This is a genomic window from Rhodococcus sp. NPDC056960 (assembly GCF_042674125.1).
GTDB lineage: Bacteria > Actinomycetota > Actinomycetes > Mycobacteriales > Mycobacteriaceae > Rhodococcus_F.
On the sequence record NZ_JBHURF010000013.1, the window covers coordinates 56,842 to 113,061 of the forward strand.

Annotated in this window: 54 protein-coding genes (2 of these 54 cut by a window edge); 23 read left to right on the plus strand and 31 right to left on the minus strand. The window is 67.2% G+C overall.

The window, feature by feature from the left end; translation table 11 throughout:
• The 3 genes from ACFTWF_RS21315 to ACFTWF_RS21325 all read right to left on the minus strand — a co-directional run.
• Positions 1 to 394, minus strand: partial view of a 3,4-dihydroxy-2-butanone-4-phosphate synthase gene (locus ACFTWF_RS21315; protein ID WP_378463170.1) — the 5' portion only. 248 nt of this gene lie to the left of the window's left edge; the window shows 394 of its 642 coding nt (coding positions 1–394); its start codon is at positions 392 to 394; its stop codon lies off the left edge, out of view.
• 59 nt (positions 395 to 453) lie between these two features.
• Complete coding sequence (locus tag ACFTWF_RS21320; RefSeq protein WP_378463171.1) at positions 454 to 951, minus strand: flavin reductase family protein; 498 nt, start codon at positions 949 to 951, stop codon at positions 454 to 456.
• Positions 952 to 1,099: 148 nt separating this feature from the next.
• On the minus strand, positions 1,100 to 2,380 hold the full coding sequence (locus ACFTWF_RS21325; RefSeq protein WP_378463172.1) for a PucR family transcriptional regulator: 1,281 nt from the start codon (positions 2,378 to 2,380) through the stop codon (positions 1,100 to 1,102).
• Between the two features lie 302 nt (positions 2,381 to 2,682).
• Here ACFTWF_RS21325 and ACFTWF_RS21330 point away from each other — a divergent pair, with 302 nt between their 5' ends.
• From ACFTWF_RS21330 to ACFTWF_RS21360, 7 genes are all read left to right on the plus strand, one after another.
• Positions 2,683 to 3,255: a VOC family protein gene (locus ACFTWF_RS21330; protein ID WP_012691786.1), complete on the plus strand. Its 573-nt coding sequence runs from the start codon at positions 2,683 to 2,685 to the stop codon at positions 3,253 to 3,255.
• Between the two features lie 56 nt (positions 3,256 to 3,311).
• Entirely contained in the window at positions 3,312 to 4,202 is an 891-nt protein-coding gene (locus tag ACFTWF_RS21335) for a fumarylacetoacetate hydrolase family protein (protein WP_378463173.1), read from the plus strand.
• The gene (locus ACFTWF_RS21340) at positions 4,195 to 5,961 is read left to right on the plus strand and encodes an FAD-dependent oxidoreductase (RefSeq protein WP_378463174.1); all 1,767 of its coding nucleotides are present in this window, start codon (positions 4,195 to 4,197) and stop codon (positions 5,959 to 5,961) included. Before ACFTWF_RS21335 ends, ACFTWF_RS21340 begins: the two co-directional genes overlap by 8 nt.
• Positions 5,962 to 6,048: 87 nt before the next feature.
• A complete protein-coding gene (locus ACFTWF_RS21345; RefSeq protein ID WP_378463175.1) occupies positions 6,049 to 8,058 on the plus strand; it encodes an acetoacetate--CoA ligase in 2,010 nt (669 codons plus the stop codon).
• Between the two features lie 70 nt (positions 8,059 to 8,128).
• Positions 8,129 to 9,049 carry an LLM class flavin-dependent oxidoreductase gene (locus ACFTWF_RS21350; RefSeq protein WP_378463176.1) on the plus strand — a complete coding sequence of 307 codons (921 nt, stop codon included), beginning with the start codon at positions 8,129 to 8,131 and terminating at the stop codon, positions 9,047 to 9,049.
• A gap of 5 nt (positions 9,050 to 9,054) precedes the next feature.
• Complete coding sequence (locus ACFTWF_RS21355; protein ID WP_378463177.1) at positions 9,055 to 10,380, plus strand: PucR family transcriptional regulator; 1,326 nt, start codon at positions 9,055 to 9,057, stop codon at positions 10,378 to 10,380.
• Positions 10,377 to 11,087, plus strand: a complete 711-nt coding sequence (locus tag ACFTWF_RS21360; RefSeq protein WP_378463178.1) for an SDR family oxidoreductase — start codon at positions 10,377 to 10,379, stop codon at positions 11,085 to 11,087. Before ACFTWF_RS21355 ends, ACFTWF_RS21360 begins: the two co-directional genes overlap by 4 nt.
• Before the next feature lie 24 nt (positions 11,088 to 11,111).
• Here ACFTWF_RS21360 and ACFTWF_RS21365 read toward each other — a convergent pair whose 3' ends face one another.
• Positions 11,112 to 11,870 (minus strand): SDR family NAD(P)-dependent oxidoreductase, encoded by a 759-nt coding sequence (locus tag ACFTWF_RS21365; RefSeq protein WP_378463179.1) that lies wholly within the window; start codon positions 11,868 to 11,870, stop codon positions 11,112 to 11,114.
• 150 nt (positions 11,871 to 12,020) lie between these two features.
• Here ACFTWF_RS21365 and ACFTWF_RS21370 point away from each other — a divergent pair, with 150 nt between their 5' ends.
• Positions 12,021 to 13,067: a phosphotransferase family protein gene (locus ACFTWF_RS21370; RefSeq protein WP_378463180.1), complete on the plus strand. Its 1,047-nt coding sequence runs from the start codon at positions 12,021 to 12,023 to the stop codon at positions 13,065 to 13,067.
• Here the strand turns inward: ACFTWF_RS21370 and ACFTWF_RS21375 are convergent.
• Both ACFTWF_RS21375 and ACFTWF_RS21380 read right to left on the minus strand, forming a co-directional pair.
• The gene (locus ACFTWF_RS21375) at positions 13,030 to 14,061 is read right to left on the minus strand and encodes an NADPH:quinone oxidoreductase family protein (protein WP_378463181.1); all 1,032 of its coding nucleotides are present in this window, start codon (positions 14,059 to 14,061) and stop codon (positions 13,030 to 13,032) included. The genes ACFTWF_RS21370 and ACFTWF_RS21375 overlap by 38 nt on opposite strands.
• 20 nt (positions 14,062 to 14,081) lie before the next feature.
• The gene (locus tag ACFTWF_RS21380) at positions 14,082 to 14,534 is read right to left on the minus strand and encodes a MaoC family dehydratase (protein ID WP_378463182.1); all 453 of its coding nucleotides are present in this window, start codon (positions 14,532 to 14,534) and stop codon (positions 14,082 to 14,084) included.
• 152 nt (positions 14,535 to 14,686) lie between these two features.
• Between ACFTWF_RS21380 and ACFTWF_RS21385 the strand changes: the two genes are divergently transcribed.
• The 3 genes from ACFTWF_RS21385 (at position 14,687) to ACFTWF_RS21395 (ending at position 18,364) form a co-directional block, all read left to right on the plus strand.
• A complete protein-coding gene (locus ACFTWF_RS21385; protein WP_378463183.1) occupies positions 14,687 to 15,949 on the plus strand; it encodes an acyl-CoA dehydrogenase family protein in 1,263 nt (420 codons plus the stop codon).
• Positions 15,950 to 16,079: 130 nt separating this feature from the next.
• Positions 16,080 to 17,351 (plus strand): MFS transporter, encoded by a 1,272-nt coding sequence (locus tag ACFTWF_RS21390; RefSeq protein ID WP_378463184.1) that lies wholly within the window; start codon positions 16,080 to 16,082, stop codon positions 17,349 to 17,351.
• Positions 17,348 to 18,364: a hypothetical protein gene (locus ACFTWF_RS21395; protein ID WP_378463185.1), complete on the plus strand. Its 1,017-nt coding sequence runs from the start codon at positions 17,348 to 17,350 to the stop codon at positions 18,362 to 18,364. The genes ACFTWF_RS21390 and ACFTWF_RS21395 overlap by 4 nt, the downstream gene beginning before the upstream one ends.
• A 51-nt stretch (positions 18,365 to 18,415) precedes the next feature.
• On the opposite strand, the gene ACFTWF_RS21400 is transcribed toward ACFTWF_RS21395, so the two are convergent.
• The gene (locus tag ACFTWF_RS21400) at positions 18,416 to 18,967 is read right to left on the minus strand and encodes a TetR/AcrR family transcriptional regulator (protein ID WP_378463186.1); all 552 of its coding nucleotides are present in this window, start codon (positions 18,965 to 18,967) and stop codon (positions 18,416 to 18,418) included.
• 45 nt (positions 18,968 to 19,012) lie between these two features.
• Here ACFTWF_RS21400 and ACFTWF_RS21405 point away from each other — a divergent pair, with 45 nt between their 5' ends.
• Positions 19,013 to 19,534: a thioesterase family protein gene (locus ACFTWF_RS21405; protein ID WP_378463187.1), complete on the plus strand. Its 522-nt coding sequence runs from the start codon at positions 19,013 to 19,015 to the stop codon at positions 19,532 to 19,534.
• Positions 19,535 to 19,655: 121 nt separating this feature from the next.
• Here ACFTWF_RS21405 and ACFTWF_RS21410 read toward each other — a convergent pair whose 3' ends face one another.
• The 5 genes from ACFTWF_RS21410 to ACFTWF_RS21430 form a co-directional block, all read right to left on the minus strand.
• Entirely contained in the window at positions 19,656 to 20,417 is a 762-nt protein-coding gene (locus ACFTWF_RS21410) for an IclR family transcriptional regulator (protein ID WP_378463188.1), read from the minus strand.
• A gap of 75 nt (positions 20,418 to 20,492) precedes the next feature.
• Complete coding sequence (locus ACFTWF_RS21415; protein ID WP_378463189.1) at positions 20,493 to 21,515, minus strand: hypothetical protein; 1,023 nt, start codon at positions 21,513 to 21,515, stop codon at positions 20,493 to 20,495.
• An 18-nt stretch (positions 21,516 to 21,533) separates the two neighbouring features.
• The gene (locus ACFTWF_RS21420; RefSeq protein WP_378463190.1) at positions 21,534 to 22,841 is read right to left on the minus strand and encodes an MFS transporter; all 1,308 of its coding nucleotides are present in this window, start codon (positions 22,839 to 22,841) and stop codon (positions 21,534 to 21,536) included.
• A gap of 36 nt (positions 22,842 to 22,877) precedes the next feature.
• The gene (locus ACFTWF_RS21425; RefSeq protein ID WP_378463191.1) at positions 22,878 to 23,423 is read right to left on the minus strand and encodes a hypothetical protein; all 546 of its coding nucleotides are present in this window, start codon (positions 23,421 to 23,423) and stop codon (positions 22,878 to 22,880) included.
• On the minus strand, positions 23,423 to 24,667 hold the full coding sequence (locus ACFTWF_RS21430; protein ID WP_378463192.1) for a phosphotransferase family protein: 1,245 nt from the start codon (positions 24,665 to 24,667) through the stop codon (positions 23,423 to 23,425). Before ACFTWF_RS21430 ends, ACFTWF_RS21425 begins: the two co-directional genes overlap by 1 nt.
• Positions 24,668 to 25,017: 350 nt before the next feature.
• Between ACFTWF_RS21430 and ACFTWF_RS21435 the strand changes: the two genes are divergently transcribed.
• The 4 genes from ACFTWF_RS21435 (at position 25,018) to ACFTWF_RS21450 (ending at position 28,868) form a co-directional block, all read left to right on the plus strand.
• Complete coding sequence (locus tag ACFTWF_RS21435; RefSeq protein ID WP_144285040.1) at positions 25,018 to 25,824, plus strand: enoyl-CoA hydratase-related protein; 807 nt, start codon at positions 25,018 to 25,020, stop codon at positions 25,822 to 25,824.
• 96 nt (positions 25,825 to 25,920) lie between these two features.
• Positions 25,921 to 27,057, plus strand: a complete 1,137-nt coding sequence (locus ACFTWF_RS21440; RefSeq protein ID WP_378463193.1) for an acyl-CoA dehydrogenase family protein — start codon at positions 25,921 to 25,923, stop codon at positions 27,055 to 27,057.
• Between the two features lie 29 nt (positions 27,058 to 27,086).
• On the plus strand, positions 27,087 to 27,983 hold the full coding sequence (locus ACFTWF_RS21445) for an SDR family oxidoreductase (RefSeq protein ID WP_378463194.1): 897 nt from the start codon (positions 27,087 to 27,089) through the stop codon (positions 27,981 to 27,983).
• Positions 27,984 to 28,058: 75 nt separating this feature from the next.
• Positions 28,059 to 28,868, plus strand: coding sequence for a PaaI family thioesterase (locus ACFTWF_RS21450; RefSeq protein ID WP_378463195.1), 810 nt, complete (start codon positions 28,059 to 28,061; stop codon positions 28,866 to 28,868).
• A gap of 18 nt (positions 28,869 to 28,886) precedes the next feature.
• Here ACFTWF_RS21450 and ACFTWF_RS21455 read toward each other — a convergent pair whose 3' ends face one another.
• The 14 genes from ACFTWF_RS21455 to ACFTWF_RS21520 form a co-directional block, all read right to left on the minus strand.
• The gene (locus tag ACFTWF_RS21455; protein WP_378463196.1) at positions 28,887 to 30,416 is read right to left on the minus strand and encodes a long-chain fatty acid--CoA ligase; all 1,530 of its coding nucleotides are present in this window, start codon (positions 30,414 to 30,416) and stop codon (positions 28,887 to 28,889) included.
• Positions 30,417 to 30,452: 36 nt separating this feature from the next.
• Positions 30,453 to 31,487 carry a phosphotransferase family protein gene (locus tag ACFTWF_RS21460; protein WP_378463197.1) on the minus strand — a complete coding sequence of 345 codons (1,035 nt, stop codon included), beginning with the start codon at positions 31,485 to 31,487 and terminating at the stop codon, positions 30,453 to 30,455.
• 37 nt (positions 31,488 to 31,524) lie between these two features.
• Positions 31,525 to 32,376: an enoyl-CoA hydratase/isomerase family protein gene (locus ACFTWF_RS21465; protein WP_378463198.1), complete on the minus strand. Its 852-nt coding sequence runs from the start codon at positions 32,374 to 32,376 to the stop codon at positions 31,525 to 31,527.
• A gap of 5 nt (positions 32,377 to 32,381) precedes the next feature.
• Positions 32,382 to 33,191, minus strand: coding sequence for an enoyl-CoA hydratase/isomerase family protein (locus ACFTWF_RS21470; protein WP_378463199.1), 810 nt, complete (start codon positions 33,189 to 33,191; stop codon positions 32,382 to 32,384).
• Positions 33,192 to 33,272: 81 nt separating this feature from the next.
• Positions 33,273 to 34,463 (minus strand): CaiB/BaiF CoA transferase family protein, encoded by a 1,191-nt coding sequence (locus tag ACFTWF_RS21475; RefSeq protein ID WP_378463200.1) that lies wholly within the window; start codon positions 34,461 to 34,463, stop codon positions 33,273 to 33,275.
• Positions 34,464 to 34,606: 143 nt separating this feature from the next.
• Entirely contained in the window at positions 34,607 to 35,398 is a 792-nt protein-coding gene (locus ACFTWF_RS21480) for an enoyl-CoA hydratase/isomerase family protein (RefSeq protein ID WP_378463201.1), read from the minus strand.
• 116 nt (positions 35,399 to 35,514) lie between these two features.
• A complete protein-coding gene (menB, locus tag ACFTWF_RS21485; protein ID WP_185727604.1) occupies positions 35,515 to 36,372 on the minus strand; it encodes a 1,4-dihydroxy-2-naphthoyl-CoA synthase in 858 nt (285 codons plus the stop codon).
• 103 nt (positions 36,373 to 36,475) lie between these two features.
• Complete coding sequence (locus tag ACFTWF_RS21490) at positions 36,476 to 37,234, minus strand: SDR family NAD(P)-dependent oxidoreductase (RefSeq protein ID WP_378463202.1); 759 nt, start codon at positions 37,232 to 37,234, stop codon at positions 36,476 to 36,478.
• Positions 37,235 to 37,279: 45 nt separating this feature from the next.
• Positions 37,280 to 38,197, minus strand: a complete 918-nt coding sequence (locus tag ACFTWF_RS21495) for a hydroxymethylglutaryl-CoA lyase (RefSeq protein ID WP_378463203.1) — start codon at positions 38,195 to 38,197, stop codon at positions 37,280 to 37,282.
• A gap of 19 nt (positions 38,198 to 38,216) precedes the next feature.
• The gene (locus ACFTWF_RS21500) at positions 38,217 to 39,455 is read right to left on the minus strand and encodes an acetyl-CoA hydrolase/transferase family protein (RefSeq protein WP_378463204.1); all 1,239 of its coding nucleotides are present in this window, start codon (positions 39,453 to 39,455) and stop codon (positions 38,217 to 38,219) included.
• Positions 39,455 to 40,648: a thiolase family protein gene (locus ACFTWF_RS21505; RefSeq protein ID WP_378463205.1), complete on the minus strand. Its 1,194-nt coding sequence runs from the start codon at positions 40,646 to 40,648 to the stop codon at positions 39,455 to 39,457. Before ACFTWF_RS21505 ends, ACFTWF_RS21500 begins: the two co-directional genes overlap by 1 nt.
• Positions 40,648 to 41,397 (minus strand): SDR family NAD(P)-dependent oxidoreductase, encoded by a 750-nt coding sequence (locus ACFTWF_RS21510; RefSeq protein WP_009475547.1) that lies wholly within the window; start codon positions 41,395 to 41,397, stop codon positions 40,648 to 40,650. The genes ACFTWF_RS21505 and ACFTWF_RS21510 overlap by 1 nt, the downstream gene beginning before the upstream one ends.
• Positions 41,397 to 42,563: an acyl-CoA dehydrogenase family protein gene (locus tag ACFTWF_RS21515; RefSeq protein WP_016882310.1), complete on the minus strand. Its 1,167-nt coding sequence runs from the start codon at positions 42,561 to 42,563 to the stop codon at positions 41,397 to 41,399. The genes ACFTWF_RS21510 and ACFTWF_RS21515 overlap by 1 nt, the downstream gene beginning before the upstream one ends.
• A gap of 72 nt (positions 42,564 to 42,635) precedes the next feature.
• A complete protein-coding gene (locus tag ACFTWF_RS21520) occupies positions 42,636 to 43,715 on the minus strand; it encodes an acyl-CoA dehydrogenase family protein (protein ID WP_378463206.1) in 1,080 nt (359 codons plus the stop codon).
• A 117-nt stretch (positions 43,716 to 43,832) separates the two neighbouring features.
• Here ACFTWF_RS21520 and ACFTWF_RS21525 point away from each other — a divergent pair, with 117 nt between their 5' ends.
• Positions 43,833 to 44,594, plus strand: coding sequence for a FadR/GntR family transcriptional regulator (locus tag ACFTWF_RS21525; RefSeq protein ID WP_378463371.1), 762 nt, complete (start codon positions 43,833 to 43,835; stop codon positions 44,592 to 44,594).
• 65 nt (positions 44,595 to 44,659) lie between these two features.
• On the opposite strand, the gene ACFTWF_RS21530 is transcribed toward ACFTWF_RS21525, so the two are convergent.
• Together ACFTWF_RS21530 and ACFTWF_RS21535 are read right to left on the minus strand one after the other, a co-directional pair.
• Positions 44,660 to 46,612 carry an AMP-binding protein gene (locus ACFTWF_RS21530; protein ID WP_378463207.1) on the minus strand — a complete coding sequence of 651 codons (1,953 nt, stop codon included), beginning with the start codon at positions 46,610 to 46,612 and terminating at the stop codon, positions 44,660 to 44,662.
• 2 nt (positions 46,613 to 46,614) lie between these two features.
• Positions 46,615 to 47,790 (minus strand): acyl-CoA dehydrogenase family protein, encoded by a 1,176-nt coding sequence (locus ACFTWF_RS21535; protein ID WP_378463208.1) that lies wholly within the window; start codon positions 47,788 to 47,790, stop codon positions 46,615 to 46,617.
• 62 nt (positions 47,791 to 47,852) lie between these two features.
• On the opposite strand from ACFTWF_RS21535, the gene ACFTWF_RS21540 reads away from it, so the two are divergent.
• A complete protein-coding gene (locus ACFTWF_RS21540; RefSeq protein ID WP_378463209.1) occupies positions 47,853 to 48,305 on the plus strand; it encodes a MaoC family dehydratase N-terminal domain-containing protein in 453 nt (150 codons plus the stop codon).
• A complete protein-coding gene (locus tag ACFTWF_RS21545; RefSeq protein WP_378463210.1) occupies positions 48,302 to 48,718 on the plus strand; it encodes a MaoC family dehydratase in 417 nt (138 codons plus the stop codon). Before ACFTWF_RS21540 ends, ACFTWF_RS21545 begins: the two co-directional genes overlap by 4 nt.
• A 64-nt stretch (positions 48,719 to 48,782) precedes the next feature.
• Here ACFTWF_RS21545 and ACFTWF_RS21550 read toward each other — a convergent pair whose 3' ends face one another.
• Together ACFTWF_RS21550 and ACFTWF_RS21555 are read right to left on the minus strand one after the other, a co-directional pair.
• The gene (locus ACFTWF_RS21550; RefSeq protein WP_378463211.1) at positions 48,783 to 50,468 is read right to left on the minus strand and encodes an AMP-binding protein; all 1,686 of its coding nucleotides are present in this window, start codon (positions 50,466 to 50,468) and stop codon (positions 48,783 to 48,785) included.
• A gap of 108 nt (positions 50,469 to 50,576) precedes the next feature.
• On the minus strand, positions 50,577 to 51,356 hold the full coding sequence (locus ACFTWF_RS21555) for an enoyl-CoA hydratase/isomerase family protein (RefSeq protein WP_378463212.1): 780 nt from the start codon (positions 51,354 to 51,356) through the stop codon (positions 50,577 to 50,579).
• Positions 51,357 to 51,606: 250 nt separating this feature from the next.
• Between ACFTWF_RS21555 and ACFTWF_RS21560 the strand changes: the two genes are divergently transcribed.
• Both ACFTWF_RS21560 and ACFTWF_RS21565 read left to right on the plus strand, forming a co-directional pair.
• Positions 51,607 to 52,731, plus strand: a complete 1,125-nt coding sequence (locus ACFTWF_RS21560; RefSeq protein WP_378463213.1) for a LuxR C-terminal-related transcriptional regulator — start codon at positions 51,607 to 51,609, stop codon at positions 52,729 to 52,731.
• Positions 52,724 to 53,695, plus strand: a complete 972-nt coding sequence (locus tag ACFTWF_RS21565) for a LuxR C-terminal-related transcriptional regulator (RefSeq protein ID WP_378463214.1) — start codon at positions 52,724 to 52,726, stop codon at positions 53,693 to 53,695. The genes ACFTWF_RS21560 and ACFTWF_RS21565 overlap by 8 nt, the downstream gene beginning before the upstream one ends.
• Positions 53,696 to 53,710: 15 nt before the next feature.
• Here the strand turns inward: ACFTWF_RS21565 and ACFTWF_RS21570 are convergent, their stop codons facing one another.
• Positions 53,711 to 54,031, minus strand: coding sequence for a 2Fe-2S iron-sulfur cluster-binding protein (locus ACFTWF_RS21570; RefSeq protein WP_378463215.1), 321 nt, complete (start codon positions 54,029 to 54,031; stop codon positions 53,711 to 53,713).
• A 349-nt stretch (positions 54,032 to 54,380) separates the two neighbouring features.
• On the opposite strand from ACFTWF_RS21570, the gene ACFTWF_RS21575 reads away from it, so the two are divergent.
• On the plus strand, positions 54,381 to 55,703 hold the full coding sequence (locus tag ACFTWF_RS21575; protein WP_378463216.1) for a cytochrome P450: 1,323 nt from the start codon (positions 54,381 to 54,383) through the stop codon (positions 55,701 to 55,703).
• Between the two features lie 2 nt (positions 55,704 to 55,705).
• Positions 55,706 to 56,220, plus strand: partial view of an NAD(P)/FAD-dependent oxidoreductase gene (locus ACFTWF_RS21580; protein WP_378463217.1) — the start only. It continues 715 nt past the right edge of the window; 515 of the gene's 1,230 nt are visible here — the first part of the coding sequence; it begins with the start codon at positions 55,706 to 55,708; the stop codon falls past the right edge of the window.

The following is a 56,220-nucleotide window of genomic DNA, read 5'->3' on the forward strand; positions in this document are numbered from 1 at the left end:
CGAGGTCGTCGGCCACCGTGGTCGGGTCGGCGAGGGTTCGGGCGGTGTGTGCCCGGTCGGCGCCAGAAATCCCGGTGGTAATACCGGCAGCGGCGTCGACGGTGCCACATTGGCCATGACCGAGGGTGGACATGGTTCGAAGCGTGGGTGTCGCTTCGGGCAGTATGAGACGGTCACAGATCTGTTCGTGCAGCGCCACCTGCAGAAATCCTGTGGTGTGGCGGATCAGGAAGGCCATCTGCTCGGTGGTCGTGGCACCGGCACACCCGACGAGCACGACGCGGCGGTGATGGCTGAGAACAATCAGCTCGCCGTCGGCGAGGGTGCGAGTACCGGCGGCGATCGTCGACCATGCCCGTTGGCGCGAGGCGTGAAGCGGGAACGAGATCGTCATGGCGTGATTCCTTGCTGCGCGGTTGAGCTGGTCGCGGCGGACTGATCGAGTGGTTGGGGCTACACGGATTCGAGCGCCGAGTGCGTGCCGAAGACGCGACGGTGGTAGGTAAGCGGATCGCTGTAGTGGTTTTCCGCCGCGACGACGTGGCCGAGAACGACCACGTGGTCTCCGCCCTCGACGAACTGGTCGACGTGACAAGCGATCCACCCGGCGGCGCCTGCGATACGGGGGAGGTCGTGGTCGAGGTCCCACCGCACGCCGTGGAACTTACCTACTCCACCCTTCTTCGCGAACTTCAACGCGGTGCCGTGTTGGTTGCTAGCCAACACATTCAAACCGAACTTTCTCGATGCCGTGATGAGTTCGAGCGTCTCGGATCCCTTGTCCAAGGAAACCAGGACCATCGGAGGTGTCATCGACAGGGAGGTGAAGGCGCTGACGGTGGTGCCGAAGGGCAGGCCGCCGTCCATGGCGGTCACCACGGCGACCGGAGTCGCCACGTGCGCCATCACATCCTTGAACGCTTCCTGGACAGGACTCGAGGGAATGTGCATCGGAGACTTCCTTCTGTCGACTGTGTCCTACGCCACAAGTAGAACGCATGAGTTGCCTGGTTCGCACTACTGCAGAACCCAGGGTTCTCGCCGGGTTTTGGTCTCTGAACCAATTAGGTGGCGGGCCCTCCCTACCGACCGACGACCGCTACCACTGAGCGATGGCGGCGCCTCGAAGCCAGTCGTGGACCCTGAGCGCGGCACGCAGGTTGGTCGTCGATGCTCCAGGAGGATGCTCACACAGGCTCAGCGCCTTCTGAACGCGGTAGGTGACGGTGTTCTTGGAAATATGCTCGGCAGCAGCCACTTTTGCCAGACTGTGATCCATGTCGAGATAGCGGACGAGAGTGGATCGCAGATCGGCCATTCGTGAGTCGTCGGCGGCGAGGGGGCCCAGCAGACGACTGGCGAATCCGGCAGCGGCATCCGGTTCGGCGAGGAGGAGCACTTCGAGGGCGACGTCTTCGTGTGCGCACGTGACGTGTGGCAGATCCGCGCGAAGACGCACTATCCGCTCCACCGCCCGGGCCTCCACGTGGCTGCGCCGGAACCCGTCCACTCCGGATCCCGGCTGACCGACGACCACGGTGATGTCACCGAAATCCGGCAACGGTTCTCGTGGGACGTCACCCTGATCCGGCGCGACGGCACCCCACGCCCAGATGGTCTGGAGTCCCACGGGAATCACCAGCGTCGCTGTAGAGATGCCCCAGTGCCGCAGTACAGGGTCGACGATGCTTCGCAGGTCATGACGCGAATGCGGCCCGCTCCACGCGATGATCGCCACGTGGTGCCCGCCGAGCGGATATCCCAGTACCTCGTCTGCGCGAGAAAGGTCGACGGGTTCGGCTTCGATGATCTTCTTGACGAAGTCGAATCGAGCGGCGGAGACACCGGCCGCCCACGCGCTCTGCTCCTCGAGAAAGGTGGTGGCAGCGACGCCGGTGAATTTGTCCAGAACCTCGAAAAGCAGCACCGACACCCGTCGCAACTCAGCGCTGCTCTCCGTCGGTGGAATCAGTCGGAGAGCCGCGTCGAGGAGGGCGGCCGCGAGAACGGCGTATCCGACCCGGATCGAGCCGAGAAGGTCGTTGAGCTCCAGACCGCGGCGCGCGAAGTCGACCGCGACCTCCTCGACCTCGGCGCTCGCGAGGGAGGCGTCCGGCTCACCGAGGCCGGCGACCAGCGTCAGAGCCCGGAGCGTGGTCGACGTCGTCGCCCGGCGCACGGCGGCGAGCTGTGAGGCGCCTTCCCGAAGAACAGGCATCTCCCGCGAGATCGTGGAAGCGATATCCTCGCCGACCTCGACGGCCCAGGTCACAGCACCGTCGCCAAGGCTCGAGCGGATGCGATCCGCATCGAGACTGAGCCACTCGTGCTCGGATTGCCGGGGGCGGGTCCCCTCGAGTTCGTGAGTCCAGTGCGGCACTCGGCATCCTTCCACTCCGCCCCCCGGTCCCCGCGATACCGCCCTGTTGGGCTCTAGCCCAAATTACCCCGAAGTTCCTGGTCCTCAGCCAGTAGCAACACCTGCCGTAATCGAATGAAATTGTGACATCGATTCGTGACGGGCACCACAACGTCGGCATCCTCGGATCCGGCGTCGCCATGAGGCTCTTCACAGACGTCTCGGTCGCCGGCTAGGCACACCCGACGCTCGAGGGTGCGCCGGCCCGACCTCATCTATCCCTTCGCGGTTCCCGACTGCGAGCGGAGTCAAAGGAGTCAACGATGACCGCTACCCCCAAGTTCGCGCATGTCGTACTGCAGACCAGCCGGTTCGAGGAAATGCGCGACTGGTACTGCACGGTGCTGGACGCACATGTGGTCTACGAGGGACATGGCCTGTGCTTCATCACCTTCGATGAAGAACACCACCGCGTCGCATTGCTGGGAGCGCCGGTTCAGCTCGAGCCGAGGAATCCGGGTGCGGCGGGGATGCACCACACCGCCTACACCTTCGATACCCTCGACGACCTTCTCGATCGGTACGACTCGCTCAAGGAGAAAGGGATCGAGCCGAAGGTGCCGATCCAGCACGGGGTGACGACGTCGCTGTACTACCAGGACCCTGACGGCAACTTCGTCGAGTTGCAGATCGACAACTTCACCACCCCCGACGAGGCGACGGCCTACATGAACGGCCCCGAATACGGCAACAACCCGGTCGGGGTGTCGTTCGTACCTGAACTGATGCGGGAAGCCCTCGTGAAAGGCACACCGATCTCCGAGATCACCACCCACTCCTGGGCGTTGCAGACCAGCCCGGACCTCCCCGACCCGATGGCGGCGTTGACCAGCTGAGCTTGCCCGTGCTCGGCCCGGCAGAAGCACCTCACTCTCACCGAAGGACACCTTTCATGCGTGTGGCAAACCAATCCGGCCGGCTCACGATCGTGGCAGACGGGGTCGCCGTCGACGTCGAGCAGGCCAGCGGGTGCCGGTTCTCGCCGGACCCGCAGCACATCTTCGACCGGTGGGACGAGTTCACCGCCTGGGCGGCCACGGTGGACTCCACCGGCGGGGTGCCGGTGGTCGAGTCGGAGCTGGGCGCTCCGGTTCCCCGGCCCGGCCAGATCTTCGCCGTCGGAGTGAACTATGCCGACCACGTCGAGGAATCCGGCCTGACGCTGCCCGATGCTCCGTTCGTGTTCACCAAATTTCCCGCGTCGATCGCAGGTCCCTACGACACGATCGAACACCCGGGCGGGTCAGTCGATTTCGAGGTCGAACTCGTGGCGGTCATCGGCAAGGAGGCTCGGAACGTTCCCGTCTCGCAGGGCTGGGACCACGTTGCCGGGCTCACCCTCGGGCAAGATCTCTCCGAGCGGGACCTGCAACTGTCCGGTCCCCCGCCGCAGCAGTTCAACCTCGGCAAGTCGTTCGCCGGTTTCGCCCCGATCGGGCCGGTGCTGGTCACTCCCGACGAATTCGACGACCGCGACGACGTCGAGGTGAGCACGATCTTGTCGGGGGAACTCATGCAGAACTCGCGAACCCGGCATCTGATCTTCCCTATCCCGGTTCTCGTGGCCTACCTGTCGTCGATCCTCCCGCTGCGCCCCGGCGACCTGATCTTCACGGGAACCCCGTCCGGAATCGGATTCACCCGGGATCCCAAGCGGCTCATCGGCGTCGACGACGAACTCGTCAGTCGCGCCGAGGGTATCGGCGAGATGCGGCATCGCTTCACCGCCACCGATCGCCCGCACCCCCTCACCACTGTCTCCAGGAGCACCAACCATGTCTGACATCACCATCCCCGTACTCGTCGTCGGCGGAGGCGGGTGTGGCCTGACCACCTCGATCCTCCTCTCCGAGCACGGCATCGATCATCACCTCATCGAGCGGCACAGCGGCACGTCGCACCTGCCGAAGGCGCACTACCTCAACCAGCGGACGATGGAGGTGCTGCGCCAGGTCGGTGTCGCGGACTCGATCTACGCGGTCGGCACTCCACCGAAGAACATGGGCAAGACCCGCTGGGTCACCTCGCTCGGCGGTGACGGCGAACTCGATGGCCGCACGCTCTTCACGCTCGAATCGTTCGGCGGCGGACGGCTCGAGAGCGAATACGCGATCGACAGTCCGTGCCCGTCCAGCAACTATCCGCAGATCCGGCTCGAGGTGCTGTTGCGCGAGCATGCGGAGAAGCGGGCGCCGGAGTCGATCCACTTCGGGCGCGAACTCGTCTCGTTCGAGCAGGACGAGGACGGTGTCCGCGCGGTCATCCTCGTCCGGGAGACGCAGGAGACCTACACCGTTCACGCCCAGTACCTGGTGGCCGCCGACGGCGGCAAGACCGTCGGTCCCGAACTCGGCGTGACGATGGAGGGCCCGACCGGAATCCTCGACATGGTCAGCACCCACTTCACCGCCGACCTGTCGCAGTACTGGGAGGACGACGTCCTGATCACCTGGCTGCTCAACCCCGAGGGCGCGGGGTCCTGGAGCAGCGGCGCCATGGCCGCGATGGGACCGACCTGGGGCAAGCACTCGGAAGAGTTCGTCCTGCACTTCACGTTCCGGCCCGACGATCCCGCCCGCTTCGACGAGGACGCCATCGTTCCCCGGATCCGGGAACTGCTCAAACTGCCCGACCTGGAGATGAAGGTCCACAAGGTCAGCCACTGGATCCTCGAGGGGGTCCTGGCCGACAAGTACCAGGTGGGCCGCATCTTCCTTGCCGGTGACGCCGCGCACCGCCACCCGCCGACCACCGGTCTGGGATTGAATACCGCCATCCAGGACGCCCACAACCTGGCCTGGAAGCTGGCCGCGGTCCTCAAAGGTGACGCCGCCCCGGCTCTGCTCGACACGTACGAGCCCGAGCGCCGCCTCGTTGGCATGCGCAACGTCGACTGGGCGATGTTCACCTTCCTCAACCACATGGTCATCGATGCCGGTCTGGGCCTGATCCCCGGCCAGCCCCTCGAGGCGCAGATGCAGGTGTTCCGGGACTACTTCTCCGACACCCCGATGGGTGAGACCCGCCGCGCCCGAGCCGCCGAGGTCGTCAGCACCCAGCGCACCGAATTCCAGGCTCACGACCTCGAAATCGGCTTCTCCTACCAGGACGGTGCACTCGTCCCGGACGGCACCGAGGCACCGCCGCGCGACCCCATGGGCTCGACGTACTACCCCACCACCCGTCCCGGGCACCGCCTTCCCCACGCGTGGCTCGAGCACGAGGGCCGGCAGATCTCCACCCACGACCTCACCGGGAACAACGCTCACTTCGTACTCATCATCGCCGCCGACGGCGACCGCTGGTCCGATGCTGCCCGGTTGGCCAAGGACAAGTTCGGGGTCCAGATCAAGGTTGCCCAGATCGGCGCCGGCACCGACTACACCGACCCCACCGGCCGGTGGGGTGAGCTCCGCCAGATCGAGGACACCGGCGCGATCCTGGTCCGCCCGGACAATCACGTCGCCTGGCGCAGCGTCGGCGCCACTGCCGACGCCGCCGACGAGCTCATCGGTGCACTCGGAACCGTGCTCGCACGCTGACACCACCGCACGAAACCCCTCCCCTGCGGGCAGGCCAAGCACCATGTCTGCCCGCGGGCGGGAAGCACAGGAAAGGACGCACGAGAAATGACCGCGCCAGGACGTGAAGTGTTGTGGACGCCGCCGCCCGAGCGGGTCTCGGCCTCGAACATGAGCCGGTACCAGCGTTGGCTCGCGGCCGAGAAGAACGTCTCGACCACAGACTTCGACTCTTTGTGGTGTTGGTCGATCAGTGACCTCGACGGATTCTGGCTCTCGATCTGGGAGTATTTCGACGTCATCGCCTCGGCGCCGCCGCAGACAGTCCTCGCCGACCCCCAGATGCCCGGCGCCCGGTGGTTCCCCGGCACCGAGTTGAACTGGGCCGAAAACCTGCTCCGCCATACCGACCAGGCCGGGCCGGCAATCATCTCGGTCGACGAAAACGGCACCACCGGGGAACTCTCACGAGCCGATCTGGTCGCGCAGGTCGCCAACCTCGCCGCGCATTTCCGGAAGATCGGAGTGCGGCCCGGCGACCGGATCGCCGCTGTCCTGCCGAACATCGCCCCCACCGTCGTCGCGGTGCTGGCCGCCGCCAGCGTCGGTGCGGTGTGGTCCTGCTGCGCACCGGATTTCGGCGTCAAGGGGCTGGTGGACCGGTTCGCACAGATCGAGCCGACGGTGCTGATCGGGGTCGACGGCTACCAGTTCAACGACAAGCGCATCGACCGCCGGGACGTCTTCTCCGCCCTGTTGGACCAGCTCCCGACGGTGCGGCACGCCATCGTCGTCGACAACCTCGGTCTCCCCTTCGATGGGGAACGCCTGCACAGTGTCGCCAATTATGCGGACCTCGTCGTCGGCGACGCCCGACCCGAGTACGAGCAGGTGCCGTTCGACCATCCGTTGTGGATCCTCTACAGCTCCGGCACCACCGGGCTACCGAAGGGCATCGTGCACTCGCACGGCGGCATCCTGCTCGAAGCCCTCAAGGCCAACGGACTGCACTACGACCTCGGTCCTGCGGATCGAGTGTTCATCGCCGCGAGCACCGCCTGGGTGGTGTGGAACATGCTCGTCGACGTTCTCGCGGTCGGCGCCACGCTGATCACATACGACGGCAGCCCCGCCTACGGCCGACCCGACCACCAATTCGAGATCTGCGCCCGCTACGGGGCAACACGATTCGGCACCGGCGCGGCCTATCTGACGTTGTGCGAGAAGGCCGGCACCCAACCCGGTACCGACTTCGACCTGGCGAGGTTGCGGTCGATCATGTCGACCGGCTCGCCCCTCCCGGACACCACCTGGCGGTGGATCTACGACGCGGTCAGCAACGATGTTCATTTGGGCTCGGACAGTGGTGGCACCGACGTCGCCACCGGATTCATCGGCGCCAACCCGCTGAGTCCGGTCCGCACCGGCGAACTTCAGGGCCCCTACCTGGGCGTCGACGTGCAAGCGTGGGACGAGGACGGCCGGTCCGTGATCGGCGAGGTCGGGGAAATGGTGATCGCGGCACCGATGCCGTCGATGCCGATCTACTTCTGGAACGACTCGGACGGCAGCCGGTACCGGGACGCCTACTTCGAGACCTACCCCGGAGTGTGGCGGCACGGAGACTGGATCACCATCGACGCCGACGGCGCTTGCGTGGTCCATGGGCGATCGGACTCGACGATCAACCGTGGCGGAGTCCGGATGGGGTCGGCCGACATCTATCAAGCAGTCGAGGCTCTCCCCGAGATCGCCGAGGCCCTCGTAATCGGCGCCGAACTACCCAACGGCGGCTACCACATGCCGCTGTTCGTGGTCCTGCGCGACGGATACGGCCTCGACGACGCTCTCGTGGAGAAGATTCGCACCACGATCCGTCGTGGGACCTCTCCCCGGCACGTCCCTGACGAGATTTTCGACGTCCCCGCAGTTCCCACCACCCGCACCGGGAAGCGCCTCGAGATTCCCGTGAAGAAACTGATCCAGGGCGTTGCCCCGGAGACCGCGATCAACCGGGCCACCGTCGCCGATATCAGCACGCTCGACTGGTACATCGACTATGCCGAACGTTTTCGCCGCGACAACGCGACCTCGACGGGCACGATCGGGGAGCGATAGCCGGGTCCGCCCTTGCCACGGACCGGGTGAAAAGTTTATGGTCAGTCCATTCGCATGAGAGGAGATCAGCGTGTCGATCAGAGTGGGCTTGTCGGTCACCGATGCACTTCTCGTGCCGAAACCCGCAGATCGGCGGCTTCTTCTCGATTCCGCGGCAGAGGCGGGAATCGACCACATCACCGTCGGCGACCACATCAGCTTCCACGGTGGGACCGGGTTCGACGGCATGGTGTCGGCCACGTCCGTGCTGTCGACCCACGACACGTTGTCGGTGATCGTCGGTGTGTATCTGCTCGGACTGCGGCACCCGATGCTCGCCGCCCGCCAGATCGCGACGCTGTCGCAGATCGCGCCCGGCCGACTGGTCCTCGGCGCCGGCGTGGGCGGTGAGGACCGCTCCGAGATCTCGAACAGCGGCGTCGACCCCAGCACCCGCGGCCGTCGACTCGACGAGACCCTCGAGGTGCTGCGCGCCGTCCTCACCGGCGAGGAAGTGACGCATCACGGTGAGTTCTTCACCCTCGACCGGGCACGCATCCTGCCTGCGCCGCAACCAGCTGTCCCGATCCTGATCGGTGGCCGCGGCGACTCCGCGATCCGCCGGACCGCGCGCTACGGCGACGGCTGGCTCGGCATCTTCTGCACGCCGCGACGCTTCGCCGAAACCCGTACCGCCATCCTCGACGCGGCCGCGCAGGAGAACCGCACTCCCGACTCGTTCGGCGTCAACGTCTGGTGCGGACTCGACACCGACGCCGAGACCGCGGATCGACTCGTCGGCGAGAAGATGCAGGCGTTGTACCAGTTGCCGCGGGAGAAGTTCCGCCACCTGGCCCCCGCCGGCACGCCCGAGCAGGTCGCCGAGTGGCTCAGTGCCTTCGTCGAGGCCGGCGCCGACAACATCACCCTGGTACCCGCAACCGCCTCGATGGAAGCGGCGATCGAACACACGGCCTCGGTCCGTGCGCTGCTCCTCGAGCATCACCGCTGACGTCGATGTCCACCGAAGACGAGCGCGCCGGTCGTAAGCACCTGCCGCTGAGCGTGTTCCACGAACTGCTCGACGACGCCTCCGTCGCGGTCGACTGCCTGTCCGCGATCGTCCGGGTATGCGCGGAGGCCACCGGAAAAGCGGTGACCCTCTTCGACCGCCAGGGACATGTCGTCGCGTCCACGCGCCCGGAGGGAGGCAGGCAGACCCCCTTCCCGCCGCTGCGCGACATCGTGCGTGAACACACCGCGACCACCCCGCCCAGCGCGGACCCGGTGCTGCTGCCCGCAGAACTCGGCACCGGGTTGTCGCGGCGGAAGATCCTCAGCGCGATCGTCGAACGCGGCGAACACCTGGGATGGCTGGTCGTGGACGAACAGCCGACACCGTTCCAGCCCACGGACGAGTACGTGACGTTGCGCTGCGCCCGCCGCATCGGAGCGCAGTTCCTGACCCAGCGTCGCATCACCCGGGTGGCCTGGAATGCGCGGTCGAATCTCGCCCGGCAACTCGTCCGGGGTTCCGGCGCCTGGAAGGATCTCGCGGCCGGCGCCGAGTATCTCGGCGTGAACGTCTACGCGCGCCGCGCCCTGGTGTACATTCGCGATTCCGAGGGCGCACCCGAGGATCTCGACCGGTCCCTCGCCGAGTACACCGAGCGGGCACTGGGCCTGGAAGTGCTGTCGACCCGGGGTTCCGAGGGAATCCTCCTACTGATCGAGGCACCCGCGCGGGCCGCATCCCCGACTGTCGTCGGGCGCATCACGTCGACCCTCGAGAGCGCGGCCGCCGAATTCTGTCCGGCGACCGGTCTGATCGCCGGGGTGTCGTCGGTGTATGACCCCGAATCGTTCGTCCGCGCATACCGGGAGGCGCGGGAGGTGGTGCGCTGCATCGACCGGTTCACGCACGGAACGCGGCACCGGGTCCTCGCCGTCGACGACCTGGGACCGGCGCGGCTGTTCCTCGCGAACGGCGAGGTCTCGGCGCTCCGGCACTTCATCGACGACATGCTCGGCCCACTCCTCGACGACGACGCGGCGTCGACCGAACTGATCCGCACCCTCGCCGTCTGGTTCGAGGAGAATCGCAGCATGCGCCGCACGGCCACCCGGCTGAGCGTGCACGAGAACACGGTCCGTCTCCGGTTGTCACGGGTGCATGCCCTCACCGGACTCGACGTCACCGGCGACGCATCACATCAATTGAGCATCCAGACCGCGCTCCTCGTCCTCCGATTGCGCGACCATCCGGCGTTCCACTTCGAAAGCCGTTGCGCCGAAACCGGGAACGACACCGCAGCTCTTCCCGACGAACGGAGATCCGCATGACCGACCCGCGCCGACGCAAGGCGCTCGTGACGGGTGCCGCGCGCGAGGGCAGTATCGGCAAGGCCATCGTCGCCCGGCTCGAGGCCGACGGGATGGACGTCGTCACCCTCGACCGTGAGCCCGGGTGCACCTATCGGGCCGACATCTCGTCCGACGAATTGCCACCCCTCGACGACATCGACGTCTATGTGGCCAACGCCGGCCTGACCACGATGTTCGGTGCCGCACACAGCTTGTCGATCGACAAGTGGCGCAAGGACCTCGACGTCAATCTCACCGGGACGTTCCGGGTGCTTCAGCAGTGCCTGCCCGGGATGCGCGACCGACGGTACGGCCGTGTCGTCGTCATCTCCAGCACCGCGGGCACACACGGGATGCCTGCGCAGGTCTCGTACAGCACCACGAAGGCCGGTCTGCTCGGTCTGGTCAAGACCGTTGCGGCCGAGAACGTCTCCCTCGGGATCACCGCGAACGCGGTCCTTCCCGGAATGACCTCGAGTTCGGGCATCCTGTCGATGCCACAGGATATCCAGGATGCGTGGCTCGCGTCGATGCCCAACGGCTTCGTCGACCCGGCCGACATCGCGGACGCCGTCGCGTTCTTCGCTTCCCCCACCGCCCGCAGTGTCACCGGCCAGATTCTCACCGTCGACGCCGGCGACGGACTCAACACCCGCTCCGTCACGTCCTCGGTGGCCCAGCACTGACGGGGTGACACCGAGCGCGAGTGCTCAGTTCACCAGCACGCCGCCGTCGACGGGAAGACTCACCCCGGTCAGATACGCCGACGCGTCGCCGGCAAGGAACACCACCACCGCCGCGATGTCCTCGGGATCGCCGATCCGGCCGAGGGGAATCTTGGCGTCGATGATCTTGCGCTTGTAGTTCTCGCTGTAGTGCGCCGTCGCCTCGGACGGAAAGACGCCCGGCAGAATGGCATTGACGCGAATGCCGCTCGGCCCGAGTTGCGCGGCGAGGTCGCGGGTCATCCCGAGGACGGCCGCCTTGCTCGCGCTGTATGCGGCGGCGGGCATCTTCGCGGTCGTGAGCGCCATGACGCTGGAGACGTTCACGATCGAACTCCCCGCACCCATCACCCGCGCGCACGCCTGGATCATCCAGTAGGAGCCGTGCAGGTTGACGTCCACGACGGACCGGAAGTGGTCGGGCGGATCCTGCGCCACACGGTGGTACTCACCGCCGGTCCCGGCGTTGTTGACGAGGACGTCCACCGTCCCGAACGCCTCGACGGCGGCGTCGACGAGCCGTTCGCACTGATCCACCTGCGTCACGTCGGTTTCCACCGCCACCACGCGGGGGTTGTATTGCCGCACCAACTCGGCGGTCGCGGCCAGTTTGTCACCGCGCCGGGCACCGAGGATGACATCGGCGCCCGCCTGCGCGAGCGCGAGCGCGTAGGCGACGCCGAGACCGGAGGACGCCCCGGTCACGATCGCGACCTTGTTGCGCAAGGAGAATCGCTCCAGCATGTTTCGGTCATTAGCGGTAGTCGGCATAGCCAAGAACTACCACGCCGCCGGGTGGCTGCCGAAGAGTCGCCCGAGCGGTCACTGGAGATTTCTTCAGTGGCCGACGTCCCCGTTCTTGCGGGACCGGCGGGCCGGCCCGATCGTGGATTCGTGACGGAATTCGACGTGAACTCGCTGACCACACGGGCATCCGCGACGGCAGGCCGCGTGTGGCCGGGATCTGTGGTGTCCGCGCCCTCGGCTCTGCCGGGTGGCGTGTCGAGCGTGACATATCGGGCCACGCTGACGCGACCCGGCTTTGCCGACAACGGGATCGTCCTCAAGATGGCACCACCCGGACTGGAACCGGTCCGCAACCGCGACGTCCTGCGCCAGGCGCGCATCATCCGCCTCCTCGGCGCCGCGCCCGGTGTCCGGGTTCCGTCGATTCTCTTCGAGGAGGACGGGACACCCGAACGGCCACCGTTCTTCGCCATGACGCTGGTGGACGGCCAGTCCTACGAACCGCTCCTCGACGTCGCCGATTCTCCACCCTCCCCCGGCACGGTCGCCGTCCGTGCCCGCGCGGCCGCCGGGATGCTCGCGCGGATGCAGAACCTCGACCCCGTGGCGCTGGGAGTCGGAGGCGAACCGGTCGTCACGGTCGCGGACGAACTCGCGCGCTGGCAGCGGCTCCTCGACACCGTCGACGAGGACATCGCGCCCGGCCACGCCGAATTGCATGCCGCGCTGGCGGACCGGATCCCGGCACCGATTGCTCCCACCCTGCTGCACGGCGACTACCGACTCGCGAACATGCTCTTTTCCGGCGACAACCTCGCCGCGGTCATCGACTGGGAGATCTGGTCTGTCGGCGATCCCCGCACGGACCTGGCGTGGCTGCTCATGCATACCGACCCGGTGCACCGGTTCCGGCGGTCCCGTCCCGCGCCCGACGTCGCGGCGGGGAACGGGATGCCGTCCCGCGGTGAACTCCTCGGCGCCTACCTCGCCGAACGGGATGTCCCACTTTCGGACCTGGACTGGTTCCTCGCCTACTGCCACTACAAGACGGCGTCGACCATCTCGGTCTTCGTCAAGCGCAACCGGAGGCGCACCGATCCGGACCCGGCCCTCGTCGTCGCCGCCGACAGCCTCGCCGAGGTGATCGACCGCGGCCTCACCGTCCTCGGCGCACCGGTGGCTCCTCCGGCGTGACACCTCCGGCCGCCACCACCTCGACGACGACCTTCCCGACCGCGGCCCGGTCGTCGAGCGCGCGGAGGGCGCTCGACGCCTGGTCGAGCGGGAACGTCGCCCCGACGTACGGCCGGATCCGCCCCTCGGCGGCCAGCGACTCGACGGCGTCCCGGACCATCCGCAGCGTCCCGGGATATTCGGTTTCCATGTTGTCCATGGTGATTCCCGTGACGGTGAGGTTCCGGTGGAGCAGGCGGTTGACCTTGACAGTCGGGATCGAGCCGCCGGTGAATCCGACGACTACGAGTCGTCCGCCCTGACGCAGCGCCCGGAGCGAGTCGGTGAACCGGTCGCCGCCCACCGGGTCGATCACCACGTGTGCGCCGCGACCGTCGGTGAGCCCGCGGACGTCGTCGAGCCACGGCCCGTCCGACCGCACCACCGCGTGTGCACCGCATCGCCGGGCAACGGCGGCCTTCTCGTCGTTCGAGACCACGGCGATCGCCTTCACCCCGAACGTGTCCGCCAGATCGAGGGCGGCAGTGCCCACCCCGCCCGCGGCGCCGTGGACGAGGACGTACTCCCCCGGCTGCACCTGCGCCCGATGCAGGGCGTACCAGGCCGTCGAGTAGTTCATGTACAGCGCAGCACCTTCGACGAACGACATCGACGGTGGGATCTTCACTGTGTAGTCGGGCAATGCCAGGGCGCGGTCGGCGAGCGCTCCGTGCCACACGATCCCGCCGACCCGGTCGCCCGGCCGGAAGTCGGTGCCGGCCGGCGCCTCGACCACGACACCCGCGAACTCACTGCCACATACGTATGGTGTCGGCACACCGTTCTGGTATTTGCCCCAGGTCTGCAACGGGTCGATGAACGACAGCCCGGCGGCGTGCACGTCGACGAGCAGTCGCTGCCCGTCGGCGCGGGGGTGGGCGCCGTGCGGTTCCGGTACCTCTGCCAACGTCGCGGCCTCCGGGCCGGTCAGTTCCTCGACGACGACTGCGCGCATGGACGTCACTCTCCTCGTGTTCAGTGGAAGTAGGCCACGACCGCGTCGGCGACGCAGGCGGGTGTGTCGTGGCCGTCGATCTGGAAGGTCTGCCGGATTGTGAACCGGATTCCGCCGTCGATGGGCCGCGAATCCTGCAGTCGCGCCGTCATGCGGATCCGTGCACCGACCCGGACCGGGTTCAGGAACCGCACCGTGTCGAACCCGTAATTGAGTCCCAGCGAGTGCCCGTTCATCTCGAAGATCTCGTAGAGGAACTTCGGCCCGAGCGAGAGTGTGTACATCCCGTGGGCGATCGTGCCGCCGAATCCGGCCTCCCGGCCCCGCTCGGGGTCGAGGTGGATTCTCTCGAAGTCCTCGGTGTCGTGCGCGAACGCCGTGATGCGGTCCTGGGTCACGTCGTACCAGTCCGTAGTGCCGAGGTCGGTGCCGACCCTCGCGACCAGCTCGTCGATTCCGTTCAACTTCAGCATGTCCGCATGCAACCACGGCAAACCACCTGCTCGACAGGCACCGGAGATCCGGCACTGGAGAAATCAACAGTGCGCGGCGGCGATGTCGTGGCCGCGCGCCCCGTGGGCTCCCTACCGTCCGACAGATCGGTACCCGAATCGGAGGACGCCCCATGGACTGGACCATTCCCGACGACGTGCAGCAGTTCGTCACCGACCTCGACGCGTTCATCGACCGCGAGATCGCACCGCTCGAGGCCAAGCACCCTCAGTTCTTCGACCACCGCCGCGAGTACGCCCGCACCGACTGGGACCGGGACGGGTTTCCGAAGCAGGAATGGCGCGAGTTGCTGCTCGAGGCGCGACGCCGATCCGACGCCGCCGGCTTCTTCCGGTTTCCGCTGCCCCGTGCGCTCGGCGGCAACGACGGCAGCAACCTCGCGATGGCCGTCGTCCGCGAGAGCCTTCTCACCCGCGGCTCGGGTCTGCACTTTCCCCATTCCGACGAGGCGTCGGTGGTCGCGAATCTCCCCCTCGCCCTCGTGCTGCACGAATACGGCACTCCCGAGCAGCAGGAGCAGTACCTCGAACCGCTGATCCGCGGTGACATCGAGATCGCGTTCGGGCTCACCGAGCCGGGACACGGCAGCGACGCGACCTACCTCGAGACGACGGCCCGACGCGACGGCGACGACTGGGTCATCACCGGGGCGAAGCGCTTCAACAGCCTCGTCGACTGTTCCGAGGTCGACCTCGTGTTCGCGCGCACGTCCGGGCAGGCAGGCAAGGCGGATGGGATCACCGCGTTCCTCGTCCCCACGGACTCGCCCGGTTTCTCGGTGCCGTTCAACCACTGGACGTTCAATATGCCCAGCGATCATTCGGAGGTGCATCTCGACGACGTGCGGGTCCCCGCGAGCGCCGTGGTCGGCGAGGTCGGCCGCGGACTCGACTGCGCGCAGTTGTTCGTCCACGAGAACCGCATCCGGCAGGCGGCGTCGTCGCTCGGCGCCACGCAGTACTGCATCGACGAGAGTGTGCGGTACGCGCAGGAACGGGTGGTCTTCGGCAAACCGCTGCATGAACATCAGGGCGTCCAGTGGCAGCTGGTGGAACTGCAGACCGACGCCGAGCTGATCCGCAACACCATCTACAAGACCGCGGCGATGATGGACGAGCTCGGGAAGACGGCCGTCACCGACAAGGTCGCGATGGTGAACCTGCGCAGCAACCAGCTCGCGTGCCGGGCCGCCGACCGCGCGATCCAGATCCACGGCGGCGTCGGCTACACCCGCCACAAGCAGTTCGAGCACATCTACCGCCACCACCGTCGCTATCGCATCACCGAGGGCACCGACGAGCTCCAGCTGCGCCGCATCGCGAGCAGGATGTTCGACTTCGGCGCACCGAGGGGGACGACTGTGGGAACCGCCTGATGCCGTTTGGTCTGTCCTTTGCATTTGGCCTGTCCATATGCTCTCATGCTGTGACGAGCGCCACTCCGGTGGCTCGCCCGCACCCCCAAGTCCACTGTCCGACCATCGACATCGATCGACAGGAGCTCCCATGAGCACAGCGTCCACGCGGCACCTGAACCGCTGGTGGTACGTCGTCACAGGCTTCGTGACTCTGCTGTTCGGCACGACAGCGGTCAACGTCCTGTTCAACATCCTGGGCAAGCCCATGACCCAGGAGTTCGGCTGGGAACGAAGCGTCATCAGCAACGGCCTGTCCATCGAAACGGTGCTGGTGGGTATCAGCATCGTCATCCTGGGCTTCCTCATCGACCGGTACGGGCCCAAGATTCCCTCGGTTCCGATGTCGCTGGCCTTCGGAATCGGCCTCATGCTGATGGCCGCGCTGCCGAACAACCAACTCGTCTTCTACCTACTCTGTGTGGTGATCGGTGCCGGAGCGGGCGCCGTGAACCCGGTGGCGCACTCGACCGTCGTGAGTGCATGGTTCCAGGACCGTCGCGGCATGGCGCTGGGCATCCTCATGGCCGGCCTCGGCTCGTGCGGTGTGCTCATGCCGTATCTGGCCAACTGGATGCTCGGCGTCGGCGGATGGCGCCTGGCGTTCCTGGTCATCGGCGCCCTGTGCACGGTGATCCCGGCCTCCGTCTACGCCTTCGTCACCCGCATGCCGGCCGAACACGAGGCCGAGCGCGTCGCCGCGCGTCTGCAGGGCCGGATGGCCGGCGAGTCGCTGCTGACCGTCGCGAGGAAGTACCGGCAGTTCTGGCTGCTGTCCGTCGCCATCTTCTTCGTGTCGTCGGCGACGTTCGGCCTGATGTCGCAGATCGTGCCCATGACCACGGACAAGGGCATCAGCCAGGGCACCGCCGTCTCCATCCTGTCGGTCCTGAGCCTCGCGTCGGTCGGCGCCCGTCTGCTGGTCGGCTACCTGCTGGACCGGTTCTACGCCCCCGTGATCGGCTCGATCATCTTCGCCCTGTGCGGGGTCGGGGTCTTCCTCATGATCACGTCGTCGCAGACCGGACTGCTGTTCGTCGGCGCCGCCCTCATCGGTCTGGGGCTGGGTTCCGAGGGTGATCTGGCCGCGTACATGGTGAGCCGGTACTTCCCCAAGCATTCCTACGGCCGGGTGCTGGGATTCATCTACTTCCTGTACGCGCAGGGGTCGGCATTCGGCATCTTCCTGCTCGGACAGGTCTACAGCGCCACCGGTTCCTACAGTGCCGGCGCGCTGCCGATCATCGTCCTGGTCGCCATCGGCATCGCATGCCTGCTGATGATGGGTTCCTACCGCTTCGCGCTGGACCACCGCGAGATCGGCGCCGACAATGTGACCGTAGAACAGAAGGAGCACGTATGACCGACGGATTTCACGACGCCCTGGTGACGCGCACCACCGAGGACATGCCGGAGAAATTCTTCGACCGGTTCATGTTCAATCTCCACCCGGACGGAGCCGCTGCACCGTCGGTGATCCTCGGCGCGGGGGTCTACGCGCCGCGGAACGTCGTGGACGGTTTCGTCGTCCTCACCACGGCGTCCGAACAGCGCAATCTCCGCTTCTCCACCGAGCACTCCGACACCGACGGCGCCTCCGTCGGACCGTTGAAGTGGGAAACCGTGGAGGACAACAAGATCTGGCGAATCGAACTGGGCCGGAACAGAACCGGACTCGAGCTCGAACTCTTCTGGCACGCCCGGGCACCCTACTGGCTCGGTTCGGTCGAGGTCGAGAACACCGACGGCAACGCCACCGCCTTCGATCACCTCTTCCAACCCGGCCGCTACGAAGGCAAGCTGACACTGGACGGGGCAACCACCGACGTCGCGGGCTGGTACGGACTGCGCGACCGCTCGCGCGGCGTGCGCACGATGTCCGGCGGTCAGGGTCTGCACATCTGGTACCAGGCCCAGTTCCCGGACCGCACGTTCGGATTCCTGCTCGTCGAGGATCGTGACGGCGGACGGATCCTGCTGGAGGGCGCCGTCATGCACGACGACGGCCGCCTCGACGACATCACCGACGTCCGCCACGACCTGGTGTTCACCTCGGGCAACGACCTCGTCTCCGGCACCGTGGAGGTCGTGACGGCCGGCGGCGCCACCTACCGGGTCGATGCGGACGCCTCGGCCGGCGGTGGCTTCATGGCGGGCGGCGGCTACGGTGGGCACCACGGCAAGGTCCGTGGCCGCGACTTCGAGGAGTTCGACGTCTACCCACTGGACGGGACCGTGGGGCCGAAGACTCTCGACTCGGCCCTGACCGACCGGTGCTGCACGTTCGACTGGGATGGGCAGACCGGGTACGGGATCTTCGAGTTCGCCCTGTCGCGGTCGTCGTCCTACACGTACCGCGCCAGCATCGCGGCGTAGGCCGGCGCCGTCACTGCCCCTGCACCTGCCGACAGGTGCAGGGGCAGTGCGCTATTCGCGGAAGGCGTCGAGGCCCTCGCTGGCCATCCGGACCATGTGGTCGGCCAGCCCCGCCGTGCGTGTCACCTTGGCGGGCCAGTACGCGATCGAGAAGATCATGCCCAGGCACGACTGGGTGGCCACCGACACCTCCGCCGGGGACGCGGCGGGGATCGACCGCGCCACCGCGGCCTCCCAGCCCTGGACGTACTGCTTGCGCCGGCGATTGATCGCCTTACGCCACGGATCGACCAGCGACCGGTCCTCACGTTGGCTGACGTTCACGAGATGGCGGTGCCGGGCCGCAAAGAGGGCGTGGTGGCGGATCATCCGCCGCAGATCGTCGTCCGCATCCTCGAGCACCGGTTCGGTGGCGCCTATCAACTCGTCCATCGCCTCGTCGAACAGGGTGGCCAGGATCTCGTCCTTGCCCGCGAAATGTCGATAGATGGCGGGACCGCTCAGGCCGGCACGGGACCCCAGTTCATCGACACTCGTACCGTGAAAGCCTTTTTCGTAGAACAGCTCTGCGGCAGTGTCGAGGATCTTCCGGTTCCGGTCCACCGCTGCATTCTAGCACCGGTTGTGAACGATCGTTATGATGGATCGATGACGATACCAGCCGGAATTCCCTCCTACCTCCAGATGGTCGCACTACCCCGCGAGTGCGGGCCGGTGCTCATTCCGTCCGCCTACGAGGACGAGAACGGCCACATGAACATCCGCCACTACTTCGACCTCGAGGCGCAGGCCATCGCGGAGGTGTTCGACCGGATGGGCATCACCGACGACTACCGCGCCACGCGCGGCCAGGGCTTCTTCACCGCGGAGCATCACATCCGCTACTACGCGGAGGTCCACGTCGGCGACCGGGTGTCCGTGCACGCGCGGATCGTCGAACGTTCCGACAAGGTCGTGCACGCCATGGCCTTCCTCGTCGACGACACCACCGAACGCCTCGCCAGCACCCTCGAGGTCACCGCCACCCACGTCGACCTCACCAGCCGACGCGTCGTGCCCTTCGCGGACGACGTCGCCGCCGCGGTCGACCGGGAACTCGCCCGCACCGACGTCGACTGGCCCGCCCCCGTGTGCGGGGCCATGGGCATCCGCGTCCGGGCCCGGTCCTGAGCGGCATTCCGCCTGTCCGGGGCACACGCGCACCTTCTCGGTTTCCCGCACTCGCTACGGAGGTCGAGAAGGTGCGCGTGTGCGGAAAAGTAGTGCCGGATGCCGTCACCGCGACCCCGACTCATAGGGTGTCGGACGGCCTCAGGTCACGAATACGAGACTCTATTCCCGCTGCCGCCCTGCGTATCTGGGCGAGGAGTCCCGACTCCATCCCGGCCTGGAGGCGGGTTGTCGGTAGCGCGACGACCAGGGCGCCGAGAGCGACACCCTCGCCGTTGCGGAGGCAGACCGCGACGGACGACAACCCGGACTCGACCGTGTCTACCGCTGTCGCGTAGCCTCTCTCGACCACAGCTCGCAATTCTCGACGCAACAGGGCGAACTCCGCACGCGCCAGTCGGTCGGCCGACAGTGCATGGTCCGACTGGTACAAGTCGGCGAGTGCACTGTCGTCGAGTTGCGCCAGCAGCACTCGGCCGCCGGCCGACGTGCGGGCAGGTGGAACATGCCCCTGGCGATTGCCGACCCTGAGTAGTTTCTCCGACTCGACGGCTCCGATCACCCGGGATTCGACCCCGGTCCGCACGACGAGGTTCACCGTCTCGCCTGTCAGAGCGGACAGTTCGCGCATCGAGTCGAGGCAGGCGTCGCGGAATGTCCGGGTCCAGGACGATCGAGTGGGTCCGACTCCCATCGAGGGTCCCGGAAGGTACCGCCGCGATTCGTCCTGGACGACGAAGCCGTGGTAGATCAGCATGGCGAGCAACCGGTGGGCGGTCGACTCGGCAACCCCGATCTCCTCGGCGGCGTCCTTCAACCGGAGGCTGCCGTGGTCGCGGACTGCATTGAGGAGCTGAAGAGCATTGTGCACGGACTCGATCATGTAAGTCGGCTTACTGATCGGCCTCGTCTTCATACCGGGATGATAGTCCGGCGTCGCAGCATCCGAGAAGGACGTTCAGACGGAGACAAATCCGCGCGTGTCGGCCTGGAACCGGCCGAAGTTCCTGTTCAACTCGGACAGGTGCCGGGTACTCATTACCACCCCGTACCCGTCGCGGTCCGCGCAGGTCCACCGCATCAGGGCGTTGTGCACCATCGCGGTCGGCGCGGCGATCCAGGGCGCCCCGACGTTCGGCGTGGCCTGGAGGCAGAACTTCTTCCCGCGCACGTCGGTGACCGTCATGTCGATGCCGGTGCACACCATCCCGAGGTGCGTGCTGGTCATCTCCAGTTCGTCGGTGAGCCCGTAGACCTCGCCGTTGTCCATCACGTATCCGTGCGACAGCTGGAAGGCGTCCGGATTTGCCGCCTCGGGGTTCCAGGGGCAGATCATGTGGAAGGCGAGGTCTTCACCGAAGGTCGCCGAGACGATGTGGTTCGGCTTCCCGGCCTTCATGGGGTCACGTGGTCCCCAACTCCGATCCATCCGTTCGATGGAGTCCACGACGTACTCGCGGCCGCGAACGACCATGGTGCCGGTGGCACGCCCGGTGGCATCCCCGTGTCCGATCACCTTGCGTGCGCCCGGCCCCAGGTCGGCGTGGATATCGGCAGCCGTGCCCGCCTGTGGGCTGTGCTGCGGATCGTGGATGTCGAACGGGTCCATGAGATTCACCCAGTCGACATGGATCTCGGTCCCGTCGTCGGCGACATAGTCGATGCGGAACTTGCGCGGTGCGTCGACCGCATCGATCGACAGTCCGATCGGTGAATCGATCCGCGTGAACGATGCCGGCGCGGGAAGATGCGGATTCTCGTTGTAGTGCAGCAGTTCCGCTCGTGTGTCGGTGAGCGAGCCGCAGACCATGACCTGGTTCCACATCACCCCGAGGCTAGGACGCACGTTCGTGTAGATCAGTGTGTAGAGATTCGCCTCCGGAATCACGATCGGAAACAGGATCGTTTCGACCCACAGATGATCGGCCTCAGGGGGATTCTGATACTCGAAATGCTCGGCGCCGAATGCCATTGTTCTCATTCCTCGGTTCTGATTGTTCTAGTGGGTTCGGGAACGTGCAGCCGTGCGGGCCGCGAAAATGCCCGCGATCACGGTGAGACCGACGACGGCCATCGCGTAGAAGGCCGGGACGGTCGCCCCGCCCAGGCCGGCGAGTGCCGCCAGGATGATCGGGGTGGGGCCCGCGAAGAGGGTCGTCGACATCTGCCATCCGAGAGACAGTCCCGTGTACCGGGTGTCGGTCGCGAACATCTCGGACAGCAGTGGGGTCACCGCCGCGATGTTCGCGGCAACGACGGGCGTGACCACCACCATCGCGGCGACCGCGAGGGGCAGCACACCGCTCGACAGCATCAGGAGCGACGGATAGATCAGCACGATCAGCGTGGCCGACGAGACGAGCAGTTGCGGGATCCGGCCCACCCGGTCGGACAACCGCGCGAAGGGAAGCACCGCAACGCAATACGCGACCAGGCCGACGAACGTGATCAACTGCGCGTCGGCGGCGGAGAAGTCCGTGAACTCCTTCAGCGCGGACGGCAGGTAGATGAAGTACAACGCCATCATGCACGAGTTGGTCGCCGCGATACCGATGCCGATGAGCACCGAACGGTAGTCACGCCGCAGCGTCGTCAGTAGCGGAGACTTCTGCACCCGCCCCTCCCGGGACAGGGCGGTGAACGCCGGGGTCTCCTCGAGCCGGAAGCGGATGTACAGGCCGATCAACCCGAGCGGCAGCGACAGCAGCAGTGGCAATCGCCACCCCCACGACGACATCGCCTCGGGCGACAAGGTCCGGGTCAGCAGCATCGCCGTTCCCGATCCGAACAGCATCGCCCCGCCCACGGTGAGGGAGATGAATCCGACGAAGAAACCCCGCCGCGCAGGCGGCGCGAATTCGGCGATGAGCGATGTCGCTCCGCCGTACTCACCGCCCGCGGAGAGTCCCTGCACGAGACGTAACGTTGTCAGGAGAACCGGTGCGGCGACACCGATCTGGTAGTACGTGGGCAGCACACCGATGCCTGCCGTGGCGAGGGTCATCAGGGTGATGACGACGGAGAGGACGACTCTCCTGCCGTACCGGTCGCCCAACGGCGCGAAGATCACCGCGCCGAGGGGGCGTGCCACGAAGCTGGCGGCGAAGGCCCCGAAGGTCAGCAACAGGCTGACGAACGAGTTCCCGGTGGGAAAGAAGGCCTGCGCGATGTACGTCGCCACGTAGCCGTAGATGACGAAATCGTAGTACTCGACGAAAGTTCCGAAACTGGCGGCGGAGATCGCGCGCCGACGCATGTCCGTCGAGACCGTACTGTCGGGGGCGGTGGAAATCACCTCGGATGACATGTTTTCTCCTGATCCATGGGGTAGACGGTGCGTCGGCTAGCGGACGCGGGACGTGGCGGCGGTGCCGAGCAGGGAGCAGAGCGGCGGGACTGCAGCCGGGTCCGGATCGACACCCTGGGGCAGGAACCACGACCGCTGCATCTCGACGAGTGGTCGTGAGTGGTCGAGCACGATCCGGCTGACCTCGGCGCCCAGGTCCGGGTCCGTGGATCGCGCCGATCGGACGATTCCCGCGATCGCTCGTGTCAACTCGTCCGTCGCCCGGTCGAGTTGTCCGTATTCCGGGACGGTGAGCCGGTCGGTGGTACGCGCGTCCTCGAGTGCATCCTTGAGCAGTGACCGGGCCTCGTGATCGACTTCCCGGTAGCCGCTGAGCCGCTCTGCCAGTGCGAGATACGTTCGGAACTCGTACAGCTTTCGCGGATACTCGTGGTGCGCGCGGTCGCGGTAGAAGTCGAGCACGCCGGCAATGACCCGCACCTGCTCAGTGGCCAGCGAGTTCGACTCCCCCAGCGCCGGTGTCACCGTCGTGCGTAACGAGCGGGCGGCTGCGTCGAATGTGTTCGCGGACTTGTTCACCATCAGAGAACCTCCTCGAGATCCTTGCCGAGTTGATGCGCCATCAGATATCCGGTCGCCTCGAGTCCCGTCAGCAGAACGTCCTGGTGGGTCTTCCCGAGCTTCGAGACGCGATAGGCCGAGCCGAGTGCTGTGACGACGGACTGGTATTCGTTCAAGATCCGGTAGAACGTCAGTTTGTCCGGATCGACGGTGAGGCCGGATGCCCTCTCGTACTGCTCGAAGAAGTCGACGGTCGGCAGCAGGCCCGTCGCGAGGAACTCCGCACCGTCCTCGGACGGATGGCCGAACGGGTACAGCGTCGCCCACGCCAGGTCGCGGTGGCGGTCGCCGAGGAAGCTTCGCTCCCAGTCGAGAATGGCCGTGACGGATCCGCTGTCCTCGTCGAACAGGAAGTTCCCACCGCGATAGTCGCCGTGGACGAGACTGACATGGTCGAGGACGGGCAGGTTGTCCTCGAGCCAGCCTTCCGCCACATCGAGCAGCGGAAGGTTTTCGCCCCTGTCCTCCTCCCACACTCGTCTCGCCCGATTCAACTGCCACAGGGCGCTCTCGGTGCCGCCCACCGCGGGCATCTCGTAGTGGTCCAGTGGGGCTGCCGCGGCATCGAACGTGTGAATACGCGCCAGCAGATCGACGAACTGCGGCGCCAGGACGTCGCGGAGTTTGGGACCGAAGTTGATGCCGATGCCGGCGATCCGACTCTGGGCGCGGCTCGGCTTCGCGGATCCGTGCACCCAGGTATAGACGAGCGCCGGCTCCGGGAACCACCTCCCGTCCTCGTCGACCCAGCGGACGGTCGGCACCGGCACCGTTCCTGCCAGGGCGTTGATCACCTCGAATTCCCGCATCCTGCTGGTGGCGTTCAGGGACTCCGGCGGCTCCATGCGCAGAACGAGGTCCTCGGTCACCTCGCCGTCCCCAGCGTGGTCGTACCGGAGGGCGAATCCCATCTGAATCTTCGACGCTCCGCCCGTCAGCCACCGCGCGTTCCGCACTTCGAATCGCGAAGACGGCAGCACGTCCCTCAGCATGTTCTCGAGCGCCGCAGTGAGAAGTCCGAGATCGAAGGCGCGGTATCCCGCCCCCGCCCGCCGCTCCATCTTGCGGGTGAGCATCCTGTCGTATTCGGCTTCGGTGGGGAACCGCGCGCGAAGCCCCTCGATGACGTCGGGCGTGGGCTCGTCGCGATCGGCGTCTGCGATCAGTCCGGGTATCTGCCGACCCCGGTGGATGGTTGCACTCATGATTTCCTTATCACGCTCATGGCGGGACACGCCGTGACCGGAGCGCTATGGCACGGCTCTCCGGGACATTGGGCCTTGTGAGTCGGGCGGTCGTCGCCTCGACGTCCGGAACACTAATGTGACCGGGCACACACGTACAGAAGGTTCTGCTGTGCAGAGGATGGGATCGCGGCAACCAGGCCCTGAACAGATATTGCAGACCAACGCCACACCATCATCGCAGGTCACAGAGTTTTAAACCGGCCCTCTTGAAAACGCTCGTTATCAGCGCTACCTTCGTCATAAGGTAAGACCAAAAGAACTTCGCGGGGCTCACGTTCCGCGGGCGACACGAAAGGACCAACAGGTCGATGAGTGACTTCACGAGTGACTTCACGGATGTGACGTACGAGGTCGAGAACGGACTCGCCTGGATCACGATCAACCGGCCCGAGCGGTACAACGCATTCCGCGCGAAGACGGTCGACGAGTTGGTGAAGTCGTTCAAGAAGGCCTGGGGCAGCTCCGAGGTCGGGGCGATCGCGCTCACCGGCGCCGGCGAGAAGGCGTTCTGCTCGGGCGGCGACCAGAAGCAGCGCATGGAGACGGGTGACTACGGCCCGTCCGACAGCGGCCTGTTCGAGGTCGAGGCTCTGCACCGCGTACTCCGCGATGTGCCCAAGCCCGTGATCGCCGCGGTCAACGGTGTCGCGGTCGGTGGCGGCCACGTGCTGCACCTGCTGTGCGACCTGTCCATCGCCGCCGACCACGCCATCTTCGGACAGAACGGTCCGCGCGTGGGATCGTTCGACGCCGGCCTCGGCACCGGCTACCTGGCCCGCGCGATCGGCGAGAAGCGCGCCCGGGAGATCTGGTTCCTCTGCCGCCGCTACAGCGCGGAGCAGGCCCTCGACTGGGGGTTGGTCAACAAGGTGGTGCCCGGTGACCAGTTGCGGGCAGAGGTCCGGGCATGGGCGGACGAGATCTTGCAGCTGTCGCCGACGTCGCTGAAGGTGCTCAAGCAGTCCCTCAACGCCGACACCGAGCACTTCATCGCGCAGGGCAACATGGCCTACTCGACGCTCAAGTTGTTCGGTGAGTCCGCCGAGGCGATCGAGGGCATCAGCGCGTTCAACGAGAAGCGCAAGCCCGACTTCTCCAAGTTCCGCGGGGCCTGACGGATCGAGGAGGCGGGGCGTGCCCGCTCCGCCTCCTCACCGGCTGACTCGACCCGAGACCCTCCCCTCCCCTCCCGCGAGAGAGCAGACGCCGTAATGCGTTTCACCCGAGAGCAACGAGAGTTCGCGGTCGCAGTCCGCGAGTTCTGCGACGCCGAATGCAAGACCCTCCAGCAACGTGACCTGTTGACCGAGGGCGGCACCCTGGCGAACAGCCCCCTCATCCTCGACAAGTTCGCCGGCCTCGGCTGGCTCGCCGTCTCGCTGCCGGAGGAGTACGGCGGGGGCGGCGCCGGCATGGTCGAGGAATGCATCTTCCTCGAGGAATCCGCCCGCGGCCTCGCACCCATCATCGCCTACTCCACCGGTCTCACGGCCGCCCAGACCTACTTGCGCTACGGCACCGAGGAGCAGAAGCGCACCATCGTCGGCAACATGGCCGCGGGCAAGCTCGAGGCGATCGCCCTCAGCGAGCCCGGCGCGGGTTCCGACCTCGGTGGTGTCCGGATCAAGGCGGAACTGGTCGACGACCACTACGTCATCAACGGCCAGAAGACGTGGATCTCCGCGGCCCACATCGCCGAGCACATCCTCCTCCTGGCCCGGACCGACAACGCCGGCAGCAAACACCAGGGCCTGACCCTGTTCATGGTGCCGACCGATACGCCCGGCCTCGAGATCCACGAAATCAAGACCATGGAGGCCCGGACCTGCAACGACCTGTACTTCACCGACGTCGCGGTTCCCGTGAGCGCCGTCGTCGGCACGCCGAACCGGGCGTGGCGCCACCTCATGCGGGGGCTCAGCGTCGAGCGCCTCATCATCGCGGCGATGGCACTCGGCGGCGCCCAGCGCTCACTCGACGACGTGATCGCCTTCGTCACCGAGCGTGAGCAGTTCGGCCAGAAGATCAGCAGTTTCCAGGCCATCCGGCACCGGATCGCCGATCTCGCCACGGACATCGCCTTCGCGAAGTCCTTCGTGTACGAGGTCGCAGAGCGGATCGACGCGGGCGAGGAAGACAACCTCAACCGCGAGGGCTCGATGGCTAAGCTGAGGTGTACCGAGATCGCAAAGAAGACCGCACTCGAGGCGATGCAGATGATGGGCGGCTACGGCTACACCCGCGAATACGGCATGGAGGAACAGGTCCGCCGCTCCCTGGCGCCGCCGATCTACGGCGGTACCAACGAGATTCAGCGCGAGATCATCAGCAAGAGCCTGGGCCTGTAGCCCTCGTTCCCGACCATTAGGACCAGCGCATGACCACCTCTCCCTTCGCGCCCGACGCCCTCGCGGGTAAGCGCGTGCTCATCACCGGCGGCGGCACCGGGCTCGGTCGCGGCGTCGCCCGCCACCTCGTCGACCACGGTGCGGAAGTTCACCTGTGGGGCCGCCGTCCCGCCGTCCTCGAAGAGGCCGCCGCGGAGGCATCCGTCTCCCGACCGGGCTCGGTGCACTGGCAGACCGTCGACGTCCGCAACGCCGACCTGGTGTCGTCCGCGATGGACGAGATCTGGACGCTGCACGGCCCCCTGACCGGCGTGATCAACAACGCCGCAGCGAACTTCATCGCCCCCACCGAATCGCTCAGCCCCCGCGCCTTCGAGGCCGTCACCTCGACTGTGATGAACGGGTCGTTCAACACCACCCACGCCGCGGGCCGCCGCTGGATCGAAGGCGGCAACAAGGGCGTCGTCCTGTCCACCCTCACCACCTGGGTGTGGAGCGGCTCCGCGTTCGTCGTCCCGTCCGCGATGGCGAAGGCTGCCGTGCACTCGATGACGATGTCGCTCGCCGTCGAATGGGCGCGGTACGGGATCCGCCTCAACGCGCTGGCGCCCGGACCGATCCCGACGGACTACGCGTGGGAGATGCTCAACCCCACCGAGAAGAGTGCCGTCGGCGCCACCCAGGCCGACCAGGTGCCCATGGGCCGGATGGGCACCATGGAGGAACTCGCCAACCTCACCATCTTCCTGCTCTCCGACGCGTGCGACTACCTCACCGGCCAGACCATCGCCATGGACGGCGGCCAAATGCTCGCCGGCCCTGGCACTTTCGCCGGGCTGACGTCGATGAGCAACGAAGACTGGGCCACCGCCCGGGAAAAGAGCAAGGCCGCCAGCGAAGCAGCCAAGGCCCAGCGCGGCGTCTGACCCACACGCATCAGGGAGGCCTGCCGACGAGACTCGCGTCCGTCGGCAGGCCTTCTCCGCCTGTCCAGGAGGGACATGACCATCGAGGACGTCACCGCACTCCCATTCGTCGCGACCGGTGCCGAAGCACTGTTTCGAGTAGCACCCGTGACCGGCGACGCCACCCACGGCACGTCCACGATGACGACCGGACCGTGGCTCGCCGACGAACTGGGGATGCCGTGCCGCGGCGCCCTCGGTGTGCTGATGGACGACGTGACGGGATACCCCATCACCGCCCGCGCCCGGGCCGGGCAGTGGTCCGTTACGACGGAGCTTCATCTCGACTTCTCCCGCAGCCCCGCACTCGACGGTTCGATCCTCCGCGCAGAGAGCGAAGTCGTCGCCGTCGATCCGGACGGGGGCCTGGCGAGTGGGCGGATCGTCGACGAGTCCGGACGGGTAGTGGCGATCGGAAGTGCCCGGCTCCGATTCGTCGCCGCAGAACTTCCGCCCAGATCGGTGCTTGACGACATCGCCCCACCTCGGGTGAATGCGCCCTCGATCATCGAACTGCTGGGTGCTCACCACCGACGGGACAACGCCTCCGCCGGCCTCGAACTCGAACCGTCGGAATCACTCCGCAACCCGCTGGGCAACGTCCACGGCGGGATCCTGTTGTGCGCATCCGAAATCGCCGGCCACTCCGCGGTGACACCCCAGGGCGAGTTCCGGACGACGTCGATCGCCATGGCATACGTCCGCCCCTGCCCGGGCACCGAACCGATCACCTTCGCACCCAGAGTGATCTACCGCGGTCGCACCTTCGCCGTCGTCCAGGTAGTCGGACGCAATCAATCCGGAAAGACCTGCACCACAGCGACAGTCACGTGTCACCGGGAGTGACCATCGGCGTGCCAACAGTCAGGCGCCGGTGCCGCTCATTGCGCGCAACTCGTGCTTGAGGACTTTCCCGGTCGTGTTCCGCGGGAGAAGGTCCACGATACGCAGTTCGAGGGGAAGCTTGTACCGGGCCAGTTCGGCGCCGGCGAATTCCCGCAGCTCCTCCAACTCCAGTCTCGCGCCCGGCGCTGGGACGACGACCGCCACCACCCGCTCCCCCCAGCGGTCATCAGGTGCCCCGATCACCGCGACCTCGGCGACGGCAGGGTGGCCGTACAGCACGCTCTCGACCTCGGCGGGGTAGACGTTCTCACCACCGCTGATGATCATGTCCTTGAGCCGGTCCGCGATGTAGTAATAGCCGTCCTCGTCCTGGTAGGCGACGTCACCAGTCCGGAACCACCCGTCCGCATCCAGTGCCGCGGCCGTCGCCTCGGGCAGGTTCCAGTATCCCGGAGACACGGTGTCACCGCGCACGCACAGTTCGCCGCGAACACCCGGCGTCGTGAGAACGTCTCCGTCGAAGTCGATCAACCGCACTTCGTTCAGCATGCCGGCCGTGCCGCATGAGCCGAGCTTGTCCAGAGCGCGGTCCGTCCCCAGGAAGGTCGCACCGGTGGCGGCTTCGGTCAGACCCCAGCACTGGCTCACGGGAATCCCGCGCGCCCCGTACAACCGCAGCATCGGCTCCGGCACGGGCGCTGCACCCGCGACGATGATACGGACGCTGGACAGGTCCGCGGTATCGAAGCGCTCGTGTTTGCTCGCGAACAGCATCATGGCCGGCACCATGAACAGCGACGTCACCCGGTACCGCTCGATGTCGTCGAGCAGCGCCCCCGCGTCGAACTGCTCGTGGACTACGACATGGCCCCCTGCCATGAGCGTCGGAAGGGTCATGACACACATGCCACCGGAATGGAAGAGCGGTGCGGAGGTGAGCGCTACGTGCTCGGCGTTGTAGTTCACCGCCAGCATCCAGTTGACGTTGCTGGTCCAGACATTCCGGTGTGTGAGGACAGCACCCTTGGGTCGCCCGGTCGTTCCCGAGGTGTACAGAATCAGAGCCGGCGAATCCGCATCGACGGCGGCCTCCTCGACACGGGTGTGACGAAGCGCCAGGAGGTCGTCGACGCCATCCCACCCGTCGGCAGTTTCACCGGTTCGCAGATAGCGCCTGACGCCCAGCCTGTCGCGCACCTCGTCGACGGGACCGGTGTGCGCGTCGTCCGCGATGAGCAGACTGGCGTCACTGTCCTGAATGTTGTGTGCGAGTTCGCCACCGGTGAAGCGGAAGTTCAGGGGGACGAACACCGCGCCGAGTCGAGCGGTGGCGAACAGTGCCACGAGGAAACGGCTGTGATTGAAGCCGACGTAGGCGACACGGTCGCCGGAGCGGATCCCGCACCCGTACAACACGTCCGCGAATGCTTCGATCTCCCGCTGCAGCGCCGCGAACGACAGGGTCTCGCCGACGAACGTCAACGCCGGCCGATCTCCGTCGCGCTCGGCGCGCCGGCGCAGCCACGTGGCCAGCCCGATCGGATCCATGCAAGCTTCCCTTCTGAGACAGCTCCGAAACAGAGGTCAGACCACGGACGACGTCAGCCCTGCCGCGCGGTGAGCGGCCTCGAGGAAGGACCGCACCATCGCACCGTCGCTGTAGTACTCGTCCCCGACTCCGGTCACGGCACGGCGGCGCCCGTATTCGTACAGCACCGCCAGCTTCCACAGGGCCAGTGCCGTGTACCAGTTCAGGTTCGACAAATCGGCACCGGTGGCGGCCGCGTACCGCTGAGCCAGTTCGTCGCGGGTCGGGTAGCCCTCTTCGAGAACCGCCACACCGAGGTCTTCGGTCGGTGTCCTCCGTTCCCCCTCGACCGGATACGACGCGAGGAAGTAGCCGAGATCGAACAGCGGATCGCCGATCGTCGCGAGCTCCCAGTCCAGCACTGCGGCAATGCGTCCCGGCGCATCCGGGGCGAGGATGACGTTGCCGATGCGGTAGTCGTTGTGGATGATCGCCGCACCGGATTCGGCGGGCACGTTGGCACCAAGCCACGCGTCGATGTCCGCGAACTCCGGCGGCGGCGTCCCGTCCTCGGCTGCCACCAACCTGCCCATGCGGCGCAGGTGACGCTCGTTGAATCCCTCGGGCCGACCGAGATCACCCAGTCCGGCGGCCTGCCAGTCCACGGCGTGCAGTGCGGCGAGGGTGTCGATCAGCGCCTCCCCGATGCGGCGCCGATCCGCAGGTGCGCTCAACGCGGACGGGGTCTCGACGGTGACCACCGGCCCGGCGACGTAATCCATGACGTAGAACGGGACGTCGAGCACCTCGCCCGTCTGGCCGACGGCGAGGACGTCCGCCACCGGCACGCCACTGCCCGCGAGACCGCCGACGAGGCGCGCCTCCCGCAGCATGTCGTGGGCGCCCGGCGGAACCGGCGGAGGCGGCGGACGGCGGACGATCACCTGACGGACCCCGTCGGACACGAGGAACGTGAGATTGGAATGTCCGTCGCCGATCCGGGAGGTCGTCAACGGGCCGTCGGTGATGCCCCGATCGCGCAGGAACGTCTCCAGCGCACCGAGCGTGTCGGGTGTCCATTCCCAGGTCATGCGCTCGCCTCCATCCATGTCTTCATTCGTTTGATTCCTACTGCCCGGTGAAGCGCGGCGCCCGCTTCTCCTTGAACGCCGCAAGCGCCTCCGGCATGTCGGCGCCCCGGGTGAGCAGCGCCTGGCCGCGGTTCTCCAACTCCAGGGCCGCCGAGTACGACGTCACTTCCTGGTTCCGCTGCAGAGCCCGCTTCGACATCCGGACTCCGCCCGGGGAGTTCGATGCGATGGCCTCGGCGACCGCGACGGCCTCGTCGAACAGATCCTCGCTCGACACGACACGGTTCACCAACCCGATCCTCGCCGCTTCCTCGGCGCCGACGAAGCGCGCCGTGTAGGCGATCTCCGCCGCGCGGCCCGGACCGACCAGTCGGGTGAGCTTCCACGATGTGCCCAACTCCCCCACGGACAGGCCGACCTTGACGAACGCCGCGTTCAACTTGGCCGTCGGTGCCGCGAGCCGAATGTCGGCGGCGAGCGCGAGAGCCAACCCACCCCCGGAGGCCGCGCCGTGAATCGCCGCGATCACGGGGAACGGCAGGTGGTACAGCGCCGCCAGTCCACCGGTCGCGGTCTCCTGGAACCGCAGGAACTCGCGGACACCCATTTCGGTGATGACGTGAATCTCGTCCAGATCGAACCCGGCACAGAACACCCGATCGCCCGCGCCCCGGATGATCAGCGCCCGGGCGTCGGTGTCGCGCAACGCGTACGCGGCGGTGTTGAACTCCTCGAACATCTTCACGGTCATCGAATTCATCCGGTCGGGCCGGTCGATCGTGAGGACGGCGATCTTGCCCTCGATCACCTCGAGGGTGAGGGTCTCCAGCTGGGGCGGCGTGTAGTTGCTCAGCACCGCCGTATTCTCCCGCGTTTCCGTCTGCGTCATGCCGGTCACCGTCCTGTGAATTTCGGGCTGCGCTTTTCCTTGAACGCGGCCAGGGCTTCGGGCATGTCGTCGCCGCGCGTGAGGAGTGCCTGACCCCGGTTCTCGAGTTCGAGAGCGGCGGCATACGACGACACCTCCATGTTCGCGTGGAGCGCACGCTTCGACAGCTGCACGCCGGCAGGAGAATTCGCACAGATCAGACGGGCCATCGCGCGCGCCTCATCGAGCAGGGACTCGGCCGGAACGACCGCGTTCAGCAGCCCGAGGGACTCGGCCTCGACCGCCTCGATGAAGCGGCCAGTGAAGGCGAACTCCGCTGCCCGGGCGGGACCGATGAGCCGGGGCAGGTGCCAGGAGGCACCCAGATCGCCGGCCGAGAGACCGATCCGCACGAACGCCGCGTTGAACCGAGCCGCCGGCGAACCGATCCGGATGTCTGCGGCGAGGGACAGCGACAGTCCACCGCCCGCGGCCGCGCCGTTGACGGCCGCGATCACCGGGACGCGGATACTGCGGATCGCCGCGAGCGCCCGCGCCGCCAGTTCCTGCTGGTCCAGCATGCCCATCGGCGTCAGTGACGACAGCCCCTCGGCGTCATCGAGGTCGAATCCGCCGCAGAACGCCTTCCCGGCGCCGGTGAGGATCACGACGCGCAGGTCGTGCTCGTGATCGAGTTGCAGCGCGACCTTCTCCAGCTCGACGAACATGGTGTTCGTCATCGAGTTCATCCGTTCGGGGCGATTCAACGTCACGACGGCGATGCCGGGTTCCGGCCGCTCGAGCGTGAACGTTTCCCATGTCGTGGGCTCGGTCACGAGTTCACTCCTTCTCAGTTCGGCGATCCCAGGTGATCGCCGCAAGTGTGGTGGTGGTCCGGACGCCGAACGTCCGGCCGGTCAGGTTTCCGCGGCGGCCTCGCGCACCGCACCCGAGCGCAGCCAGTCGGCGACGCGGCCGGTGTCGATCTCCCAGTCGGTCAGGATCTCGGTGGTGTGCTCGCCCGGCAGAGGCGGACGGCGGTCCACCGTCGCCGCTGTCCGGCTGAATCGGGGTGCGGGCGCCGGCTGGACGAGCCCGTCGACGTCGACGAAAGAGCCGCGCGCGACGTGGTGCGGGTGCGACGGCGCCTCGTCGACGTCGAGGACGGGCGCTATGCAGGGTGTGAGCCCCTCGGCGGAGTCGAGCCAGTCCGTCAATGTGCGGCCGCGTACGGCGTCGGCGAAGATCTTCTTCATCTGCGGCCACTGGGAGCGGTCGTTCTGCTCCGGCAGGTCGTCGGGCAGGTCGAGCAGTGTCACGAGGTCGGCGTAGAAGTGGGGTTCCATCGCACCGACGGCCAGCCACTTGCCGTCGGCGGTCTCGTAGGCGTCGTAATAGGGCGCACCGCTGTCGACGATGTTGGTGCCCCGCTCCCTGTCCCACGTCCCGGTCTGCGCGAACCCGAAGAAGGGCGTCGCGAGCAGTGCTGCTCCCTCGACCATGGCGGCATCGACCACCTGACCGAGTCCCGAGCGTTGCCTCTCGAAGAGGGCCGACACGACGCCGAGGGCGAGAAGCATTCCCCCGCCGCCGAAGTCGCCGACCAGACTGAGCGGCGGCGTGGGCGGCTGACCGTGCCGCCCGATGAGCGACAGGGCGCCGCTCAGTGCCACGTAGTTGATGTCGTGGCCGACGTGCTGCGCGAGCGGTCCGTCCTGCCCGAAACCGGTCATGCGGCCGTAGATCAGCCCGGGATTACGTGCAGCGCAGTCGTCCGGTCCGATGCCGAGTCGCTCGGCGACTCCGGGGCGGAAGCCCTCGATCAGGACGTCGGCGTCGGATACGAGCGAGAGCACCACCTCCGCACCGTCCGGGTGCTTGAGGTCGACGGCCAGCGAACGACGGCCGCGGTGCAGCAGTTCGGTGCGGAAGTCGGCGTTCGGCCCGACCAGCCCGGCACCGGCGGCACGGTCCACGCGAATCACGTCGGCGCCGAGATCGGCGAGCAGCATGGCACAGAACGGTCCGGGGCCGATCGAACCGATCTCGACCACCTTCAGACCCGAGAGCGGTCCGGTGAACGAACGTTTCGCGGTGTCCTGCACCATCCACCCTCCTCCCGTCCGATTTTGGTCTGATAATAATACCTTGAAATGGTTCAGCGAGGAATCCCGGCGGTCACGACGGGCTCGGACAGGACGGCCGACCTGAGCGCCACAGCCCTATCCGGCACGCCCGGACGTCAGGACGCTCAGGAGAAGCGCGGAGCGCGCTTCTCGAGGAAGGCGGTGATGCCCTCCTTCGCCTCTCCGTTCTCGAACAGATCCTGCTCCTGGGCGACCTCGAACCGGAAGCCCTCCTCGATCGGTGTATCGAACGACGCGTCGACCGTGCGGATGACGGCGCGCTGCGCGGGCAGCGACATCGTGCACAGCTCGGCCGCGAGAGCCTGCGCGGCATCCGTGGCGCCGCCGGCGTCGACGAGCCGATCGATCAGGCCGATCGCGTGCGCCTCGACGGCGAGCACCTGACGCGCGCTCAGCATGATGTCGAGCGCGCGGCCGCGGCCCACGAGACGCGGAAGACGCTGCGTTCCACCGGCTCCGGGAATCAGGCCCAGCTTCACCTCGGGCAGCCCGAACTTCGCGTCCGCGCCGCCGACCCGCAGGGTGCAGGCCATGGCGAGTTCGAGGCCACCGCCGAGCGCGAGGCCGTCCACCGCGGCAATCGAGATGCGGTCGGCCGATGCGAGCCGGTCCAGTGCCCCACGGAGTCGATCCCCGTACGCGGTGAACGATTCCGCGTCCACGGACGACATGTGCTTGATGTCCGCGCCCGCCGCAAAGAATCCCGGAATGTCGGAGCGGACGACGATGACCTTCACGGAGCCGTCGGCGTCCGCCGCGTCGAGTGCCGCGTTCAGGCCGTCGATGATCGGCAACCCGAGCGCGTTGGCCGGCCTCCGCTGCAGAGTGATCGTCATGACGCCGGCGCCGGCGTCGACGTCGCTCCACGCGACTGCGGGCGTTGCGGTTTCCGACATGCACACCATCCTTCTCGGTCCAGTCCCAGGTGAGTGGCAATGTGTGCTCGGGCACGCATTGCCACTCACGTGAGGTATTGACCCAACCATACTAATTGTCGGACCGAAATGGAAGATCAGGGCCGCCGCGGAAACTTCTCGAACTCGGGGCGCCGCTTGGCCTTGTACGCCTCCCGGCCTTCCTTCGCCTCGTCCGTCGAATAGAAGAGCAGATTCGCATCGTGCGCGAGCTGCTGGATACCGGCCATGCCGTCCTCGGCGGCGTTGAAGCTCGCCTTCATCAACCGCAGCGCGAACGGCGAGAGCTCGAGCATCTCGCGGCACCACTGCACGGTTTCCCGCTCCAGGTCGGCGAGCGGGACGACGGTGTTCACCAGCCCCATCTCGCGCGCCTCCTGCGCGTCGTACTGACGGCACAGGAACCAGATCTCCTTGGCCTTCTTCACCCCGACCAGTTCGGCGAGCAACCCCGCGCCGTAGCCGCCGTCGAACGATCCGACCTTCGGGCCGACCTGACCGAACCGGGCATTGTCTGCGGCGATGGACAGATCGCAGACCAGGTGCAGGATGTGCCCGCCACCGATCGCGTAGCCCGCGACCATGGCCACGACCGGCTTCGGCAGGCGCCGGATCTGGATCTGCAGGTCGGTGACGTGGAATCGGCCGACGCCGCCCGCCTTCCCCGGCTCGGTGAGGTAGCCGGTGTCGCCGCGCACCCGCTGATCGCCGCCCGAACAGAACGCGTCGGGCCCCTCCCCCGTCAGCACGATGACGCCGACCGAGGAGTCCTCGCGGGCGTCGACCAGGGCCTCCGAGATTTCCATCAACGTCTGCGGACGGAACGCGTTGCGCACCTCCGGCCGGCAGATCGTGATCTTCGCGATCCCGTCGCCGCTGTGCTCGTACCGGATGTCCTCGAACTCTCCGACTGCCGTCCAGGACACGAAATCCGTTGATTCACCGTTGTTCGTCATGCCACGATCATAGGCACATCTGTAAACGATCGTTACCGTCCGACCCCGCGAATGCCGAAGGTGCGGCCCGGAAACCGGGCCGCACCTTTCGATTCGGTGTCCGTCAGGACATGGTCAGGCCTCCGCTGACCGACAGGGTCTGGCCGGTGACGAATTCGGCTGCGTCGGAGGCGAAATACGCCACCGCGGCACCGATGTCGGTCGCCTGGCCGAGCCGCTTCATCGGCACGGCCCGGGTCATGCCGCCGATCACCTTGTCGGCGTCCTGACCCGAGCTGTCGGCGAATTTGCGCAGCGCCGGGGTGTCGGTCGGGCCGGGGCACACCGTGTTCGCGGTGACACCCTTGGTCGCGACCTCACGGGCGAGGGTCTTGGTGAAGGCGATGATGCCGCCCTTGGCACCCGAGTAGACGGCCTCGAGTGACGAGCCGACGCGGCCGGCGTCCGAACCGATGTTGATGACCCGGCCGAAGCCGCGCTCGACCATGCCCGGGACCGTCGCCTGGATGACCCGCAGCTGGCCCTTGAAGTTGATGTCGAGGATCCGGTCCCAGAACGCCTCGTCCGTCTTCAGGAACGGCATGAAATCATCCCAGCCGGCGTTGTTGACGACGATCTCGACCGGACCGAACTGCTCGGCGACCTGCTTCACCGCGGCCTGCACGGACGCGGTGTCGGTGACGTCGACGGGCACGGCGATCGCCTGGCCGCCGGCGTCGCGGATGCCGGCGGCGGTCTCCTCGGCGACCTCGAGGTTGAGGTCGGCGACGGCGACGCGGAAGCCCGCGGCACCCAGTGCGTCGGAAATGCCCTTGCCGATGCCCTGCGCACCGCCGGTCACGAATGCAACTCGATTACTCATGTTCTTCTCCGTCTGTGTCTTTCGTGAATTGTTGGTCGGCCGGTGTCAGCGCCGGGCCCACTCGATGGGGCCGGCGACGATGGAGTGACTGGTGAGCTTGCGGCCGAGCACGGTCTGCGCTTCCCGCGCCGCCTCGATGACCCGCGGAAGGTCGAGACCCGTCTCGACGCCCATCTCGTGGAACATGCTCACCAGGTCCTCGGTGGCGATGTTGCCCGTCGAGCCGGCCGGAACGGGGCAGCCGCCCAGTTCACCGAAGCTCGATTCGAAGCTCGCGCACCCGGCCTCGAGTGCCGCGTACGCGTTGGCGAGACCCTGGCCGCGGGTGTTGTGGAAGTGGGCGGTCACCTCGACGCCGGGCAGGCGATCGAGCGCCGCGGCGAAGAACTCGGACGCGTACGCCGGGTTGCACATGCCGGTGGTGTCGCCGAAACCGATTTCGGTGGCCCCGGACTCGGCGAACCGTTCGGCCAGGTCGAGCACCCGGGTCAGCTCCACCTTGCCCTCGAACGGGCACCCGAACGACGTCGCGATCACCGCGGCGCAGTCGAGGCCCTCGGCGACGATCCGCTTGGCCATGACGTCGTTGTCGGCCATGGTCTCGTCGACGGTGCGATTGACGTTCTTCTTGTTGTGGGTCTCCGACGCACTGACGAAGATCGCGACCTCGTGGAACTTGTCGCGCACCTTCAGTGCGTTGTCCAGCCCCTTGCTGTTGGGGACGAGCACCATCAGCTTCGTGGTGTCCGGCACGTCGATACGCTCGAGCACCTCGACCCCGTCCGCGAGTTGAGGGATGACGTCGGGCCGCACGAAACTGGCGACCTCGATCCGGGTGAATCCCGCCCGTCCGAGAGCGTTGATCAACCGGACCTTGTCGTCGGTCGGGATGTGCTCCGGTTCGTTCTGGAAACCGTCGCGCGGACCGACCTCACGAATCTGGACCTGCTGGGGACGCGCCATGGCGTCGACTCCTTTCCCCTCACTCCGTTGCGGACGCAAGGTCGTACTCCTCGAGTTCGAATTCCAGTCTCTCGCGGTGCTCGGGTGCCGCCACCGCGATCATGCGCCGCGCACGCTCGGTGAGGGAACACCCGCGCAGCGCCGCGGCACCGTGTTCGGTGACCACGAAGTCCACGTCGGCGCGGGCGGTGGTGACCGCACCGTATTCCAGGGCCGTCTTGATCGTCGACTCCCCGCGCGAATCGGCGCGCATCGCGATGATCGAGCGACCGCCGGTCATCGCCGCGGCCCGGGAGAAGTCCACCTGGCCCCCGACGGCACCGGCGTAGGTCGTGTTGCGCAGTTCCGCGCCGACCTGCCCGGTCAGGTCCACCTCGATCGCCGAGTTGATCGACACGAACGACCGAAACTGCGAGAGCACCTGCGGTGCATGGGTGTAACTCGCCGGGCGGAAGGCCACCGGAAGTCCCGGCAACCTGTCGTACAGCGCCGCCGTTCCCAGCGCGGCTCCCGTCACGTGCAGTCCGGGGTCGATCTCCTTTCGCGCGCCGGTCAGCACACCGCGGTCGATCAGCCGCAGCGCCGCGTCGGAGATCATGCCCGAATGCAGCCCGAGGTCCTTGTGTCCCTCGAGGGCGGTGAGGACGGCGGACGGCAGCGTCCCGACGCCGAGCTGGATCGTGTCTCCGTCCGCCACGAGATCGGCGACGTTCCGCGCGATCGCCAGTTCCACCGCGGCCGGCTCGCGATCCGGCGCCTCCAGCAACGGCCGGTCGGTCTCCACCACCGCCGCGAAGCGCGACAACGGAATTCGTGGTGCGCCGAGAGTGACGGGCATGCGCCGGTTGATCTCGGCGATGAGGACCGGGGTGTGGTCGAGGGCGTCCGCGATGTAGTCGACTCCGACCCCGAGCGAGCAGTTTCCGGCCGAGTCCGGCGGGGACACCTGCACGAAGCCGACGTCGCACGGCAGCCTGCGTTCGGCGAACAGCCGCGGCAGCGCCCCGTAATGGCAGGGCACGACCTCGAGGCGGGCGAGACGGCGGAGTTCGCCGAGGCCACCGTAGGAGACGACGGAGAGTTCGTCGGGCAGTTCGGTCGTCAACCGCCGATCCCACGTCAGTCCCACGAACGCCCGGACCGGACCGATCGACGAGACCTGATCGAGCAGGGCGTGGACGAGCGGGGTGGGTTCCGCGCTCGTCTGGCTCCACCAGATCCCGTCGCCGGGCCGGATGTACTGCCGCAGGTCGATCATCAGTTGATCCGCTGAATCAGGGTCGCCGTTCCCAGGCCGCCGCCGCAGCACATGGTCACCAGGCCGATTTCGGCGTCGCGCCGCTCCAACTCGGCGATGATCGTCGCGATGAGCCGGGCACCGGTCGCGCCGACCGGATGCCCGAGCGCGATCGCACCGCCGTTGACGTTGACCCGGTCCATGTCGGGCTTCAGTTCCCGCTCCCAGGCCAGGACGACCGAGCTGAACGCCTCGTTGACCTCGAAGAGATCGATGTCGTTCATGCTCATCCCGTTGCGGTCGAGCAACTTCCGGGTGGCCGGGATCGGCCCGGTAAGCATGATGATCGGGTCCACTCCGACGGTGGTCTGATCGAGGATCCGGGCCCGGGCCCGCAGCCCGTGCGCGTCGACCGCCTCACGGGAGGCCAGCAGCACACCGGCCGCGCCGTCCGAGATCGGCGACGAACTGCCCGCGGTGATGCGGCCGTTTTCCCGGAACGGCGTCTTCAGCCCGGACAGGCTGTCGAGGCTCGTGCCGGGGCGGACGGTCTGGTCGCTGGAGCGGGTCTCGCCGGCGAGATCGAGGGGGATCATCTCGGCGTCGAAACGACCTGCCTCGATGGCCTCGGTCGCCAGACGATGGGAGCGGACGGCGAACTCGTCCATCTCCTGCCGGGAGATCTCCCACCGGTCCGCGATGAGTTCGGCGCTCTCGCCCTGATTCACGAAGTCGTATCGGTCGCGCAGCGCTTCCGGCCACGGGTCGCCGTACAGTTCGGAGATCTTGGCCGGTGAGTTCATCGGCACGTGGCCCATGTGTTCGACACCGCCGGCGAGGACGACGTCGTGGGTGCCGGAACCGACCAGGGCGGCTCCCATCTCGACCGCGGTCTGGGCGGACCCACAGCGACGGTCCAGGACGACGGCCGGGACCTCCGGCGGGTAGCCCACCTGCAGCCAGGCGTTGCGGCCGATGTTGCGGGACTGCTCGCCGAACGGTGCGGTGCAGCCGATCACGAGGTCCTCGACGACGGCCGGGTCGAGGCCGCTGCGGCGGATCAGGTCGGTGTACACCGCGCCGAGCATGTCGTTGGGATGGGTGTCGCGGAACCAGCCGCGGTCGGGATGCGACTTGCCCATGGGGGTGCGGGCCGCTTCCGCGATGACTACCTCGCGCGCGGAACGCTGGAAGGGGTTGCGCTTGTCGGCCATCAGATCACCGTTCCTCCGTCGACGGGCAGCACCTGGCCCGTGATGTACGCCGCGCCGTCGGACGCGAAGAACACGAAGCTGGCCGAGATCTCGTCCGGTTCGGCCCAGCGGCCCAACGGGATCCGCGCGAGCGTCTTGGCGGCGAGCTTCTCGTTGCTGCGGATGTTCTCCGTCATCTTGGTGGCGGCGAGCGGGGCGAGCGCGTTGACCGTCACCTGCTTCTTGGCGAGTTCACGCGCCAGCGACTTCGTGAGTCCGATGATGCCGGCCTTCGCGGCACCGTAGTTGGCCTGCCCGATGGTGCCCACCAGGCCGGCCGCGGACGTGACGTTGATGATGCGCCCACTGCCGTCGGTAGGCAGGTACGGAAGAACGGCCTTGCTGCACACGAAGCTGCCGACGAGGTGGATGTCGACGATGCGGCGGAAGTCGTCTTCTTCGAGGTTCGGGAACATGGCGGGCGCGATGGCGCCGGCGTTGTTGACCAGGATGTTGAGCGTGCCGCCGTTCAGCGCGGCGGCCTGCTCCGCCGCCGCGGCGGCCGCCTCGCCGTCGCGGACGTCGAGGGCCGCAGACTTCGCCGAGCCACCGGCGGCGGTGATCTCCGCGGCCACCGCAGCGGCGGCGTCACCGTCGACGTCGGTGACGAGCACGGCCGCACCTGCGCGGGCGTAGGCGTGCGCGACCGAGGCGCCGATGCCACTGCCGGCACCGGTGACGAGTGCGGACTTTCCGGTGAGTTCGAACATCAGTAGCTCCTGGGGAGGCCGAGGACATGCTCGCCGAGGTAGTTGAGGACCATCTCCTGGCTGAGCGGGGCGATCTTGGTCAGGCGGGCTTCGCGGAAGTACCGGGCCACGTGGTACTCCTCCGAGTAGCCCATCCCGCCGTGGGTCTGCAGGGCGCGGTCCGCGGCCTGGAAACCGGCGTCGGCGCACAGGTACTTGGCCATGTTGGCCTCACGGGCGCACGGCTTTCCGTTGTCGTAGAGCCATGTCGCCTTGCGCAGAACGAGTTCCGCGGCGTCGAGTCGGGCGAGCGAATCCGCGAGCGGGAACTGCAGGCCCTGATTCATGCCGATGGGCCGGCCGAACACCTCACGCTCGTTGGCGTACTGGACGCCCCGGCGCAGCGCGGCCCGGCCGATGCCGAGGGCCTCCGACGCGACGAGCATGCGCTCCGGGTTGAGGCCGTCGAGGATGTACTTGAAGCCCTTGCCTTCCTCACCCACGCGGTCCTCGACGGGAATCTCGAGGTTGTCGATGAACAACTCGTTCGACGTGACCGCGTTACGCCCCATCTTCTTGATCGGGCGGATGTCGACCTTCGAGCGGTCCAGGTCGGTGAGGAAGAGCGTCAGTCCGTCCGTCTTCTTCTTCGCGTCCTCGAATTTCGTGGTGCGCGTGAGGAGAAGGATCTTCTCCGACTCCATCGCCTTGGAGATCCAGACCTTGCGGCCGTTGACGATGTACTTGTCGCCCTCGCGCCGCGCGAAGGTGGTGATCTTGGTGGTGTCGAGGCCGGCACCAGGCTCGGTGACACCGAAGCACACGTGCAGGTCGCCGTCGACGATCCGCGGGAGCGTGCGCTGCTTGAGCTCCTCGGAGCCGTGCACGATCACCGGGTGCATCCCGAAGATCGACAGGTGCATCGAACTCGCGCCGTTCATGCCGGCGCCGGACGCGGCGACCTCCTCGAGCAGGATCGAGGCCTCGGTGATGCCCATCCCGTGCCCGCCGTACGCCTCCGGCGTGGTGATGCCGAGCCAGCCGCCCTTGGCGAACGCGTCGTAGAACTCGGTGGGGAACTCGTGCTCGCTGTCCTTCTCCACCCAGTACTGCTCGTCGAACTTGCCGGCGAGCTCTCGCACCGCATCTCGGATCGTCGCCTGATCCTCGGTCAGATCAAAGTCCACAGCACGTCCCGTCGTCGTTGGTTCCGTTTGGACTTAAATTACTAAAGGACAGACCAAAAAGTCAACGGCCAATCATCCGGCGGCAGGCAGCAGGGGAAGATCCCGTGCCACGCGCTCGTTCCAGACGCCCGGTCCACCGAACAACTTCTCGTCCAGCTTGGCGCGCTTGTAGTAGAGGTGCAGATCGTGTTCCCACGTGTAGCCGATCGCGCCGTGCATCACGAGAGCACTGTCGGCCGCCTGCACCGCATTGCGCGGCACCTGAGCCTTGGCGACGGCGGCATGTATCGCACGGTCGTCCAGACCGAGATCGACCGACGCCGCGGCGTAGTACGCAATGGACCGCCCCGCCTCGACGGAGACGAGAATGCCTGCCGCAGCGTGCTTCACGGCCTGGAACGACCCGATCGGGACACCGAACTGCTGGCGCTGCTTGCTGTAGTCCACGGCGAGACCCAGCATGCGGTCCATCGCGCCGAGCGAGTCGGCGGCGACGAGCACGGCCGCGCGCAGCCCCGCGTCCTCGAGCGCTGGAGCCGCCTCGATGTCGAGGCGCTGCCCGATGACGCCGTCGAATCGGACATCCGCGGCCGCGCGAGACGGGTCGAGGAAGCGATGCGGTTCGACCGTGACACCGGCGTCGTCGCTGCGGACGAGGTACAGGGCAGCGGTTCCGTCGGTCGCCGTCACCGGGACGACCAGGAGTTTCGCTCGTTCGGCGCCGAGCACCGTCGACACGCGACCGGTCAACTTACCGGCGTCGTCGACGTTTACCGAGTCGGCGAGACCGAACGGGCCGGTCGCATCGACGGCCACGGCCGCGAACCCACCGCCCGTCAATACGTCGGTGGCGACGTCGGCAGGGAGCAGGGGTGCGGCGAGGACGGACGCGGTCCATGCACTCGACGGCGCGGCGTACCGGCCCAGTGCCTCGGCGGTCAACGCCAGTTCGAGCAGACCACCGCCCTGACCACCGATGTCCTCGCCGAGACCGGCGGAGAACCAGCCTTCCTCGACGAATTTCTGCTCGAATTCGGCAGGATCTCCCGATTCACCCCATTTGCGGACATTTGCCGGAGCGGCGAACCGCCCGAGCCAGCCGTCCAGGGCTTCGGTGAACATTTCCTGCTCTTCTGACAGTTCCCAGCGCATAGAACTGGTCCTCTCGATGAGACGAAGAATAGGCTGCAAGACGAATGCAGCGAGAACCCAATGGTATATTAGGTCTGACCGTTAGACCAGAGAGGGCGGGGAGCCATGCCACCAGCCGTGCCGAACACCACCCGGAACGGACGTTCCTCCATCCAGCTGACCCCGATGGAGGTTCCGAAGGCGTCGGACGTCCTCGCCAACGAACTGCGTGAGCGCATTCTCAGCGGGGATTACGTCGAAGGCACACCGCTGCCGCCGGAGCGCGAACTCGTCGTTCAAACGAAGATGAGCCGCACCACCGTCCGCGAGGCCCTGCGCATCCTCGAGGTACAGGGACTCGTCCGCATCAAGGCCGGGCGGGCCGGTGGCGCCTTCGTGCAGCGACCCGGCGAGCAGTCGATGGCCGACACGGTGGCCCTGCTCATCCGCGGTCGTCAGATCCGCCTCGCCGCCCTGCTCGAGACCCGCGAGGCCATCGAGCCGTTCTGCGCGCAACTCGCCGCCCGTCATCGCACCGACGAGGATCTCGCGCGACTCGATGCCGCCAACGACGACATCGCCGCCGCGGGCGACAGCCTCGACGCGTTCCTGCAGGCGAACATCGACTGGCACGTCGCCGTCGCGAGCGCCAGTCACAACGAACTGTTGTCGGGTCTGATGATCTCGCTCTCGCGGGCCATCTACGCCGCGACCGAGAACGAAGGCTTCATCGACGACAAGGTCCGCGAGATCACCGTCAAGGCCCACCGCTCGGTGACCAAGGCCATTCGCGACAAGGACGCCGACGCCGCCGTGCGTCGCATGAGCCGGCACGTCCACTCCTACGCCGAGTCGATCAAGGACTTCGAGGACCGCACCGACATTCCACTCGACGAATAGCTTTCACGTTTCCCGGCTTCGACGACGAAGGCCCCACACCGCGCGGTGTGGGGCCTTCGTCGTACTCACGACGCTATGTCGCCGCCCGCCACCACGGCGCGGATCTCGTCGATCGCCTCCGGGTTCTCGGCACCCGACAGGTCACCCGGGTCGGTTCCCAGGGCGGCGGCGCGCACCGCTCGGCGCAGGATCTTCGCCGACCGGGTCTTCGGCAGCCGCGACACCCGGTGAACCACGCTCGGCGCGAACGGTTTTCCGAGTTCCGCGGCAACGCCGGCGATCAGTTCGGCCGAGATGTCCGCAATGTCCGCGTCCGCGCGGGGAACCCAGAACGCCCACACCGCCTCGCCCTTCTTCGGGTCCGGGACACCGACCGCCGCCGCCTCGGACACCGCCGGGTGCGCCGTCAGCACCGCCTCGACCTCCGCCGGTGCGAGACGCTTTCCCGCCACGTTCATCACGTCGTCCGAGCGGCCCCGGATGTACCACTGGCCGTCGTCGTCGACGAGGGCGTAGTCACCGTGCCGCCACATGCCGGGGAACGTCGACCAGTACGCCTCCAGATAGCGTTCCTCGTCCTTCCACACCCCGCGCGTCATCGACGGCCACGGCTGCCTGCAGACGAGTTCACCCTGTTCGCCGCGCAAAGACCGTCCCGCGTCGTCGACGACGTCGACGTCCATGCCCAGGGACGGACCGCCCAGCGAGCAACTGCGGATCGGTTCCACCGGATACGGTGCCAGGAACGAGCCGCCGACCTCGGTGCCGCCGGAGAAGTTGATCACCGGCACCCGGCCGCCGAACACGTCCCGCGCGAGCCACTCGTAGGAGTCCGGGTCCCACGGCTCGCCGGTGGAGCCGATCGTGTGCACCGAGGACAGGTCGTACCGTGCCGCGACGTCCGTCTCCCGCCCGCGCAGGGTACGGATCAGCGTCGGCGAGACGCCGAGCATCGTCACCCGGTGCCGCTGCGCGAGCTGCCACAACCGGTCGGTGTCCGGCACGTCCGGCGAACCCTCGTACAGCACGAGGGTGCCACCGTTGGCGTGGGTGCCGACGATCGACAGCGGCCCCATGATCCAGCCCATGTCGGTGATCCAGCAGAACACTCCACCGGGCTTCAGATCGAACGAGTACGCGACCTCGCTCGCCGTCTTCACGAGGAACCCGGCGTGCGTGTGCACGGCGCCCTTCGGCTTGCCGGTCGTGCCGGACGTGTACGCCAGCGCGAACGGCTCGGCGGCGTCCATCGCCTCGACCGGGCCGGGGTCGCCGCCGTTTCCGAGCAGCTTCGACCACGAGATGTCGCGGCCGGTGGAATCCACTGGGGTGCCGATGTTCTCGACCACGACGACCGACTGCACCGTCGGGCACGAGGACAGTGCCTCGTCGAGGGCCGGCTTCATCGTGACGGACTTGCGACGCCGCACCGTTCCGTCCGCGACGATCACCACCTTCGCGTCCGCGTCCTGGATGCGGGACGCGATCGCGCTCGGCGCGAAACCGGAGAACAGCGGAACCAGCACCGCCCCGAGCCGCGCGACCGCGTACACCGACACGACCGCCTCGGGAATCATCGGCAGGAACAGGGCGACGGCGTCCCCCCTGCCGACACCGAGTTCCCGCAGCCCGGCTGCGGCCCGCTCGACGTCCGCCGCCAGTTCGCGATACGTCAGACTCCGGACCGTGCCGTCCTCCGCCTCGTGCGCGACGGCGGTCCGGTCGGCGGCCGCCGGGTCGGTGAGCCACCGCCCCAGACACGCGTCGACGACGTTCGTCTTGCCCCCGACGAACCAGTCCGGATGCTCGATTCCGCGGGAGGTGTCGAGCACCTCGCGGTACGGGGTCTGGAACGGCAGGCCCAGATCGCGGACCACCGCGTCCCAGTACCACCGCACGTCGGCGACGGAGCGGGCGCGGAGTTCGCCCAGCCCCGACAGACCGTGGGCCCGGGCGAGACGGGTGACGTTGGCGTTCTCGACGTACTCGTCGGTGGGATGCCAGGTGTAGTCGGACACGGTCAGCTCCTCGGCATGTCGAGCATGCGCTCGGCGACGATGTTGCGCTGGATGAAGGTGGATCCGCCGGCGATGGCGGTGCCGCGGGCCTGGTACGCGAGCCGCTGCCACCGCGCCGTCTTCTGCTGGTCGTCGTCGAGGGCGAATTGCCCGCCGACCGGTTCGAGGGACAACCGGAAGTCGGCGAGTTCCTCGACGAGGGGGCAGAAGAACAGCTTGCCGATCGACGTGACCGGTCCCGGTGGGCCGTCGTTTGCCGCGAGGGTGATGACGCGCTGGCCGATGAGGTAGTGCACGAGGGCCCGGCCGTACAGGTCGGCGACCTTCTGCCGGACCACCGGATCCTCGCCGAGCGGGCGGCCCTCGTCGTCGGTCATTCCCGCGATGTCGGACACGATGTCGCCGACGGCGCGCTTGGTGTTGACGCGACCCGTCGCGATCGCCACCCGCTCGTAGGCGAGCGTGCCCATCGCGACCTTCCAGCCGCCGTCGACCTCGCCGACGACGAGCTCGTCGGGAATGAACACGTCGTCGAGGAACACCTCGTTGAATTCGGCCTCGCCGAGCATGTGGGCGAGCGGGCGCACCGTGATGCCCTCACTGTCCATCGGGACCAGGAAGTATGTGATGCCCTTGTGCCGCGCGCCGCCGCCGGTGCGGGCCAGCAGGATGGCGTGGGCCGCGATGTGTGCGCGGCTGGTCCAGATCTTCTGCCCGTTGACCTTCCAGCCCCCGTCCACCTTCGTGGCCTTGGTGCGCAGCGAGGCGAGGTCCGATCCTGCCTCCGGCTCGGAGAACAGCTGGCACCAGATTTCCTCGCCGGTCAGGATGGGGCGGAGGAACCGCTCCTTCTGAGCGGGTGTCCCGAAGTCGATGATGGTCGGGCCCGCGAAATCCTCACCGATGGTGTTGAGGCGCTCCGGTGCACCCACCCGGTCCATCTCTTCAGTGAAGATGGCCTTGCGGATCGGGTCGGCGGCCTGGCCGCCGTACTCCTGCGGCCACGACATCCCGCCGTAGCCTGCGTCGAAGAGCAGCCGCTGCCATTGCTGCCAGAACGGCACCTTGTCGACCAGATCGACCGGTTCCGGCCACGGCAGCGTCGGGACCGCTTTCTCGGCCCACTCCCGGACTTCTGCACGGAACGTGGCCTCGTCTGGGGAATCAGCGAGCTCCATTGCACCCTCCTCACGAATTTAGGCTCAATGATACTATAGGTCAGTCCAAAAAGGAGGCCCGGATGTCCGACCCACTTCCCGCCGGCGTCGTCGACCGCGTCGAATACGACGTCGAACGCGGAAAGATCCGCGAATTCACGCGCGCCACGTTCACCACCGATCCCGTGCACACCGATCCGGCCGCCGCGCGCGACGCCGGATTCGACGACGTGCCCGCGACTCTCACGCACACGGTCGTCGCCGGACACCAGCGCGACCAGCGTGCGTTCGTCGACTCGCTGGGCCTGGCCTTGGCGCGGGTGGTGGTCGGCTCGGTCACGTGGACGTACCTGCGACCGCTCACCGCCGGCGACCACGTGATCGGCACGCGGCGCGTCGTGGGCGACGAGCGGCGAGAGGGCAAGCGCGGCGGGACGATGCGCGTCGTGACTTTGGAGACCGAGTACGTCGACGCCGACGGCGAGCCCGTGGTGCGACTCGAAGAGGTCCTGATCGAACGAGGAGAGCAGCGATGAGAACACCGGCCAAGGTCCGCGTCGGCGATGCGCCCGACACCCGCGTCGTGGGCCCCGTCAGCCAGACCGACATCGTGCGATTCGCCGGCGCCGGAGGCGATTTCAATCCCCTGCACCACGATCCCGAGTTCGTCGCCACGTCGGGTTTTCCCGGTGTCATCGCGATGGGCCAGATGCAGGCCGGGATCCTGGCCGGCTGGCTGTCCGACACGTTCGGCGTCGAGCACGTGCGCTCCTTCGGTGTCCGGTTCGTCGCTCCGGTCTTCCTCGGCGACACCCTGACCCTGGGTGGCACGGTCGTGACGATCACCCAAACGAATGGCGAGTCGCTGGCGACCCTCGATCTCGTCGCCTCCGGCGACAAGGGCCCGGTCGTCACCGGATCGGCGACGGTCCTGGTGGCCGCGACCTGATCGCTCTTCTCGAACCACGAGAAAGGGGGCGAAGCCGATCGGCTTCGCCCCCTTTCTTTTCCGATCAGCTGACGGCTTGTGCCCGCTGCTGCCGGTCGGCCTCGATCTTCGCCGCGATCTGGGCACGCAGCACGTTCTTCTGGATCTTGCCCGTGGCCGTCGTCGGCAGTGCCTCGACGATCTCCAGCCGCTCCGGAACCTTCTGGATCGCCACTCCCTGCTCGAGCAGGTAGTTCTTGATCTTCTCGAGGGTGATGTCGCCGTACCCGGGTGCGGCGACCAGGTAGAGGCACACCGCCTCGCCGAGACGTTCGTCCGGCATCGCTACCGCCGCCACACCGCGGACGGCGGGATGCGCCGCCAGGAGGTCTTCGACCTGACGCACGCTGATGTTCATGCCACCGCGGATCACGATGTCCTTGGTGCGGCCGGTGACGCGCACGTAGCCGTCCTCGTCCATCCGGCCGAGATCCCCGGAGAGGGAGTAGCCGTCGGGAGTGAACAGCTTGGCCGTCTCCTCGGGATTGTGGAGATACCCGAGCATGTGCATGGCGCCCTTGTAGGCGACGTCGCCCTCTTCACCGCGCGGAACCTCGTTACCGAGTTCGTCGACGATCTTCACCGACTGCATCGGCAGCGGACGGCCGTCCGAGGTCAGCGACCGCTCGGGGTCGTCGCGCACGGTGCACATGGTGGTCGTGACGTTCTCCGAGCGGCCGTACAGGCTGAGCACCTGCAGGCTCGGGAACAATTCGGCCGCCTTCGTGACGACGCTGGCGGGGATCGGGGCGCCGGCCGCCACCCACAGCCGCATGCTGCCGATGTCGTGCACAGCGGGATCGTAGGCGTCCATGAGCATCTGCAGGAACGTGGTGGCACTCACCGCGACCGTGCAGCCGCGTTCCTTGATCTGCTCCATCCCGCGGACCGGCTCCCACACCTCGATGAGGTGCGACGCCGCTCCGTGCATGAGCGGGAGGACGATGCTGGTGACCAGGCCGGTGGTGTGGGTGATCGGCGAGGGGCCGAACTGCACGTCGTCGGGCGTGTACGCGAACCCGTCGGCCAGCAGACGGGATCCGCAGGCGAACGTGTTGAACGTGTGGATGCAGCCCTTGGGACGGGACGTGGTGCCGCTGCTGTAGACGATGACGAACGGCTCGTCCGGACCGACACCCGGCCCGAGTTCGGCGATCGCCTCGTCGGGGCCGATCTCCGCGAACAGCGACTCGAACGACACCGCACCGTTCGGGAGTTCGCCGCTCCCGCGGACGACGACGACGTCCTCGAGCGAGTCGACGGCACCCAGGATGTCGGTGTACATGCCCGCGTAGTCGAACTTCTTGAAGGTCTGCGGCGTAATCGCCAGCCGCACACCGGCGTTACCGAGGATGTACTCGACGTCGTCGCGGCGGTAGATCGGCATGATCGGCACCAGGACGGCGCCCAGCCTCGACAACGCCACGGCGATGATCGCGAATTCGATCCAGTTCGGAACCTGCACCGATACGCGGTCGCCGGTGGTGATCCCGTGGCGCCGCAGTCCCACGGCCAGGCACAGCGCCCGGTCCCGCAGCTGCCGGAAGGTGATGCCGCCGCTGGTGTCGTCGGTCAGAAAGATGCGGTCGCCCCGCTCGGCAACCTGGACCTCGAGCATGTCGAAGAAGGTGTCGCGGTGCCACTGCCCGGTGGCATAGAACTCTCGGATCTGTTCGTCCGAATAGCGATCGGTGACCGATGCGAACGCCATGGGAAGCCTTCCTCTGAGCGCAGATGTGAAGAGGGAATGAAGAAACCTGTGTTGGCCCTCACAATATAATGGTTAGACCGAAAGTGCAACGAGTTCGGGAGCCGGCGATCAGCGCAGGCCCCATACGGGAGAACGCTTTTCGCGAAACGCCGTGACGCCCTCGACGATGTCCTCGGTCGTGAACGCGAGAGCGAGCTGCGACTGCAGCGCCGTGAGAGCGTCCGGCAGCGACATGTCGCGGGTGTTGTTGATCGCCTCCTTGCCCAGACGCATGAGCAGCGGCGATTTGCCCGCGAGCCGCCGCGCCCACGCCCGGACCTCCGCCTCGAAGTCGTCGTCCGGGATCACGCGGTTCACGAGTCCCAGCTCGAGCGCATCCGTGGCCGTGATGAGCTCGCCGTACATCATCAGCTCGTTCGCCTTGAGGCGCCCGACGTTCCGATAGATGAGGGCGGAGATCATGAACGGGAAGACACCGACGTTGATCTCCGGGCACCCGAACCGGACCGACTCCTTGGCGAGCACGAAATCGCACGCCAGCGCGAGACCGAACGCACCCGCGAGGACATCCCCTCCCGCCGCGCAGATCACCGGTTTGCCGAGGCCGCCGATGAGTTGGTACAGGCGCGGGAAGCGATCCAGCCCGGCGTATTTGACGATGGTCGGCGTCTCGCTCGCGAACGCCTTGAGGTCGCCGCCCGCCGAGAAGATCTTCTCGTGCGACGACGCCAGCACGACGACCCGCACGTCGTCGTCGTCCCGAGCGCGTTCGAGCGCGGCGAGGAGCTCGTCGAGCAGGTCGTCGGACAGCGCGTTGCGGGTTTCGGGGCGATCGAGAGTGAGGACGGCGACATGCTCGTCGACGTCGTATCGCACGGGGTGCGCCATAGGGCCGATCCTTCCATTTTGGTCGTACCATTCGACCCTAGTACGGCGGCCGCGCCCGGGACAAGAACCCGGGTGCATCGTTTTTCCGGAAAGCGTGACGTATTTGGACTGACCATATACATTGGAGTCAGGCCGCGGACGGTGCAGCAACGTCCCAGGTGACACCGTCTCTATACTGTGCGTTGGGTGACAGGAATGGGCGACGGTGTCGTCGTCATCCGTGCGGCGGCCTCGGCGCGAGGAGTGGTGAGTGGTCATTTCGACGAGTTCGTTCGAGCTTGCCGAGCAGGCAGTTGCAGAGTTGCAGGAGCTTCTCGGCAGCGAGCCGAACCTGATCCGTCTGGCGGACGGCGAACCCGACCTCACGGTGATCCGTGCGTTCGCGGCCAGGAAGTTGCGTGAGGGCGTCGCCTCCCCCGAGCACACCCTGCGCCTCGCGGAACTCGTGACAGAACTCGACGCCGCGAGCCGCGAAAACATCACGCGCCGACTGCGCGTGCACACCGCCCAATTCGAGGCTCTGCAGCAGGTCGTCCGCGCACTCGACACCGGTACCGACCGTCTCGCCGAAGTCGTGACCCAGGAACTGTGCACCAGCCTGGGGTACGGCAAGGCGATGTTCTCCGTGGTCCGCGGTTCCACGTGGTCCCCCATCGCGTTAGCCGTCAACCCGGAGCTGAGCGGGGACTTCCACGACCTCATCACGGCCATCGACGGCCGCGAGATCTCGCTGCGCGAGGCCCCGCGCGAGGCGGAACTGGTCCGCCGCCGCAAGCCGTACGCCGTGGACGCCGCCGACACCTACCGGCACACGTACCGACCCCTGATCGATCTGTCGCGGCCCGCCGGATACCTCGCCGTGCCGATCGTCGTCGACGCCCGTGCGGTCGCGATGATCCACGTCGACCGCCAGAGCGACAGCCTGTCCGACACCGACGTCCACCTCGTCGCGGTGCTGGCCGGCGCCTGCGCCTCGTCGAAGGAACGCGCCGACCTGAGGCGGCAGATCTCCACCCGCAACGAGCACGTCGACGCCGAGATACAACGGCTCACGCAGGCACTGCGGCACCTCGAACAGCCCCTGACGATGCCGGAACTCGACACCTGCGACCTCCCCCGCACCGGCACGGCGAACGTCGACGACTCGGCGCCGGCACCGATCGTTCCGCGCGCCCACACCCTGACCGCTCGCGAGCGCGAAGTGCTCACCCTGATGGCAACGGGAGCGACCAACGCGGCCATCTCCCGTCGGCTGTGCATTTCCGACGGCACCGTAAAATCCCATGTCCAGCGGATCTTCAAAAAACTCGGCGTCTCCACGCGGGCCGAGGTGGCGGCGCTGTGTGCCAACGCCAAGACGGTGTCCGGTGGCTGACGCTCCCCACCCCGGCGAGAACACCACGGACACCGAGCACGATCGCGCCGTCGCGGACATCCTCACCGAGATGCGGACGGCCGATCCGGCCCGCGCGACCGAACTCGGGAGGCGCCTCGTCGGGCTCCTCGACAGCAGAAACGCCGTCGACGCGACCCGGACCGCCGAGATCGGCGCGGTCGCGAAGGGCATCGATCGCGCCGTCCGGGCCTTGGACGACGCCGCCTCGGGTGCGGAACTCATGCAGCGCGCGTGTGAGCGCGTCGCGGAATTGTGCTCTGCGAGAGCAGTTGTCCTGTCCCGCCTCGACGGGGACCGCATCGTTCCCGCGACCTGGTTCGGCGCCGGCCCCGGCATGATGGCGTCCCCGCCCTCCGCCTTCGACCTCGTGGACGGTTCGCCGGAGGCGCAGGCGCTCGCCACGAACACGGTCGCGATCGGCGCGGACACCCCCACAGCATTGCGAGAGCTGCTGGGCACCAAGGGTTTCACGGTCTTTCCCATCGTGGTCGGCGGCACTGCGGCCGCGCTGATGCACCTCGACACCCGTGTGGACGACACTCTCCGCCGCGCCCTGGGGGTGCTCGCCGAAGTGCTCGGCGGGTGCTTCGAGCGGGTCGGTCTTGAATCGCGTCGCGAGCGCCAGAGCGCCCTGCTGCAGGAGAGCGCCCGGCGGTGGACCGACGACACCGACCTCGACGCACTGCCTCCCCGCGGCGCATCCGAACTCGCGCCGGCGCAGGTCGACCGCGACTCCGCCGGGCAACGCCTGCTCGACCCGCTGACCGACCGCGAGGCCGACGTCGTCCGATTGCTTCTCACCGGGGCGTCGAATTCCACGATCGCCGCCGAACTGGTCATCACCGTCGACACGGTCAAGTCCCACGTGAAACGCATCCTCCGCAAACTCGGCGCGACCAACCGCGCCGAGCTGATCGCGAAGTATCAGTCCCCGACGCGGTGAACCCGGCCGGAACTGTCAGGCGTCCGAGGCCGGGACGGTCACGGTGACGGTGTCCACGTCCGGCGTGAGCACGAGCTGGCAGGCGAGACGCGAACACGGCTGGACACCGTCGAGGAACTCGAGGAGATCCTGTTCCTCCAGCGTCGGCTCGCCGAACGCCGCGCTGGAACCGTCGTCGAGGTACACGTGGCAGGTGGCGCACGAGCAGCTACCGCCGCATTCGGCGACGATGCCGGGAAGGTTGTTGCGGACCGACCCGTCCATCACGCTCTGGCCGGCGGGAACGTCGACGGACGACGTCGAGCCGTCCGGGAGCTGGTAAACGACGGTGGGCATGGCGATCTCCTTCAGGTTGACCGGTGAACATCTGCGCGGCCGTCTTGCCGGGCGGCTCGCCGAACCCGGGAAGGTCCGGCCGCGTTCCCCATACGAAAATTGTGTCCCCGATCACTGGGAGGACACATCACCACTTCGACTGATTACACCCCTCCCCTGGGGTGATTCTTGCCGCACCGACCGCGATGCGCGCCGGGGTGACCCGGCACACATCCCCCGTTAGGTGGACAACTTTCGATCAATGGTGTGATGCCTCTCACTCTCTTGGCTGACAGGCTGGAGTCACTCCAGTCGGCGAGGGCGCCGCAACGTTCGGCGCCGCACCTCACTGCACCACGAAGGGGAATTGATGAGCACCACAGAGCAGGTAACGGAACTGATTCCGGACGCCGTCGCCCGTCAGATCGTTCTGCCCGAGGGGCACCGGGACAACGACGCGTTGTTCGAGGCCTACCGCTGGCTGCGCGAGAACAACCCTCTCGGCCGCGCCGAGGTGGAGGGATACGACCCGATCTGGCTGGTGAGCAAGCACGCCGACATCATGGAGATCGAGCGCCAGCCCGACATCTTCACCAGTGCCGGGGGCGAGGACAAGGGCTCCGTCAATCCGATCCTGGCGAACCAGGCCGGCGACGCGTTCACCAAGAGCATCAACAACGGCAGCCTCCGCATCCTCGAGACCCTCACCTACCTCGACCCGCCGGAGCACACCGCGATCAAGGACATCGCGCTGGACTGGTTCCGGCCCACCAACCTCGCCCAGTGGGAGAGCGTCATCCGCGACCTCGCCAAGGCTGCCGTCGCCCGGCTCCTGAAGACGGACGGCCGGATCGACTTCGTCAAGGATTTCGCCCTCCACTACCCACTGCACGTCATCATGAGCCTGTTCGGGGTCCCTGAGTCGGACGAGCCCCGCATGATGGCCCTCACCCAGGAGTTCTTCGGCACGGCCGATCCCGACGCCGCGCGTGAGGACGTCGAACCGCTCACCCCGGACGCCGCCGCGAAGCAGTGGGTGGCCACGATTCAGGACTTCTACGCCTACTTCGAGAGGCTGCTGCAGGACCGCCGCGCCAACCCCCGGGACGATCTCGCGACGATCATCTCGGTGGCACGCGACGAGAGTGGCGAGTACTACCCGAACGAGGTGGCCTACGGCTACTTCATCGCCATCGCCACCGCGGGTCACGACACCACCTCGAGCACCCTCGCCGGCGGCATGCTCGAACTCGGACGCAACCCGGAACTCCTCGCGAAGGCGAAGGCCGACCTGGCGCTCGCGCCGCACATCGTCAACGAGTCGCTGCGCTGGGCGTCACCGGTGAAGCACTTCATGCGTCAGGCGACGCAGGACTACACACTGCGCGGCCGCGACATCAAGAAGGGCGACCGCTTCATGCTGCTGTACCAGTCGGGTAACCGGGACGCCGACGTGATCCCGGACCCCGACACCTTCGACATCACCCGCAGGCCCAACAAGCACATCGCCTTCGGCTACGGCCCGCACATGTGCATCGGCCAGCACCTGGCGAAGCTGGAACTGCGGATCATGTTCGAGGAACTGCTCCCCCACATCGAGTCGCTCGAGCTTGCCGACGACACGAAGATGATCCAGACCAACTTCGTCGGCGGGCTCAAGAACATGCCCGTCCAGATCGAGTTCACCCGGTAATCATGGTCACGTCACACCCGTCACCCACCGTGGTGATCGTCGGGGCCGGGCATGCCGGCGGCACTCTCGCCGGCATGCTGCGGCAGCAGAAGTTCGACGGTCGCATCGTCCTGTGCGGAGACGAAACCCACCCGCCGTATCACCGCCCGCCGCTGTCGAAGAAGTACGCCGACGACGAGTTCGTCCAGTGGCTCAAGCCGGAATCGTTCTACGCCGACAACGCGATCGACACCCTGCTCGGCGATCCGGTCGTCCGAATCGACCGCGACGCCCGGACGGCGACCACGGCGTCCGGCACCGTTCTGGAGTACACGACGCTCGTCCTCGCGACGGGCGCCGCACCACGAACTCTGACACTCCCGGGCAGCGACCTCGAGGGTGTGCTGAGCCTGCGCACGCTCGCCGACGCCACCCGGTTGCGCGAGGCCGTGCATACCGGATCGGCGCTGGCCATCATCGGCGGCGGATACGTCGGGCTCGAGGTCGCCGCATCGGCTCGCGCCCGAGGATGCGACGT

Excerpts from the sequence above, each read along its gene's own strand:
- ACFTWF_RS21490 (WP_378463202.1), bottom strand. The coding sequence starts at position 37,234 with ATGAGTAATCGAGTTGCATTCGTGACCGGCGGTGCGCAGGGCATCGGC.
- ACFTWF_RS21465 (WP_378463198.1), bottom strand. The coding sequence starts at position 32,376 with ATGACGCAGACGGAAACGCGGGAGAATACGGCGGTGCTGAGCAACTAC.
- ACFTWF_RS21440 (WP_378463193.1), top strand. The coding sequence starts at position 25,921 with ATGCGTTTCACCCGAGAGCAACGAGAGTTCGCGGTCGCAGTCCGCGAG.
- ACFTWF_RS21520 (WP_378463206.1), bottom strand. The coding sequence starts at position 43,715 with ATGCGCTGGGAACTGTCAGAAGAGCAGGAAATGTTCACCGAAGCCCTG.
- ACFTWF_RS21330 (WP_012691786.1), top strand. The coding sequence starts at position 2,683 with ATGACCGCTACCCCCAAGTTCGCGCATGTCGTACTGCAGACCAGCCGG.
- ACFTWF_RS21495 (WP_378463203.1), bottom strand. The coding sequence starts at position 38,197 with ATGGCGCGTCCCCAGCAGGTCCAGATTCGTGAGGTCGGTCCGCGCGAC.
- ACFTWF_RS21570 (WP_378463215.1), bottom strand. The coding sequence starts at position 54,031 with ATGCCCACCGTCGTTTACCAGCTCCCGGACGGCTCGACGTCGTCCGTC.
- ACFTWF_RS21435 (WP_144285040.1), top strand. The coding sequence starts at position 25,018 with ATGAGTGACTTCACGAGTGACTTCACGGATGTGACGTACGAGGTCGAG.
- ACFTWF_RS21510 (WP_009475547.1), bottom strand. The coding sequence starts at position 41,397 with ATGTTCGAACTCACCGGAAAGTCCGCACTCGTCACCGGTGCCGGCAGT.
- ACFTWF_RS21575 (WP_378463216.1), top strand. The coding sequence starts at position 54,381 with ATGAGCACCACAGAGCAGGTAACGGAACTGATTCCGGACGCCGTCGCC.
- ACFTWF_RS21505 (WP_378463205.1), bottom strand. The coding sequence starts at position 40,648 with ATGGCCGACAAGCGCAACCCCTTCCAGCGTTCCGCGCGCGAGGTAGTC.
- ACFTWF_RS21445 (WP_378463194.1), top strand. The coding sequence starts at position 27,087 with ATGACCACCTCTCCCTTCGCGCCCGACGCCCTCGCGGGTAAGCGCGTG.
- ACFTWF_RS21340 (WP_378463174.1), top strand. The coding sequence starts at position 4,195 with ATGTCTGACATCACCATCCCCGTACTCGTCGTCGGCGGAGGCGGGTGT.
- ACFTWF_RS21385 (WP_378463183.1), top strand. The coding sequence starts at position 14,687 with ATGGACTGGACCATTCCCGACGACGTGCAGCAGTTCGTCACCGACCTC.
- ACFTWF_RS21335 (WP_378463173.1), top strand. The coding sequence starts at position 3,312 with ATGCGTGTGGCAAACCAATCCGGCCGGCTCACGATCGTGGCAGACGGG.
- ACFTWF_RS21415 (WP_378463189.1), bottom strand. The coding sequence starts at position 21,515 with ATGAGAACAATGGCATTCGGCGCCGAGCATTTCGAGTATCAGAATCCC.
- ACFTWF_RS21375 (WP_378463181.1), bottom strand. The coding sequence starts at position 14,061 with ATGCGCGCAGTCGTCGTCGAGGAACTGACCGGCCCGGAGGCCGCGACG.
- ACFTWF_RS21460 (WP_378463197.1), bottom strand. The coding sequence starts at position 31,487 with ATGACCTGGGAATGGACACCCGACACGCTCGGTGCGCTGGAGACGTTC.
- ACFTWF_RS21365 (WP_378463179.1), bottom strand. The coding sequence starts at position 11,870 with ATGCTGGAGCGATTCTCCTTGCGCAACAAGGTCGCGATCGTGACCGGG.
- ACFTWF_RS21410 (WP_378463188.1), bottom strand. The coding sequence starts at position 20,417 with ATGATCGAGTCCGTGCACAATGCTCTTCAGCTCCTCAATGCAGTCCGC.
- ACFTWF_RS21555 (WP_378463212.1), bottom strand. The coding sequence starts at position 51,356 with ATGGCGCACCCCGTGCGATACGACGTCGACGAGCATGTCGCCGTCCTC.
- ACFTWF_RS21475 (WP_378463200.1), bottom strand. The coding sequence starts at position 34,463 with ATGGTGCAGGACACCGCGAAACGTTCGTTCACCGGACCGCTCTCGGGT.
- ACFTWF_RS21430 (WP_378463192.1), bottom strand. The coding sequence starts at position 24,667 with ATGAGTGCAACCATCCACCGGGGTCGGCAGATACCCGGACTGATCGCA.
- ACFTWF_RS21550 (WP_378463211.1), bottom strand. The coding sequence starts at position 50,468 with ATGGCGTTCGCATCGGTCACCGATCGCTATTCGGACGAACAGATCCGA.
- ACFTWF_RS21360 (WP_378463178.1), top strand. The coding sequence starts at position 10,377 with ATGACCGACCCGCGCCGACGCAAGGCGCTCGTGACGGGTGCCGCGCGC.
- ACFTWF_RS21545 (WP_378463210.1), top strand. The coding sequence starts at position 48,302 with ATGAGAACACCGGCCAAGGTCCGCGTCGGCGATGCGCCCGACACCCGC.
- ACFTWF_RS21425 (WP_378463191.1), bottom strand. The coding sequence starts at position 23,423 with ATGGTGAACAAGTCCGCGAACACATTCGACGCAGCCGCCCGCTCGTTA.
- ACFTWF_RS21355 (WP_378463177.1), top strand. The coding sequence starts at position 9,055 with ATGTCCACCGAAGACGAGCGCGCCGGTCGTAAGCACCTGCCGCTGAGC.
- ACFTWF_RS21420 (WP_378463190.1), bottom strand. The coding sequence starts at position 22,841 with ATGTCATCCGAGGTGATTTCCACCGCCCCCGACAGTACGGTCTCGACG.
- ACFTWF_RS21395 (WP_378463185.1), top strand. The coding sequence starts at position 17,348 with ATGACCGACGGATTTCACGACGCCCTGGTGACGCGCACCACCGAGGAC.
- ACFTWF_RS21540 (WP_378463209.1), top strand. The coding sequence starts at position 47,853 with ATGTCCGACCCACTTCCCGCCGGCGTCGTCGACCGCGTCGAATACGAC.
- ACFTWF_RS21320 (WP_378463171.1), bottom strand. The coding sequence starts at position 951 with ATGCACATTCCCTCGAGTCCTGTCCAGGAAGCGTTCAAGGATGTGATG.
- ACFTWF_RS21500 (WP_378463204.1), bottom strand. The coding sequence starts at position 39,455 with ATGATCGACCTGCGGCAGTACATCCGGCCCGGCGACGGGATCTGGTGG.
- ACFTWF_RS21535 (WP_378463208.1), bottom strand. The coding sequence starts at position 47,790 with ATGGAGCTCGCTGATTCCCCAGACGAGGCCACGTTCCGTGCAGAAGTC.
- ACFTWF_RS21455 (WP_378463196.1), bottom strand. The coding sequence starts at position 30,416 with ATGGATCCGATCGGGCTGGCCACGTGGCTGCGCCGGCGCGCCGAGCGC.
- ACFTWF_RS21480 (WP_378463201.1), bottom strand. The coding sequence starts at position 35,398 with ATGTCGGAAACCGCAACGCCCGCAGTCGCGTGGAGCGACGTCGACGCC.
- menB (WP_185727604.1), bottom strand. The coding sequence starts at position 36,372 with ATGACGAACAACGGTGAATCAACGGATTTCGTGTCCTGGACGGCAGTC.
- ACFTWF_RS21345 (WP_378463175.1), top strand. The coding sequence starts at position 6,049 with ATGACCGCGCCAGGACGTGAAGTGTTGTGGACGCCGCCGCCCGAGCGG.
- ACFTWF_RS21405 (WP_378463187.1), top strand. The coding sequence starts at position 19,013 with ATGACGATACCAGCCGGAATTCCCTCCTACCTCCAGATGGTCGCACTA.
- ACFTWF_RS21390 (WP_378463184.1), top strand. The coding sequence starts at position 16,080 with ATGAGCACAGCGTCCACGCGGCACCTGAACCGCTGGTGGTACGTCGTC.
- ACFTWF_RS21380 (WP_378463182.1), bottom strand. The coding sequence starts at position 14,534 with ATGCTGAAGTTGAACGGAATCGACGAGCTGGTCGCGAGGGTCGGCACC.
- ACFTWF_RS21450 (WP_378463195.1), top strand. The coding sequence starts at position 28,059 with ATGACCATCGAGGACGTCACCGCACTCCCATTCGTCGCGACCGGTGCC.